This is a genomic window from Flavobacterium chuncheonense (assembly GCF_042686145.1).
Taxonomy (GTDB): domain Bacteria; phylum Bacteroidota; class Bacteroidia; order Flavobacteriales; family Flavobacteriaceae; genus Flavobacterium; species Flavobacterium chuncheonense.
In genome coordinates, this window is the sequence record NZ_JBHUPC010000017.1 from 57,672 (window position 1) to 115,342 (window position 57,671).

Genomic DNA, 57,671 nt, shown 5'->3' on the forward strand with positions numbered 1-57,671 from the left:
AAACTAAAGCTTTAGGATTGTTGAAAGTAGAACCTAAGTGCTCATAAGAAACACCTAATGCTAAGAACTCTCCCAAAGAATCCCAACGTAAGTATCCTTCTTCAATAAATTGCTCAATGTGTTTAGGAGCTGATCCACCTGCACCTGTTTCAAACAATCCTCCACCGTTCATTAATGGAACAATTGATAACATTTTTGCAGAAGTTCCTACTTCTAAAATTGGGAATAAATCAGTTAAATAGTCACGTAAAACGTTTCCTGTAACAGAAATTGTATCTAAGCCTTTTACAATTCGCTCTAAAGAGAATTTAGTTGCATTAACAGGATTCATAATGTGAATATCTAAACCTGTTAAATCGTAGTTTTTAAGGTAAGTGTTTACTTTTTCAATAATTTGTCTGTCGTGAGCTCTGTTTTCATCCAACCAGAAAACTGCTGGAGAACCTGTAGCTTTTGCACGATTAACCGCTAGTTTTACCCAGTCTTGAATAGGCGCATCTTTTACTTGACACATTCTGAAGATGTCACCGGCTTCAACAGTTTGCTCCATTAAAACGTTTCCGTTTGCATCTTTAACAGAAACAGTTCCGTTTGCAGCCATTTGGAAAGTTTTATCGTGTGAACCATATTCTTCTGCTTTTTGTGCCATCAAACCAACATTTGGGACACTTCCCATAGTTTTTGGGTCTAAAGCTCCATTTTCTTTGCAGAAATCGATTGTAGCTTGGTAAACACCTGCATAACATCTGTCTGGGATAATAGCTTTAGTATCTTGTGATTTACCTTCAGCATTCCACATTTGCCCAGAGTTACGAATCATCGCAGGCATAGAAGCATCGATAATTACATCTGAAGGTACGTGTAAGTTTGTAATCCCTTTATCCGAGTTTACCATTGCAAGTGCTGGACCATTTTCGATAGCAGCATTTAAAGCAGCTTCTACTTCAGCTTGCTCAGGTTGACCGTTAATTTTTGCGTAAACATCTCCTAAACCATTACGTGTATCTACACCTAATTTTTTGAATATGTCAGCATATTTAGCGAATACATCTTTGAAATATACTTCAACAAAAGCACTGAAAAGAATAGGATCAGAGATCTTCATCATTGTTGCTTTTAAGTGCACTGAAAATAAAACACCTTTTGCTTTTGCATCTGCAACTTGCTCAGCAATAAATGCTCTTAATTTGTTCATGTTCATTACAGAACAGTCAATGATTTCACCAGCTTTTAAAGCTGACTTGTCTTTTAATAAAGTTGTTGCTCCGTTTGCATCAGTAAACTCAATTGTAAAACTTCCTGCTTCATTAATTGTAACTGATTTTTCAGTTCCGTAAAAATCACCTTCCGACATATGTGCGACATGCGATTTTGAATCAGATGTCCAAGCTCCCATTGAGTGTGGGTGAGCTTTTGCGTAGTTTTTAACCGCTTTCGGCGCTCTACGGTCAGAGTTACCTTCACGTAAAACTGGATTTACTGCAGAACCTAAAACTTTAGCATATTTTGCTTTGATAGCTTTATCTTCATCTGTTTTGGCTTCTTCTGGGTAGCTTGGTATTGCATAACCTTGTGATTGCAATTCAGCAATTGCCGCTTTTAATTGCGGTACAGAAGCCGAAATATTTGGTAATTTGATGATGTTTGCTTCAGGAGTAGTTGCTAATTCACCTAGCTCTGTTAAAGCATCACCTATTTTTTGATCTTCATTTAAGAATTCTGGAAAGTTTGCTAAAATTCTTCCTGCTAACGAAATATCTCTAGTTTCTAATGTGATATTTGCGGGTTTAGAGAAAGCCTTAACAATAGGTAAAAACGAATGTGTAGCCAACATAGGAGCTTCATCCGTAATCGTATAAATGATCTTTGTAGGATTTGACATGAATAAATATTTTTAGGTTGTTTGTTTTTTTAAGCCGAGCAAATATACGAAAATGAGAGGATTTTTTTAAGTTACTAGAAACGAAAACGTTTGAATTTTCAAATTCGCAATATTTGGATTTCATTTTAGGAAATTGCTAAAAAACAAATATAATTTTTATGGAATAAAAAAAGTCGTAACAATTGTTACGACTTTTATCTCTCAGAAATAGAAGATTAACCTCTTCTTTTTTCTTTAATTTTAGCTTTTTTACCAGTAAGTTCTCTGAAGTAGAAGATACGAGCTCTACGAACTTTACCTCTTTGGTTTACTTCAATTTTCTGTAAAGCTGGCATGTTTACTGGGAAGATACGCTCAACACCTACAGCACCAGACATTTTACGGATAGTAAAAGTTTCAGTCATACCAGAACCTCTTTTTTGGATTACAACCCCTTTAAAGAACTGAGTTCTAGTTTTTTCACCCTCTTTAATTTCATAGTACACAGTGATAGTATCACCTGAGTTGAATTGAGGAAAATCTTTTTTCGTTACGAATTCGCTTTGTACGAAATCTACTAAATTTGCCATTTTTAATAAAATAAACGTTTGATTCAGAGTAACATACACGTCCATCGCCAGAGGTTAGTCCAAATGTGGGTGCAAAATTAAGAAATAATTATCAAATTTTTGCAATATTTCATTTGATTTTTAATCAAACTCCAAAAACTTATCCTCTCGATTACTCGTCTAATAAGTCGGGACGTCTGTTTTTTGTATGTTCATACGCTTTTTGCTCACGCCATTCTTCAATCTTTGGAAAATTTCCACTTAAGAGAATTTCAGGCACTTTCCACCCTTTGTAATCTGCAGGTCGTGTGTAAATAGGAGGGGAAAGTAAATTGTCTTGGAAGCTATCGGTTAAAGCAGATGTTTCATTACTCAATACACCTGGGATTAATCGGATGATGCTATCACAAAGTACAGCGGCACCTAATTCTCCACCTGATAACACATAATCGCCAATTGAAATTTCACGAGTAACGAAATTATCACGAACACGTTGGTCAACCCCTTTGTAGTGTCCACAAAGTATAATGATGTTTTTTAATAATGACATTCCGTTTGCAATCCCTTGATTTAAAGTTTCGCCGTCTGGAGTCATGTAGATAACTTCATCGTATTTGCGTTCGCTCTTAAGTTTTGATATGCAATCATCAATGGGTTGAATACTCATTACCATACCAGCGCCACCACCAAATTGATAGTCGTCAACACTTTTTTGTTTGTTAGTAGTATAATCTCTTAAATTGTGGAAGTGAACTTCTACGAGTCCTTTTTCGATTGCTCTTTTAAGTATTGAAGCTTCAAACGGACTTCTGATAAGTTCAGGTAATACAGTAATAATATCGATGCGCATTGTTTTCTGTTTCAATTAAAATGTTTTGCAGTAAACATTTGGTTGCAAATTTAATCAACTTTACAACTGAAACCAAAGTATGAACGCTACAAAATTATCAAACGCCAAATTGTCTTAGATGATTGTCAAGGTAATTGTAGATTAATCGATCCCATTTACCATAAGTCATTTTTCCCCAAAAAGGGTGGTGTAACTTCATAATTGCATGTTTACCTTGACTACCGATGCGACCCACTTTTTGAATTAATTCGTGTTTTAATTCGTTAAAATCAGAGTCTTTTTCTCTTTTTCTGCGGTAAAAAGATTGGCTGTCTTGGTAAATAAGGCATTTTAAATACTCGTTTTTTAAGAAAGTACTCAGCGCTTTTTTTACTTTGTTGACTTCGATTTCTTGTTTGCCAAAAACTATATCCAACTCTAAAAGAGAATGTTTGCAAACATAATCTACAGTAGTATTCCCCCACTTAGCTTTGGTGTCCGGAGTCAATTGCATAATACGTGCAATTACTTCTTGGTTGTCTTTTAAATTATAAATACTCTTCATAAAAGATTGTTTTTGGTTAGAACTAATTGTCTTTTAATTGTATTTATTTGGGACTTCGTTAAAGCGTATCTAAATATAGTTTATATTTTTTTTAGTTTTAATTTTTTTTCGATGAAAGTAAGTTTAAAATAGATGAATTTGTCAATTGTCAGTTAAACATTAAATTGTTTCAAATGATGGTCTAAATGTTTCCAATGCAATTTGTCCCAATCTTCATAAGACATCTTACCAAAAAAATGGATGTGTTTGATTTTCAATAACATTGTGGCCTTCGGCAGCAAATCTTTTTACTTTTTTGATAAGTTCGTTTTTTGTTGTCTCAAAATCATAAGTTCCAGTTCTTACAAATGAAGGAGCAGTAGGACTATTTTTTTTGAAATCAGGAGCCTTTAAAATTTTGTTTTTTAATATTTTACCCAATATTTGCATTATAAAATTTGCTTTTAAGGGCAAATTTCCAAAAGCAACATCAATGGGAGCAATACAATGACTCATCATTTGATCGACACTCATTTTCCCCCAAAGCGCTTTTGATTCTGGAGTTAGTTTTTGGATGCGTTCAATGATTTGAATATTATCTTCCGGATTATAAATGGATTTCATGGTGTAGTTATACAGTTGATTAGCAAACTAAAAATAATAAAAAAAGTCCATAAGTAAGATATTTTTCTTACTTATGGATTTTTTGTTATTGCTATAACTTTTATTATGGATTAGTAGACCATAGCGACGCTCCTTTTAACATGGCTCTTCGTGGTAATTTTAATCCAGCAACTATAAGCTCTGCAAAATCTTCAGGTTGTAAAACAGTATCTACATCTTCTTTTTTAGCAATTCCTAATGAAATTGACATATCTGAAGCGATTGTACTTGGTGTTAATGTACAAACGCGAATGTTGTTTTTTCGAACTTCTTTCATTAAAGATTCTGAAAGTCCAATTACAGCAAATTTTGAAGCCGAGTAAGCTGAAACATTAGCATTTCCATTTAATCCTGCAGTTGAAGAAACGTTGATAATGTCACCTTCGTTTTTAGCGATTAAATGCGGAAGTACTTCTTTAGTAACATAGTACATTCCCATAACGTTTGTTTGAATAATATTTGACCAAGTAGCTACATCCATATCAGTAAATGAACCAAAAGCTGCAATACCAGCGTTGTTAACAAGAATGTCTACAGTTTTGAATGATGTTATGATTTCTTGAATCCCTTTTTTAACGGCTTCGTAATTTGCAACATCAAAAACTGAATAAATGGCATTTACACCTAAACTTTTCAATTCGTTAACGGTTGTTTGTAACTCATTTTCATTTCGCCCTGTAATGGCTACATCTACACCTTCTTTTGCAAGCGCAATAGCGGTAGCCTTTCCTAGACCTTTGTTTCCACCAGTTATGATGGCTTTTTTCCCTTTTAAATTTTCCATTGTAATTTTTTTAAGCATGGTAAATTTAAAAATATAAATGCAGAACATTTTAATTAAAACCTTAAAATAATCTTAAACTTGTGTGCGTTTTTATGGCGCTAAAGTGTTTTAAAAGTAATCCTTTTATAAATTGTTGAAATTTAGAGTGTAATCGGTTTATGGGGTATTTTGGCTACTTTTATATATCTAATAAAATCACTAATTTTGCAATCATAATTTAAATAAAATAAAATAAAATAAAATGCAAGACGGTATTTACGCAAAATTTAATACGCCTAAGGGAAGTATTTTAGTAAAATTAACGCACGATAAAACACCTGGAACTGTTGGTAATTTCGTTGGATTGGCTGAAGGTCAATTGGAAAATACAGCAAAACCAATGGGAACTCCATATTATAACGGTTTAAAATTTCATAGAGTAATTCCTGATTTTATGATTCAAGGTGGTTGTCCACAAGGAACAGGAACAGGAGATGCAGGATATAAATTTGACGATGAGTTTCATCCAGAGTTACGTCATGATAAACCAGGAGTATTGTCAATGGCGAATGCAGGACCTGGAACAAATGGTTCTCAATTTTTCATTACGCATGTGGAAACGCCATGGTTAGACGGTAAGCACTCTGTATTCGGACACGTAGTTGAAGGACAAGATATTGTAGATGTTGTTGCGCAAGGTGATGCTATCGAATCAATTGAAATTATCAGAGTGGGTGACGAAGCTAAAAACTGGAATGCAATTGAGGCTTTTAGAACGTTTGAAGGTTCTCGTGAAAAAAGATTAGCGGAACAAAAAAGATTAGCAGAAGAGGCTTTAGAAAAATTGGCAGCAGGTTTCCAAAAAACAGAAAGTGGTTTACGTTACCAAATCATCCAAAAAGGTAGTGGTAAACAAGCAGAAAAAGGTAAGAAAGTATCGGTACATTACCAAGGAGCTTTAGATAACGGTCAGGTTTTTGACTCATCATACAAAAGAAAACAACCAATTGATTTTACATTAGGAGTAGGTCAAGTTATTGAAGGATGGGACGAAGGTATTGCATTATTAAAAGTAGGTGACAAAGCTCGTTTTGTAATTCCATCATTTTTAGGATATGGAAGTCGTGGTGCAGGAGGAGTAATTCCACCAGACGCAACTTTAGTATTCGATGTTGAATTAATGGATGTTAAATAACCCTTGATTTTTTAATCTATTATATAATATAATCCCGGAGGTTTTACTTTCGGGATTTTTTATTAGAAGTATTTTGGAAGAAGGAATAAAAATATTTTTCTGAAACCATTGATTTTGTATTTTTACCCAAACCAATTACATTATGAAATTAAAAGTATTAGGAACATTTGCAATTATAGGCTTACTAGTTGCTTGTTCGTCAAGTAAAAAGGCAGTTGCAGAATCGAAAACTCATACATTAACCGAGGTTGTAGCAATTGAAATGACACCAGAGCTTGCAGCAGGAAAAACTATTTTCGATAATAAATGTGGTAAATGTCATGATTTACCTGAGCCAAGTCGTTATTCAAAAGAGCGTTGGGCGCCAATTATGAATAGTATGGCTAAAAAGTCTAAACTTTCTGATGACGATAGAGATATGGTGTATAATTATGTAACAATGAATCTGTAAATACATTTTGGCTCGCATTTTGATTTGAGAAGTATGAGCCAAATTCCTTTTTTATGAAAAAAATATTTTCTTTACTCCTTTTTATAGCTGCTTTTTTTGCTGAAGCTCAAATACAACATTGTGGTTATGATTTTACCTCTTATCTTGTAGTGGATGCGCATGAAGATGGAAAAGTAGTTAATGTGTCAACTTTGAAAATTTCAGTAGTTAATGAAAATGGTTCTGCAGTTATTAATGTGAATAATTCTTATAGTTGGAATAACAGTAACCAGCCAATGGTTTTCAAACAGAACTATTTAATTAATAAAGAAGGGGAGAAAGAACGTTATTTTTTTCCCTATGCTAAAGATCAATATTTTCTATCGGTTGCGAATACTTTTCCGGCGGAAAACTTTAGTATAAAAATAGAAGATACTGCTGGCGTTTATAAAACCCAAACAATACCCTTGCAGAGTTTTAACATGTATGTATTGTGTTCAAGTGAAAACGAACGTCAATCGCGTATGTTTGGACCAAGAACAAATAGACCAATAGAAGTTATCTTAGAAAAAAAGTAGTAGTTTTTTACTCTAAACGATTTTTTTGATTTTCTTTAATAATGGTTTCGATATCTAACCCTTTTCCAAAAGTGTATAAAGAAGACATTGCTTGCTTTGTGGTTATAGGATAAAACGTTAATTTATCTTTAGCAACATAGCGTACTTCTCCTGCATCTATTTTTGGAGCATCTGGTATGTATAGTGTATAAAATTTGTCAGTTGAGTCGGTAATGAAAGCAATATTGTAGACATCATCATCTTCTGCAATAATTACAGCATGCCAAAATTCATTGATGACCATTTCTTGGTCTCCTACTAATCTGTAGCGCATTGTTTGTACGGTAGGAAATAAAATAAACAATTGTTCTTCAAATCGATTACTCCACTTTTTAAAAAAGCCTTTTTGTATAAAGCTTCCACTTATAAAGCAGATGGTAAGAATTAATACAATGCAAATTGTTATTACGGCAATTTCACCAAGTATGGTTTCAAGTTCAAAAAATGTTGAAATTTTGGAACCAATAGGTGTTAATAGGTGAATGGCTTTCATGATTAACATGAAGATTAACAAACCGGGAACCATAAAGAAAAGTCCTCCAAAAGCAAGTGAAAGAAATGTTTTTTTCATTTGTGCCATACAATTCAACTTTAGTGTAAACTAAAGATAAGAATTTTATTGCATTGTTTTTTATGTTTAATTCACATTTTCAATATGTTGCATAAACTTTTTAAAAGTCTTTTTGGAGTATAATGTAGTGAAGTAATTGTTGTCAATATAAAGTTCAATTATGTCTTCATCGACATGTAAACTTGGATCATATAATTGTAAACTTGGTCTGTATGATATTTCCTTTTGATAGTTGTTTTTACTAATGAAACTTTTATGACTTATACTTTTTTTATTGGAAAACGATAATGTTTTTAAGGTTCGTATTGGATAACCTAAAAATGTTAATAGCAATGAGATGGTGTCATTTTCAATGGAAACAGTTTTCTTTGAGAATAGGATAATAGTAAAAATTACATTAAGAACAGTTAGTATAATTGTTAACATTATACTTGTTTTCTCAAAAAATGTAACGCCAATATTAATTGCTAAAACAACTAAATTGATTAAGAATAGGTTTTGAAAACGATAATAGTCAAGGTTTAATTCTAATTGAACTTTCATCTTTTAGAAAAATTATTTCCATTTGATGTTACAACCAATGCTAGGTTTTTGTGGTTCTACAATTTTACGATTGTAGATAACGGCATCAATAGCATTACGTAAATCGCTGCCACTTATTGGAATTGCATTGGCTGGTCTTGAATCGTCAAGTTGTCCACGGTAAACCAATTTGTCTTGATTGTCGAAAAGAAAGAAATCGGGAGTGCATGCTGCATCGTAAGCTTTAGCTACTTCTTGAGATTCATCGTACAAATAAGGAAAATCGATTTTATGTGTTAGCGTAAAATCTGCCATTTTATCGGGTCCATCTTGAGGATATTTTTCAATATCATTACTCGATATAGCTACAATCCCAATGCCTTGAACGCGATAGTCGTTTGCAATCATAACTATTTCTTCAATTACGTGCAATACAAAAGGGCAGTGGTTGCACATAAAAATAACTAAAGTACCTTTATTACCCTTGCATTCGCTAAAATTAAAATTGGTATTAAAATTGGTTGCTGGAAGTAAAAAGTCTGGTGCTTTAGTACCAAGAGGTGTCATATTTGAGGGAGTTTGCGCCATTTTATTGTTTTTTGGAAGTGCATTGAAAAAGTACTGTTATTATTATACGTTAATATTAGTATAAAGTTACAAAATGATTGAAAATTCTTATTTTTGAAAAAAAGAGAAAAATGAAAACAGAAATTTCATGGAATGATTTTGAAAAAATCGACATAAGAGTCGGTACCATAACAACTGTCAACGATTTTCCAGAGGCTCGTAATCCAGCCTATCAGTTGCAAATTGATTTTGGATCAGAAATAGGTATTCGTAAGTCTTCCGCTCAAATCACCAAGCGCTACGAAAAAGAGGTGTTAATTGGTAAGCAAGTTATCGCGGTTGTAAATTTTCCAAAGAAACAAATTGGTAAATTTATGAGTGAATGCTTAGTGTTAGGTTTGGTAGGTGATGATACTAAAGACGTTGTATTACTTTCGCCTGATTTTAAAGTGGAAAACGGTATGAAAATGGCATAAAAAAGTCCGAATTTAATTCGGACTTTTTATTTGTGTTTGAATTAACAATTAAATATCATCAAAGCTTACGTTAGTAAAACTTTCTGTAGATGGTGTTGTTTCTTCTTCTTCAGTCATAAAAGATTCTTTTTTGAAATCTCTTTGATGTCTTTCAGAAATTACTTCCTCACCTTTATTGTCGATAACAAAATCGGTCATTTCGTTTAAAATTTCAGAAAAAGCAGCGAAGTCTTCTTTGTATAAGTAGATTTTGTGCTTTTTAAAATGGTATGATCCATCTTCTTCTGTAAATTTTTTACTCTCTGTAATAGTAATGTAATAGTCATTCGCTTTGGTAGATCTAACATCAAAAAAGTAAGTTCTCCTACCAGCTCTTAATACCTTAGAAAAGATGTCTTCTTGTTCTAACATTTCATGTTCTCTCATAATCCAATCTATACAATTAATAGTTTTATAGTTTACCAAAAGTCGAAAAAAAAATATTATAATGCAATTTTTTATACAATTTCTTTTTCGGCAAGCTGTTTTAAATAGAGGTCTTTGTAGTATCCATCAGTTGCTAATAATTGATTATGAGTGCCTTGTTGGATAATTTTACCTTCGTCAAGAATGATAATTTTATTAGCATTTTTAATAGACGATATTCTATGACTTACAATTACTGTTGTTTTGCCTTTAGTGAAGTCGGTAAGGGTATTTAAGATAGCTTCTTCAGTTTCAGTATCTACCGCGCTTAAACAATCATCTAATAGTAGAACAGGAGCGTTTTTAATTAAGGCGCGTGCTATGGAAACTCTTTGTTTTTGTCCGCCGGATAACGTTATGCCCCTTTCGCCAAGTACTGTATCGTATTTTTTCGAAAAAGCTTCAATATTTTCATGTACTACTGCTTTTTTAGCGGCGTCAATTACTTCTTCATCTGTAGCGTCTTCTTTACCAAACTTAATATTATTTTTTATAGAATCTGAGAATAAGAACGCGTCTTGAGGGACTACGCCTATATTGTTTCTTAAATCATTAAGATTGATTTCCTTTACTGGGGTGTTATCAATAAATACAGTTCCCTCCGTAGTATCATACATACGACTAATGAGGTTCAAAATGGTTGATTTACCGGAGCCTGTTTTTCCTAAAATCGCAAGTGTTTCACCTGGGGTTAATTCAAAATTGATATGCTTTAAGGCGGTTATATTTGTATCATCATACGTAAAACTTACATTTTTAAATTCTATTTTCCCTTTTATATCAGTATGTGTTGTTACGGTATTTTGAATTTCAGGTTCTACTTTTAAAAATTCATTTATCCTTTTTTGTGATGCTTCTGCTTCTTGAACCAATGATGAAACCCAACCTAAGGAGGCAACAGGCCATGTTAACATATTAATGTATAAAATGAACTGTGCAATAACTCCGATATCGGGTATACTGCCATTAATATACATGGTTCCCCCCACATAAATCACAACTAAGTTGCTTAAACCAATCAATAAAATCATTAGTGGGCCAAAAAGCGCATTGGTTTTGGCTAAGCTCATTGCTTTTTCGTTACTTTCTTGTGTAAGATTGTAAAATTCATCTTGCTTTTTACCTTCAATGGCGTATGCTTTTATAACGCGTATTCCTGAAAAAATTTCTTGTGTAAAAGAGGATAGCGTTGAAAGGTTTTGTTGAAATATGCCACTTTTAATGTGAATTTGTGAACTAATCTTAAATACACCGTATGATAAAAGCGGAAGGGGTAATAATGAGAAAAACGTTAATTTGGGTGAAATTAAAGCCATTTGTATAATTACTACTACAAATACAATTAATGTATTAATTGAATACATTACTGAAGGACCAACATACATTCGTACTTTACTTACATCTTCACTAATGCGACTCATTAAATCACCGGTTCGGTTTTGTTTGTAGAAGTTTTGTGTTAAAATTTGGTAGTGATTGTAGATTTCATTTTTTAAATCAAATTCAATGTGTCGTGACATTACAATCAAAGTTTGGCGCATCAAAAAAGTTAAAAAGCCACCTATTAATGCTGCGGCCACAGTAAGTAAAAAGTTGTCAACTAGAATTTTATAAGCAGTTTCTTTAGTAATTCCGCTATTCTCGATAGCTCGCAAAGAGTCGCCAAAGAATTTTGGGACATATAATTTAAATATTTGAGCCGCAATGGTAATAATGATGCCTAGTAAAAAGCGATATTTATATTTTATAAAATATTTGTTTAAATATTGTAATTCTTTCATTTAAAATAATGATAAATGTTGATGTTGTGTTAAAAAAACTTAATATGTTGATGAATTTGTATCAAAAATATTTCAAAAGTAGTAAGTTATTAATTATCAAATTATTAAAATAAATATAAAATTTTGAATAATTTTAATTTTATGCGTAATATTGCGTTCAATTTTTGAATAATTTACAAGATATAATTACATGACAACAGATTTATTAAAAGCAAACGAACTTCATAAAGTTGACCCTGTATTCGGACAACTTTCATTTGATGGTCATGAACAAGTTGTTTTTTGCCATGACAAAGATACAGGTTTAAAAGCAATAATAGGTATTCATAACACAGTTTTAGGTCCAGCTTTGGGTGGAACAAGAATGTGGAAATATACAAACGAGTGGGAAGCTTTAAATGACGTATTGCGTTTATCACGTGGTATGACTTTTAAAAATTCTATCTCTGGATTAAATTTAGGTGGTGGTAAAGCAGTTATCATCGGTGATGCTAAAACGGAGAAGACTCCTGAGTTAATGACTAGATTTGGTCAGTTTGTAGATTCTTTATCTGGAAAATATATTACAGCAGAAGATGTTGGAATGGAAACTAAAGATATGGATATTGTAAGCGAAGTTACGAAGCACGTAGCGGGTATTTCAGTAGAAAAAGGAGGTTCTGGTAACCCATCTCCAGTAACAGCTTACGGTGTTTTTATGGGAATGAAAGCTGCTGCCAAATACAAATTCGGTTCTGATAATTTAGAAGGAAAAAGAGTTTTAGTTCAAGGTATTGGTCACGTAGGTGAAGTTTTGGTGAAACACTTGGCAGAAAGTGGAGCACTTGTTACAGTTACAGATATCAATGAAGAGAGAACACATCAAGTAGCTGCAAAATATGGTGCTAAAGTATTTGCTGGTGGAGATTTATATGGTGCAGATGTTGATATTTATGCTCCTTGTGCTTTAGGTGCTACAATTAATGATGATACTATCAATAACATTAAAGCTTCAATTATTGCAGGTGCTGCAAATAACCAATTGGCAAATGAAGCAGTACACGGTAAATTATTAAAAGAAAGAGGTATTTTATATGCTCCTGATTTCTTAATTAATGCTGGTGGTGTTATCAATGTGTACTCTGAATTAGTGAAATGGACTAATGCTCAGGTTATGGAAAAAACAGAGAATATCTATAATACTGCACTTGAGATTTTCGATTTTGCTGATAAAAACAGTATTACAACGCATCAAGCAGCTTTGTCAATTGCGCAAAAACGTATTGACGATAGAAAAAATGAGTTACAGAAATAAGCAATATTTAAATAATGTTGTATTTTTGCAAAGCGAAAGAATTATTCTTTCGCTTTCTTAATTTTTAAAAGTTCTTATAATAGTATGTTAAACAGAAGACATATTCGAGTAAAAGTGATGCAAAGTATTTATGCTATGCACCAACATCAATCTGATAGCCTTGAAAAAGAGGAGAAGTTTTTATTTCAAAGTATTGAAAATATGCAAGATTTGTATTTTTTAATGCTTGATGCTCTGGTTGAAATAAAAAACAAAGAAGAAGAATACATAGAATTATCTTCAAAGAAATATTTAGCTACTAAAGAAGAACGCAATCCCAATAAACGATTTGTTGAAAATTGTGTTTTAGCTTCATTGGCAAATAGTGAAACTTTAAATGCGGCTTTAGATGAGCGTAACATTAACAATTGGAAAAAGAATGATGATATCATTTTATGTCTAATTGATGCTATTAAAGAAAGTAATATTTATAAAAAATATTTAAGTAAGCCTTCAACAACTTTTGAAGAGGATAAATATTTTATTGCTGATATCTTTTCTGAAGTAATTGCGCCTAATGAAAGATTGTATGATTATTTAGAGGAGCATAAGTTAACGTGGTTAGATGATGTTCCTGCTGTAAATACGTTGATTTTAAAACAGATCAAGCAATTAAAAAGTGCAGATGACGCTTTTGTTTTATCAAAATTATATAAAGATCAAGACGATAAAGAATTTGTGAAAACTTTATTCAGAAGAACAGTTTTAAACGAATCGGAGTTGTCTAAAGAATATATCGATAAAACACCAAATTGGGATGCAGAACGAATTGCAGAATTGGATACCATAATATTAAAAATGGCAATTTGCGAATTGTTGAAGTTTCCGTCAATACCGGTAAAAGTAACTATTAATGAGTATTTAGAGATTGCAAAAGAATACTCTACACCGAAGAGTAGTATTTTTATCAACGGTATATTGGACAACCTTGTTAAAGACTTTCAAAAAGAAAATAAATTGCAAAAAGCCGGTAGAGGACTTTTGTAAAATAATAACTATTTAACCTCAAAAAAAACAAAAACTATGTTAAAAAAAGCGTTAAGTTTAGTTGCAGTTTCTGGTTTATTTTTAGCGACAGCTTGTAAAGAAAATGCAGCTCCAAAGATTACTGAGCAAGATATGAAAGTAGTAGCGGAAGAAGCTGTAATGGCTTCAAAAATGCCAAAAGTACAATTGAATAAAATGGAGCATGATTTCGGTACAATTACTGAAGGAGCTGTAGTTGAAACAGAATTTATGGTAACTAATTTAGGAGAATCAGATTTGATTATTTCTAATGCTTCTGCATCATGTGGTTGTACAGTACCTGATTATCCAAAACAACCTTTAAAACCAGGAGAAACTGCTCCAATTAAAGTATCGTTTAATTCTGCAGGTAAATCAGGAATGCAAAACAAAACCGTTACTTTGACAACAAATACAGAAAATGGTAAAGAAACCTTTTCAATCAAAGCAAATATTGAAAAAAAATAAGAAGTATTTCTTATAATTTAAAATTATACAAAAATGAGTGCAACTCTTGCAATACAGTTATTGCTAATGATAGCAATATTCTACTTTTTAATGATTCTTCCTCAGCAAAAAAGAGCTAAGAAAGAGAAAGCTTTTGAAGCAGCATTAAAAGTAGGAGATAAGGTGATAACTAAATCGGGTATTCACGGTAAAATCGCTGAATTATCAGAAACGACTGTAGTTATTGAAACTATGGCAGGTAAAATTAAAATGGAAAAATCGGCTATTTCTTCTGAAATGACAATTAAGGCAAACGAGAAGAAATAATTACGTTTTACGATATTTATCATTTAAACCGGTGTTCGAAAGAATCATCGGTTTTATTTTTTCCAAACGTGATAGTTTGGTTTTATCTTGTTTTGCAGATTCAATGTATTCTAAGAATTCACGTTGTTTGTAAGCGGTAAATTGATTGAAAGCTTTTTTTAATTCGGTATCTTCTTCTAGTGCAGAATTTAAAGTGTTAGATATAATAGTTTCTTTCTTTTCGGGTTGTAGTGTTAAGCCTTTTTCTTCTATATTTATTGCTTCATAAATGTATGCCAGTATGGTTTTTTCATCAATTTCTTCTTTGGATTGAAAACGCATTTGGCGTAGTGCTTTTGTTGTGCCTTCCTGAGCGTTAATCAAAAGTTTTTTTTCATCTTTTAAAAATACACCGTTAAAAAACCAAATTCCAAAATAGGATTTAAAGCCACCTACACCTAAGATGTTTTTGTTGTTGAATGTATAAATTGTACCGCCCCATTTAGTAGTTTCTACCAATGTAGTCTTTTTTATAATGGCATGAAGAATATCTAATTCCTCATGCCATTGATTGGTTTTATTCCAGTTATTTTTATCAGACATTTCTAATCTATTTAAAAACTACTGTTTGATAAATTTACGAGTTGTAGTTTTGTTGCCAGCGGTTATTTGTGCAATATAAACACCGTTTGGTAGTTCAGCAAGTGAAAGTGATACATTTTTTGTATTGAAGTTGTTCTTTTTTACAGATTGTCCTAACAAATTGTAAACTTCAATGGTGTCAATGTTGTTATTTGAATTACTTACTTCTAAGTTTTTGTCTTTGTTATTGTATTTTATGACTGAAATATCATTATTAAAGCTATTAGCACTAAGTGTGCTAGTTACATCAATTTCAAATACCATTAAGTGACCAGCATTATTTGTTTGATTGGCATGTAAAGCTAAGTGATAATCTCCTGAAGTTGTTGGTGTGAATGGAGTATTTGAATGATAAGCTTGTGATAGTAAGTCATTACCCGTATTGCTGTATAATGTTCCATTCATTGTAATGTTATCATAGCTTGCAATTAATGTTTTATTAGCTGTTGAGTTTTGCGTGTCAATTAGGTACAAGTCGAATCGTTGATTACTTACCACTCCACCCAAGCCCACAGTATTATAGGTTATGTCAATAGTATACGCCGTACCGGCTGTAAAAGAAAGTTTTGGTGTAAACAACCAATCATTTTTTGAGGTTACTCCAACAGAATTAGGGGAAATCATTGCAACATGATCGTCAGTGCCATCTTGATTGGTGTCGATAGCACTATTAATTGCCCAAACCGGATTAGTATTATCTGTGTTTTCTGTCGCCCAACATGCAGGGAATGTAGTTTGCGCTTGAAAGTTTTCACTAAATGGAATTGTTAATGCAGTGGTACAATTTTGCCCAAATCCAATTAGAGAGGTTAGTAATAAGAATAATTGTGTAGTTTTTTTCATGTTTTAAGGTTTTTTAGTTTGTATATGTAGTAAAAATATTAAAATATTAAAGATTACTTATTTTTTAAATTCACTAAAGGTTAACAATTGATTTCTGTTTTGTCTTTTTTATAGCATAAGGTGTTTAATTTTAACAATATATGTGTATATGTTGAATTTATAACACTTGGTTGTACGCAATAAAAAAAGGAGGAAATCAATTTCCTCCTTTTTTTATTAATGTTGAAAAGTATTATTTTTTTGCTGTAAGTTCTGCAATTTTTACAATAACTTCTGTTGCCTTTACCATGCTTTCAACAGGAACATACTCGTATTTTCCGTGGAAGTTATGACCACCTGCAAAAATATTAGGGCAAGGTAAACCTTTATATGATAATTGCGACCCATCAGTTCCACCTCTAATAGGTTTAATAATAGGAGTGATGCCTAATTCTTTCATTGCTTGTTCTGCAATGTCAACAATATGAAAAACTGGTTCTACTTTTTCACGCATGTTGTAATACTGATCTTTTACTTCGGCAATACAAATGTCTTCACCGAATTGTTTTGCATACTGTTGGTTGATTTTATCTGCAATGGTATGAATTAAAGCTTTTCTAGCTTCAAATAATGATCTATCGTGATCACGGATGATTAACTGTAATACTGTTTCTTCTAAGCTACCATCTAAATGGTGTACGTGGAAAAATCCTTCGTAACCAGTTGTTTTTTCAGGTACTTCATTTGCTGGTAATGCCGAAATGAATTCGTTAGCTAGAAGCATTGAGTTAATCATTTTTCCTTTTGCGTAACCTGGGTGTACACTTTTTCCTTTGAAAATGATTTTTGCTCCAGCAGCATTAAAGTTTTCATATTCTAATTCACCAATTTGACTTCCATCCATAGTGTATGCATAATCGCATCCAAATTTTTCCACGTCAAATTTATGAGCACCACGTCCAATTTCTTCATCAGGTGTAAATCCAACTCTTATTTTTCCGTGTTTGATTTCTGGATGTTTGATTAAGTATTCCATTGCCGACATAATTTCTGTAATACCAGCTTTGTCATCAGCACCTAATAAAGTTGTGCCGTCTGTCGTGATTAAAGTTTGCCCTTTGTATAAAAGTAAATCTTCAAAATAACTTGGTGATAAAACAATATTTTGCGCAGCATTTAAAACAATATCTCCACCATCATAATTTTCTACAATCTGAGGGTTTACGTTGGCTCCAGTAAAATCAGGTGTAGTATCGAAATGCGCAACAAATCCGATTGTTGGAACTTCATGCTCAACATTACTTGGTAGAGTAGCCATGATGTAAGCATTTTCGTCAATGGTAACATCTTGCATTCCCATAGCTTTAAGTTCTTCAACTAACTTGTTTGCTAAGTCCCATTGTTTAGCTGTACTAGGTGTTGTATTTGAATTTGGATCCGATTCGGTATCTATTGTAACGTAGCTTATAAAGCGATCGATAATGTGTTGCATAACGGTAATTTAAAATTTAGGCAAATATACTATTTCTAAAGAAAAGGTTTCATAGGAAAATCTTAAAACTTAATGTGTAATTGTGAGCACGATTTCTTATTTTTGCACCATTCAAGAGAATTACTATGTACAAACTATTCATCCGTTCTATACTTTTTCAATTTGACCCAGAAAAAGTGCATTATTTTACCTTTTCTTTAATTCGTTTTTTAAATAAAATTGGTTTTTCAGTCATTTTTAAAGCTTTGTATGAAGTTAAAGATAAACGTTTGGAACGTGAAGTTTTTGGATTGAAATTCAAGAATCCAGTTGGATTGGCAGCAGGTTTTGATAAAGATGCTAAATTGTACAAAGAGCTTTCAAATCTTGGTTTCGGTTTTGTAGAAATCGGGACACTAACACCTAAAGGACAAGAAGGGAATCCTAAAAAGCGTCTTTTTCGTTTGAAAGAAGATTCAGCTATTATAAACCGTATGGGCTTCAACAACGGTGGCGTTTTAGAAGCTGTAGAGCGTTTGAAAAAGAACAATGGAGTACTTATAGGTGGTAATATAGGTAAAAATAAGGTTACCCCAAATGAAGAAGCGGTAAACGATTATACGATTTGCTTCGAAGCTTTGTTTCCGCACGTTGATTATTTTGTAGTGAATGTAAGTTCTCCGAATACACCTAACCTTAGAGAACTACAAGATAAAAAACCATTAACTGAATTGTTACAAACACTTCAAGATTTAAATACTACCAAATCGGTTCATAAGCCAATTTTATTAAAAATTGCTCCTGATTTAACGGATGATCAGTTGTTGGATATTATTGATATTGTAAAGGATACTAAGATTGCAGGTGTTATTGCAACCAATACTACGATTTCAAGAGATGGGCTTCAATCTGCAAATAAAAACGAAATGGGAGGTTTGTCTGGAAAACCACTTACTAAGCGTTCTACAGAAGTAATTCGATTCCTTTCTGAGAAAAGTAATAACGCATTCCCTATTATTGGTGTAGGTGGAATTCATTCTGCAGACGATGCTTTAGAGAAATTAGAAGCAGGTGCAAGTCTTGTGCAATTGTATACAGGTTTTATTTATGAGGGACCTCAATTGATTAAAGACATCAACAAAAAGATTTTGGAAAAGCGCTAAAATTCTTATCTTTGGAAGCTATGAGCCAAGTCAAAATTATCGAATGTCCCAGAGATGCCATGCAAGGCATAAAGGACTTTATACCTACAGAAAAGAAAGTACAATACATTCAATCGTTATTACGGGTAGGTTTCGATACCATAGATTTTGGTAGTTTTGTATCGCCAAAGGCAATTCCTCAAATGCAAGATACTGCTGAAGTATTGGCTCAACTTGATTTGTCAAAAACAGATAGTAAGCTTTTGGCTATTATTGCCAACACAAAAGGTGCTGAATTAGCTTCAATACATAAAGAAATTCAATATTTAGGTTTCCCATTTTCAATTTCTGAAAATTTTCAAATGCGTAATACGCATAAAACTATTGCAGAATCAATTGTTACTTTAAATGAAATTTTAGAAATTGCAGATAAGTCAAATAAAGAAGTAGTAACCTATATTTCAATGGGCTTTGGTAACCCATATGGTGATCCATGGAATGTTGAAATAGTAGGAGAGTGGACAGAAAAGTTAGCCAATATGGGAGTGAAAATCTTATCACTTTCAGATACGGTCGGCAGTTCTACACCAGAAGTTATCGATTATTTGTTTTCAAATTTGATTCCAAAATATTCACATATTGAATTTGGAGCACATCTGCATACGACTCCAGATTCTTGGTTTGAAAAAGTTGATGCTGCTTACAAAGCAGGTTGTAAACGCTTCGATGGTGCTATTAAAGGTTTTGGGGGGTGTCCAATGGCAAAAGATGATTTAACAGGAAATATGCCTACTGAGAAGATGTTATCTTATTTTACCTCTAATAAAATTGACACAAATTGTCATCCCATTAGCTTTGAAAGTGCTTATAATGAGGCTTTAAAGGTTTTCAATAATTATCATTAAAAGTACTTTTTTTATTTTTATTTAAAATAAATCCAAATAAGTTTTGTTTTTTATTGTTACATTTTTATTTTTGCAACTCAAATTATTTATATTAAATCTAAATAAATTAATATGCGTTTCAAAAATGTAATTTTACCTTCTTTAGCAGTAGTAGCTTTATCTTTTGTTTCATGTTCTGATGATGACAATAATACTGTTAACGATACTGTATTAGTTATTCCTGCTACTTATGAGTTCAACAGAAACGATCTTTCTACAGTGGACTATAGTGGACAATCAAGCCGTTTGTTGATGTTACAAGAAATGGGTAATTATATTAAAACTAACGGGACAGATGGAAGTATAGTTGATGCAAGTGTTTTAGTAAACATGTATGCTAACACAAACAATCCATTTTCAACTACTGAATTAAACGAATCAGGAAAACAATTACGTGATAAAACTGCAGCTTCTAGAGATTACTTTGTAAACTTAGGAGGTGGAGGTTCTACTTTGGAACAAACTCAAGTTCGTGCTTTTTTTGCATCTCAATTTGATGATGCTAATGCAGCGAGTCAAGGAAATGATGCTGCTGCAAATGTTGCAGGTAAATATTTAGACGGTACTTCAACGCGTTTATTCGCAGCAAATGGATTAGAGCCACAACAAGTTTTATTAAAAGGAATGATGGGAGCTTGTTTTATGGATCAAATTGTAAACAATTATTTAAGTACAGCTGTACTTGATGAAGGTTCTAATAGAGATGATAATACAAACAAAGTATTAGTATCAGGAAAGAATTATACTGAGATGGAGCACAAATGGGATGAGGCTTATGGCTATATCTATGGTGCTGGTGGTGGAAAATATTGGGACAGTTATATCAATCAAGTGGATGCAGATGTTGATTTTAATACTGTTGCTGATGATATTGAATTGGCTTTCAGAAAAGGTAGAGCGGCTATTGTAGCGAATGATTATGAAGTGAGAGACCAACAAATTGAAATCATCAAAAGTAAGTTGGCTATTGTACCTGCAGTTAGAGCGGTTTATTATTTAATAGAAGGAAAAGCAAAATTAGTAACGGATAGTGGAGCAAAAGCATTTCATGCACTTTCAGAAGCTTACGGATTTATTATGGCTTTGCGTTATACGAATAATCCTTCAACAGATATGCCATATATGACTAAATCAGAAGTTGATGTGCTATTAGCTGAATTAACTGCTGGAACAAATGGACTATGGGACGTTGATTATTTAAATGCCAATTTGGATGGTTGGGCAGACGAAATTGCAACTCGTTTTGGATTTACTGTAGCTCAAGCAGCAACTGTAAACTAATATAATTAAAGATGGCTTGAGTAATCAAGCTATTTTTTTGTTTAATTTTGCAAAAAATAATAGAATGAAAAAGTTATTTCTTTTTTTGAGTGTTTTAGGTGTTTTTATAGCTTGTTCAAGTGATAGTGATTCGAATACTGTAGGCAGTGGCGATAATTACGATAGAACAGCAATGCTTACAAACTGGGCTGATAATTTAATCATTCCACGATATGTTGACTATCAATCAAAAGTTGAAGCTTTAAATACTGCTGCAAATGATTTTGCAACAACTCCAGATCAAGTAAATTTAGAGAGTTTAAGAACAGCATGGGAGCAAGCTTATAAGGCTTACCAATATGTTGGAATGTTTGGTATTGGAAAAGCGGAGGAAATAAATTTTGTAAGTTGTACCAATATGTATCCAACTAATGTTGCTGGTATTGAAACTAATATTACAAGTGGAACTTATGATTTTAGCTTATTGTCGCAATATGATAAACAAGGTTTTCCAGCACTTGATTATATGATCAATGGATTAGCAACTACAGATAGCACAATTTTAGCGTTTTATACGACGAATGTAAATGCAACTAATTATAAGCAATATCTAACGGATTTAACGGCTCGTTTAAAAATTAATATTGATGCAATTATTACAGATTGGAACGGAAATTACAGAATTGCATTTATAGCTAGTAACGGAAATTCTGTAAGTAGTTCAGTAAACAAATTAGTAAATGCTTTTGTAAAATATTATGAAAGAGATGTAAGAGCAGGAAAAGTAGGTATTCCAGCAGGAATCTATTCAAACGGCACTTTATATCCAGAAAAAGTTGAAGCATATTATAAAAATACTTTCTCAAAAGAATTATTGAATGAGGCTATTCAGAGTGCACAAGACTTTTTTAACGGAAAACATTTTAGTAGTACAGCAGAAGGACCAAGTTTAAAATCGTATTTAGATTATTTGAATACAGTGCGTAACGGTCAAAATTTGAGTGCTATTATCAATACACAATTTGCTACAATCTATACTACAAATGCTGTGTTGAGTAATAGCTTTTCAGAGCAAGTGAATACGGATAACAATGCTATGATTGCTAGTTTTGATGCATTACAACAAAATGTAGTGTATTTCAAACTGGATATGATGCAAGCCTTAAACATTACTGTTGATTATGTAGATGCTGACGGTGATTAAGAGATGATACAAAAAACACTACATACTTATATCAATAAAACATCACAAGCCGCAACGCTAGCTTTTTTTAGGCTAGCGTTTGGTTTAATGATGTTTTTTAGTATTGTACGTTTTGTCAGTTATGGTTGGGTTGAGAAATTTTATATTTCACCTACATTTCACTTTACATATTTTGGTTTTGAATGGGTTAAACCACTTGGTAAATTTACTTATGTATTATTTGCTGTATGTGGTTTGGCTGCTCTAGCAATTGCATTTGGATATAAATACAGATTAGCAGCGATTGCCTTTTTTTTAAGTTTTACCTATATTGAGTTAATGGATAAAACGACCTATTTAAACCATTATTATTTTATCTCCATAATTGCTTTTTTACTTATTTTTTTACCTGCTAATGCTAGCTATTCCGTAGATGCTTATCAAAATGAAAAACTTCGTTTTCAAGAAGTGCCTACATGGACGATTGATATTCTAAAGTTGATGTTAGGGATTGTCTATTTTTATGCAGGATTAGCCAAATTAAATTCAGATTGGTTATTGCACGCGATGCCTTTGAAAATTTGGTTACCCAATCAATCGAACATTCCGCTAATAGGAAACCTACTTCACGAAAGTATTGTGCAATATGCTTTCAGTTGGATAGGAGCCATTTACGATTTATGTATCCCTTTTTTACTGTTGAATAAAAAGACCCGAAAGTTTGGCTTCTTATTGGTAGTTGCTTTTCATATCTTAACCAAGATTCTATTTCCTATCGGAGTTTTTCCATATGTGATGATTGTAAGTTCTTTAATCTTTTTTGATGCATCTTTTCATACTAAAGTTTTGAATAAAATAGGGAAGTTGTTTAAAATGCAATCAGGTGTTTTTCAAAATAACAATGTTTTTAAGGATAAATTATCCCAACCTGTTACGCAAATTAAATTGGTATTTTTAGCACTCTTTGTACTTTTCCAATTGACGTTCCCTTTTCGTTATTTAGCTTATCCCGGAGAGTTGTTTTGGACAGAAGAAGGATTTCGTTTTTCATGGCGCGTAATGTTGATGGAAAAAGCGGGTTATACGCAATTTTATGTTACAGATGCTAAAACTCAAAAAAGAAAATTTGTAGATAATAGTCGTTTTTTGACACCATTTCAAGAAAAACAAATGGCTTTTCAGCCCGATTTTATATTGGAATATGCCCATTATCTTCATGAATATTATAAAAAAACTGGTGTTGTAGACCCTATAGTTACCGTAGACTGTTATGTTGCTCTAAACGGAAGATTGAGTACACGATATATTGATCCAACAGTGGATTTAGCAAAAGAAAAAGAATCATTCCAGCACAAAACCTGGATATTACCATTTAACGATGAAATCAAAGGCTTTTAAAATTTTATTTTTTTTATTTTTTTCAATTGTAGCTTTCGCGCAAAATAACATCAAAGGAATAGTAACAGATTCCCAAGGCAGAGCATTAGCAGATGTTGAAATCTATAATAAAACCAATAGTTCTTTTTTTAAAACGAATACTAAAGGACAATTTGTTATTACTGGTGTTGATAGTGGGACTAATGAATTGGTGTTTTTTGCACCCGACTTCGTAATTGAAGAACGAACTATTGATTTTAAAACGTATAAAAGCGATTTAATCATCATTTTAAAGGAACTAGAAACTTCACTTTCTGAAGTAGTTGTGTATAAACAAAAGGAAAAGTTATTTGCATTAAACAAACTTAAAGATATTGAAGAAACGGCTATTTACGCAGGTAAGAAAACAGAAGTTATTGCGATTGAAAACCTAACTGCGAATAAAGCAACTAATAATGCTCGTCAAATTTTTGGACAAGTTGCGGGATTAACGATTAATGAAAATAGTGATGCCGGTTTGCAGTTATCTATTGGAGGAAGAGGTTTAAACCCAAATCGTACTTCAAATTTCAATACCCGTCAAAATGGTTATGACATCAGTGCTGATGTTTTAGGTTATCCAGAAAGTTACTATGCTACACCAACAGAGGCTTTGGAAGAAATTCAAATTGTTCGTGGAGCTGCGTCGCTACAATATGGAACACAATTTGGTGGACTGATTAATTTTAAAATAAAAAGTCCTTCAACAAAACCATTTGAAGTGGTTACGCGTAGCACAGTAGGTTCTTATAATTTGTTTACCAATTTTACGAGTTTGAGTGGAACCAATGGAAAATTCAGTCACTATTCTTTTTACAATTATAAAAAAGGCGATGGTTTTAGACCCAATTCAGAATTCGATTCCAAAACTTTTTTTACTAATTTAAATTATAAGTTTACCAAAAACACGTCACTTCATTTTGATTATACACATTTCGGATATTTGGCTAAACAGCCAGGAGGTTTAACGGATTATATGTTTTTACAAGATCCAACACAGAGTAATAGAGAGCGTAATTGGTTCAAGATTAATTGGAATTTATTTGCATTACGATTCAAACATCACTTTGAGCATGATGCTGATTTCTCTTTGCAATTATTCGGTTTAGACGCTTATCGTTATGCTTTGGGTTACCGATCAAATAGAGTTTCAAATCCAGATACTCCGGGAACGGCTCGAGATTTGATTAAAGGTGATTTTGTCAATTGGGGAGCAGAAGCTCGTTATTTAAAGAAGTATAATTTATTTGGAAAAAAGAGTGCCTTTTTAATCGGAGGTAAATATTATCAAGCTGAGAATACCGGATTACAAGGTCCTGGTTCGTCTGGTAGTGACGCAAATTTTGATTTAGCAACTGGTGAATTTCCTTTCTATGGTAATCAATCGGATTATAAATATCCAAACTTAAATTTTGCATTATTTGCAGAGAATATTTTCCAACTGACTAACAATTTTTCGGTTACACCTGGAATACGATTTGAGAACATTCAAACCAAAGCAGAAGGGTATTACCGCAATATCAATTTAGGTTTAAATGGGGATGTTCTATTGGATGAAACTTTTGATGAAAATGTAACCAAAAATCGTCAGTTTGTATTGGTTGGTTTAGGGTTAAGTTACAAATTTGATAATGGAATGGAGTTGTATGGGAATATTTCTCAAAATTACCGTTCGGTTACGTTTAGTGATATACGTACAGCAAATCCAAGCGCAGCTATTGATGAAAACATTACCGATGAGTTTGGATTCACTTCAGATATTGGTATTAGAGGAAAAATACGCGATATTGTATCATTAGATGCGAGTGCTTATGCCTTGTATTACAATGATAAAATTGGTGAATATTTAATTCAAAAACCAAATACGGCTCAATTGGTTCGTTATCGCAGTAATGTGGGAACGGGAATTACCTATGGTGTAGAATCAATATTCGATGTGAATTTTGCTAAAATATTCTTTAGAGCCAATGAAAATATTATTTGGAAAGCTTTTGCTAATATTGCTGTAACAGAATCAGAATATTTAAAGTCCGACCAGCCAAATATAAAAGGTAATAAAGTAGAATTTGTTCCCCTATATAATACAAAATATGGTACTCAAGTAGGGTATAAGAATACGATGTTGAGCTTTCAATACATGGCAGTAGCGAAACAGTTTACAAACGCTGAGAATAGTCCTATTGATATAAATGATAACACTTACGGTATATATGGTGAAATTCCGGCTTATGATGTTTTTGATTTGTCTTTCTCGCAAAAGATTGGCAAACATTTAAAACTAGAAGCAGGAATAAATAATGTATTTGACAATTCGTATTTTACGCGTAGAGCAACGGGTTATCCAGGACCTGGTATTATTCCATCTGAACCACGTGTTTATTATGCAACGATAGAATTTAAATTTTAGTTTTTTTACTATTTAAATAATGTAAAACCTAATTTCGTTATCGAGTTAGGTTTTTTTGTTAAAAATAGTATTTCTAAATTGTTTAATTTGACAACTTTTCGTTATCTTTGCATGCAATTTAACTTCAAATTGCAACATGAAAGCACACGCAAATAAAATCATCGGAGAAGGACTTACTTATGATGATGTTCTTTTGGTTCCAAATTATTCTCAAGTACTTCCTAGAGAGGTAAGTATCAAAACAAAATTTTCTAGAAATATAACGTTAAACGTACCAATTGTATCGGCGGCAATGGATACAGTTTCTGAAAGTGCAATGGCTATTGCTATGGCGCAAGAAGGAGGAATCAGTGTTTTGCATAAAAATATGTCAATCGAGCGTCAAGCGGCTGAAGTACGTAAAGTGAAACGTGCAGAATCAGGAATGATTATAGATCCTGTAACGTTGACATTAACTGCTACAGTAGGTGATGCTAAAAGAGCAATGAAAGAACACAGCATAGGAGGGATTCCTGTTGTTGATGATAACATGGTGTTAAAAGGGATAGTTACCAACCGTGATTTACGTTTTGAAAAACAAAACAACAGATCAATCGTTGAAGTAATGACTGCCGAAAACCTAGTAACGGCTAAGGTAGGTACTACTTTAGAGCAAGCAGAAGAAATATTACAAGAACATAAAATTGAAAAATTACCTGTAGTTTCAGAAGACAATAAATTAGCAGGTTTAATTACTTTCAGAGATATTACAAAGTTAACGCAAAAGCCAAATGCTAATAAAGATCAGTTTGGTCGTTTGCGAGTAGCAGCCGCTTTAGGTGTTACTGCAGATGCAGTTGAAAGAGCTACAGCTTTAGTTAACGCAGGCGTTGATGCTGTTATTATCGATACGGCTCACGGTCATACAAAAGGGGTTGTTGATGTCTTAAAAGCGGTTAAAGCTGCTTTCCCAGATTTAGATGTAGTTGTTGGAAATATTGCTACTCCAGAGGCTGCTCAATATTTAGTTGAGAATGGGGCTGATGGTGTTAAAGTAGGAATAGGCCCAGGTTCTATTTGTACTACACGTGTAGTAGCAGGTGTTGGTTTCCCTCAGTTTTCTGCTGTTATGGAAGTTGCTGCAGCTATTAAAGGGAGTGGTGTGCCAGTTATCGCTGATGGTGGTATCCGTTACACAGGAGATATCCCAAAAGCTATTGCTGCAGGTGCGGATAGTGTAATGTTAGGTTCACTATTAGCAGGAACAAAAGAATCTCCAGGAGAAACTATCATTTTTGAAGGAAGAAAATTCAAATCATATAGAGGTATGGGATCTGTTGAAGCAATGCAAGAAGGTTCAAAAGATCGTTATTTCCAAGATGTTGAAGATGACGTTAAAAAATTAGTTCCAGAAGGAATTGTAGGGCGTGTACCATACAAAGGAGAATTAAACGAAAGCATGCAACAATTTGTAGGTGGTTTACGTGCCGGTATGGGATACTGTGGTGCAAAAGACATTCCTACATTGCAAGAAGTAGGACGTTTTGTTCGTATTACGACAAGTGGAATTGGTGAAAGTCACCCACATAACGTAACAATTACAAAAGAAGCGCCTAATTATTCAAGATAATAAAGGATTCAAAGAATAGAAAAAGCCGAAGTGATTAACTTCGGCTTTTTTGTAACTATTGTTCTAAAAAAGATCTAATTTTCTTTTTATCACCAACTATCCATATAATATCATTTTTACTGAGTATCAAGTTGGATTCGGGGTTTAGTATTCTTCTACCGTTATGCTCAACGCCAACTACTAATCCGTTTGTTTTTTCGCGTATACCTGACTCTTTTATGGTTTTACCAACACAGTCGTTATCAATTAATTCAAATTGTTGTAATGTAATTTCAGATTCGTCCTCTTCAATTTTAATTTTATGAACTTCTAAATAGTTTGTAAATTCTTTTACTTGTTCATCAGTACCAATTACATTGATTTCATCATTTGGATATAGTTTTTCGTCTTTCGATGGAACACATATATTTAATCCACCCCGTTTGATAAAAGCTATATTTACACCTATTGTTTCTCTAATTCTTAGTTCTTCTAGTGTTTTGCCTGCAAAATCGGATTCTGCTGAGATTGTAAATCCCGCCATGTGACCATCCCAAGGCGATAAATTATTACGGTTGATTTTTTTAAAAGTATTTTCCCTTTGATTGTAATTGGTGATAAAACGATTTTCAATTTTCTGATATAGTTTATTAATTCTTTTTGGAAAAAGCGTCATTATAAAGACTGAAATTACAAATGCCAACAATGCTATACTAGGAGAAAATAAATTGTTTAGCATCATACCAATAAATAATAGGGCAATAGCAATTCTGAGTAGTATCAAAACTATAACAGGGCCATAATATTTTTTATTTTTTAAAAGTTCTTTTACATCGTTTGTTGCTACTCTTTTTAATGAAAGCGCCCATAAAAAAGGAGCTAAAACTATAAATGTGATGATTGCAGTTAGAATATTTCCATAAGGAATATCTTCCATTATAGGCAATAATAAATGCTTGGAAAGTAAAATAATTGCGAATATGATAATGGAGAATAATGCGACTTGAATAATGTAAGCTCGTATAACTTTTTGCCAAGTACTGACTGTTTTTATGGCTTGCGTATTCGCACTGTAGAGTTCTATTTTTTTTATCCATTTTTTGGGTAGCTTGCTTTCAATAATTTCTGCTGTAGGCGTAGCAAATTTTATCATGAAAGGTGTCGTAAAAGTCGTAACTGCTGATACTGCTACAACTATTGGATACAGAAAATCACTGGTAACATTTAATGAGGCACCTAGTGTTGCTATGATGAATGAGAATTCACCAATTTGAGACAAACTCATACCGGTTTGTATCGATTCTTTTAACGGTTGTCCCGAAAGTAGTGTCCCAATTGTGGAGCTAATAGATTGTCCGAAAATAGTTAGCAACGTTAATAACATTACCGGAAAAGCATATTCGACTAATGTGTTCGGGTTGATAAGCATTCCTACCGATACAAAGAAAATGGCGCCAAATAAATCTTTTACGGGTTTCACCAAATGTTCAATGTGTTCCGCCTCATTGGTCTCTGCAATAATAGATCCCATAATAAAGGCACCTAATGCAGGAGAGAAGCCTACATTTGCAGCAAAAATCACCATTGTTAAACACAAGGCTAACGAAATGATTAGTAACATCTCATCTGAAAGTAGTTGTTTTAGTTTTTTAAGTAAGGTAGGTATAAAGAAAATCCCTGAGATGAACCAAATGGATAAAAAGAAGAATAATTTAAGTAATGATAGCAATAATTTCGTTCCTGAAAATTGCTGACTTACTGCTATTGTAGACAGTAAAACCATCATTAAAATGGCTACGATGTCTTGTACAATTAAAGCTCCAATAACGTTACCTGCAAACTTTTGGCTTTTTACACCCAATTCATCAAATGCTTTTAAAATAATAGTGGTAGAAGAAATGGATAGAATAACACCTAAAAAGATACTGTTTATGTTTTCCCATCCCATAAATCTTCCGGCATAATAGCCGAGAAAAACCATGGCGAATATTTGGGTTAATGCGGTAACAGAAGCTGTTCCACCCACTTTGAGTAGCTTTTTAAAACTGAATTCTAGTCCTAAACTAAAAAGTAAAATTATTACACCTATTTCAGCCCAAACTTCAATGCTATGATGATCTTTAACAGTTGGAAAAAAATGAAAATTAGTACTCGCCAAAAAGCCTGCAACCAAGTAACCCAATACCAAAGGTTGTTTTAATTTACGAAATACTACTACTGCAATTGCTGCAGTTACAAGTATTAAACCTAAATCGGTTATTAAATCGGGTAGGTGAACGGTACTGCTCGTAAATAAGGAGAATGGCATTGATTTTAGTTTTGTTAAATTTAACAATTCACCAACTTACTGTGTAATGCTTTTACAAAATATTAACAAGTTTTTAAAGGTATTTATCGATTGTAAAGCCGATTCATTTTCAAAGCCTTTTCTATTTGATATTTTGTTTTTTCTGATGTGGTGTAAGTGTATAAAAAAAAAATCCATTAGGATTAGCTAATGGATTTTTGATTTAAGAAATTTATTTCTCTTTTCAGTTTTTATTTTTTGAATCAATTAGATTGATTAGTTTTTCTAATGAATTTTTAATTTCTGCAGTATTTGTCTTTTTTAAAAACAATTCAGACTTTCTTTTTAAGTTATTAAAATCCGAGTTAGGGTATTCATTTACAAGCATTGAGAAGTACTTGTCAATTCTTTCAGCTAATTGTTTTTTTCCAATATCGCTGTAGGAATTCTCATTGTTAATTTCATCTAAATGTAAAATGTAATTATTTATTAGAGTATTTATATTTGAATCTAAAATATCTTTAATTTTTTTAGAATTAGGGTCTTCTGTACGATTTATTATTTCTTCGTTACCAATTTTAAAATAATGAAGTTGTAATTCTAGACCAAAATTATTTACTGCAATATGTTCATTTTCATAGATGTATTTATCTTTTCTATCTAAATCACTATATCGATTATTTATATTTCTCCAAGTTTCAAAAAACTTTTCCCCAACTTCACTTTTGTATTTCAAACCTAATTCATTATCAAGTAAAATTACTTTGAAATTTTCTGTATCAAGTATTTTATTTAAAATAGGAGCTGTTTCTACATTATTAAAAGTTGGTAATTCTTCATCATCTTTATAGTTGTACATGATTTCATTGACTGCATTTTCAAAATCTTCTACTGTCCAATATCTTTTTTCTATTGGTGGGAAATTATGAGATTTTGAATTACAATTTGTAAATAAGATTGCCAATAAAATTAGAGTAGTAGTATTTAAGATTTTATTTATCATAAAATTTAATCTTTGAATCTTCATATTTATTTAAACTTTTTAATGTGCTGTCTACAATCTTTTCATATTTTTTTTGCTCTTTAAGTACATAACTATGAAAAGTATCGTAATCGTATTTTTCTTGAAATCTGTTTTCTAAAATAATATTTTTTGAAATAATTTCTTCAATTAATTTTTTATCAAAAGCTTTCTTCTGAATTATTTCTTTTCGAATTTTTCTAGCAAAAATTTCAGTTATTTTAAAATGATAAATTTCATGATTTAATAATTCGCTACTCTTTGCCTCTTTGTCATAAACAAAAGATCTTGAAGGATGAAAATGAGCATCAATATTAATGCTTTCCTTAGTGATTTCATAGTCTATAGAAGTGAAGACATAAGCAAAATACTTACTCCCATAAAGTTCTTTTTTAAAAAATTCAAAACCTTTGAATTTTTTAAATGTTATTTGATTTACTTCTTTATATGGTATTGGTTTTTCATAATCAATAAAATTGATATAATTCAAGATAAATAAAAAAACCAATACCAATAAAGATATAAATAGATTAATTTTTAAAACTTTTCCAAAACTTACTTTTTGTATTACAATTTTTTTAAGGTTTACTAAAATTGTAAAAATTATGATTAACAAATAAATTGTTCCTAAAATTAAAAAAGTAAACTTTTCAGTTTTATTCATTAAATTCCTAAATAATTACTTGGTGTAATTTGTTTCAATTCGTTTTTAATGTCATCATTTACATTTAACGTTTCAATGAAAGCATGAATTGATGTTTGGTTGATAACCGAATTTGTTCTGGTTAAATCTTTCAATGCTTCGTAAGGGTTTGGATAGCCTTCACGACGTAAGATTGTTTGAATGGCTTCTGCAACTACCGCCCAGTTTTTCTCTAAATCTTCTGCAAATTTAGCTTCGTTCAATAACAATTTGTTCAACCCTTTTAAAGTCGCTTCAAATGCAATAATAGTATGACCAAATGGTACCCCAACATTACGTAAAACAGTACTATCGGTTAAGTCACGTTGTAATCTTGAAATTGGTAATTTAGCAGATAGATGTTCGAAAATAGCATTTGCAATTCCTAAATTTCCTTCACTATTTTCAAAATCAATTGGGTTTACTTTATGCGGCATAGCTGAAGATCCAATTTCTCCTGCTTTGATTTTTTGTTTGAAATAATCCATTGAAACGTACGTCCAAATATCTCTATCCAAATCAATTAAAATGGTATTGATTCGCTTTAAAGCATCAAAAAATGCAGCAAAGTGATCGTAATGCTCAATTTGAGTTGTAGGGAATGAATGGTGTAAACCTAAAATATCTTCTACAAATTTTGTTCCAAATGCTTTCCAATCGTTGTTGGGATACGCTACTTTGTGTGCATTATAGTTTCCAGTTGCACCACCAAATTTAGCAGCAAAAGGAACGTTAAACAACAAACGCATTTGTTCTTCCAAACGCTCAACAAAAACTTGAATTTCTTTTCCTAAACGAGTAGGAGAAGCTGGTTGCCCGTGTGTACGTGCCAACATTGGTACATCAGCCCATTCGATACTTAATTCTTTTAATTTTTGAATTACCGAAATTAAAGAAGGCATGTAAACATTTTCAAATGCTTCTTTAGTTGATAATGGAATGGCTGTGTTGTTGATATCTTGTGAGGTTAATCCAAAGTGGATAAACTCTTTATACGTTTCCAATCCTAAAGCATCGAATTTACTTTTAATAAAATATTCAACAGCTTTAACATCGTGATTGGTTGTTTTCTCCGTTTCTTTAATCCAAAGTGCATCTTCTGTAGAAAAATTTTCATACAGCCCTCTTAAAGCAGGAAATACCGATTGGTCCACACCCGAAAGTTGTGGTACTGGTAATTCGCAAAGTGCAATAAAATATTCAACTTCAATTAAAACACGATATTTAATTAAGGCTTCCTCTGAAAAATATGGTGCTAAATTTTGAGTTTTACTTCTGTATCGACCGTCTATAGGCGAAATTGCATTTAATTCTGTTAAGTTTTGCATTGTGATGTTGTTTTTCTGAAGTAGAAAAAATTATTAAAGATTTTACTTCAAATTTTAAAGGGGCAAATATACGGATAAGTTAGAATTTAAAAGTTAGAATTTAGAAGTTTTTCTTTCAATTGCTGCATTCCTTCAACCGCACTTAATGAAATTACTTCCAAGGGATTGGGTAAATCATAAATCGTTGCTGGTTTGGGATCGATATAGAAAACAGGAACGTTTGAATTAACATAATTTATCAAACCTGCCGCTGGGTATACTTGTAAGGAAGTACCAATAATTAACAGTATATCTGCAGTCTCAATAATTTCAATAGCCGTTTCAATAGCCGGAACATCCTCACCAAACCATACAATGTGTGGACGGAGTTGAACACCATGCTTATCAGTATCACCAAGGTTTAAATCGGTTTTCCAATCCAGTATTTCATTTTTAGTTGTAATGCTTCTTACTTTCAATAATTCACCGTGTAAGTGTAACACATTTTTACTACCGCCTCTTTCATGTAAATCATCTACATTTTGGGTGATAATTTCAACATGAAAATGTTGTTCTAAATTAGCAAGTATTTGATGGGCTTCATTTGGATGTACTTCTAAAAGTTGTGCTCTACGTTTGTTATAAAAATCCAAAACAAGTTCGGGGTTGTTATTCCAGCCGATAGGTGAAGCTACTTCCATAATATCATGACCTTCCCATAAACCATCAGCATCGCGAAAAGTTTTAATACCGCTTTCGGCACTTATTCCCGCACCCGTAATAACTACTAGTTTTTTCAAGTTAATTGATTTAAATATAGTTTCGTTCAATAAGGTTACATTGTTAATCTTCAAATTCTAAAGAACTATCAGCTTTTATGTTATTTTTTTTATTTCTCAACAAACCAATCATTTGACCTATTCCAATTCCAAAATAAATTCTGTCTTTGTTTATTTGTGTCATTGGAGATATCGTTAATCCATAAAATCTACTAAAAGGAAATTCAATTTTTGGATTTATTATCAAACTAATAGTATTATGTTTTTCATAATTCCAATTATAGTTTTCTACTAAAAAGCTATTTTCATTTCTTTCCCAATTTACGGGTTCTCTAATAATTGTATAACCTAAACCAACTGAAGTGTTTAGTCGAATCGTGCCAGCTTTATTAATTTTACAAATCTTACCAAATCCAAGTTGATAGTTTTCTAAATAGTCATATGGGTTTTCAAAACCAAAAAATAAAGCACCTATTAATCCCGAAGTATAGTCTTTGGGTTGTGTTTTAGGTTTTCTCAGGTTTCCAGTATATCCAAATTTGAACGAATATTTTTCTTTATAAACATAATTTAAATTAAAATCAATTCCAATATAATTGCCTATGTTCAATTCTCCGGTATAATAAACTGCATTGTTTTCTTCAAATTGGGCAATCGAAAAATTGGAAGAAAACATTAATAATATTATTATAATTTTTCTCATGAAAACAATGACAGTTTTTAAGCAATTTGGATAATATGGTTTATTTTAAATTAAACTTTTCCTAAGGTATAAAGTTGTTCTAGCGTAGGGCTAACACTACCACCAGCAGGCTCTAGTGTAATTCCAAAAGCTTCAGCTCCTTCCGCTTTTTCAACTTTGAATACTTTTGTATTACTAGCTGTAAAGTCGTTTAATAAACCAATGCTTTGCGGTGTTAAAGGATCAAGTTTTAAACCCCAAACTTGGTATACTTTTCCTTCGGGTGGAGATGGTAATCCCGAAGCGTCTATATAAACTTCTTGGGTTTCTTTGTTGTAATAAGCCTTTGCGTATGCTGTTGGTGCTACTTCTTGCCCGGCAAGTGCAACTTGTATGTTGTTGTTGTCACGTACAATTGCTAAAATATTTTCAGCCTCTTGCTTTTTAAGTTCCAAATCAACGATAGCCTCTTGCATAACTACTTTTTCGGTAGCCAATTGGTCAATTGTAGCATTGGATTGGTTCAATTGATACAACTGGAAACCGAATCCTACAACCAATACGGCTGCGGCTGCCCATCCCGTATAAGTTGACCATGAGGTGCGACGGTTAATAGGTATTGCATTATTTTTAGCTAATATTTTGGCTCTTATTTTTTCATAGTTGGTTGCCGATAAATGTGGGGCAACACTTTGTGAAAGGTTGATAACAGCATTTTCAATAGCTAAAATTTCTGCTTGTATTTCGGGATTTTGTTTCGCTAATGCAGCAATTTCCTGATTTTCTTTTTCAGAAAGTTTTCCAAATACATAAAGTTCTAATGTACCGGAATCGATTAATTCTCTACTATTCATTTATCATCATTCTTAATTCATTCATGCAATTTCTATTTTGTGTCTTCACGGTACCTAATGGTATTTCGAGTTCATCTGATGCTTCTTGTTGAGTATACCCTTGGAAAAATAGTAACTCAATGATTTGAATACATTTTGGCTTTAATTTTTTTATAAAGCGTTTTATACCTATTGCATCAATTCTGTTCATGGTTTTGGAATTGTCTTCTAGCATATATACGAAATTATCGCTAGAAAGGTTTTTCTGACTGTTATTGAAGCCTTTAGAACGCAATCTGTCGATAGTGGTATTGCGCGCTATGTTTAGCATCCAAGTATACAATCGTCCTTTCGATTCGTTATAACTATCAATATTATTCCAAATTTTAACAAAAACTTCTTGAAGGACATCTTCAGCTTCTTCACGATTACGAATTAAATTATAAATGACACCATAAAGATTTTTTGAATAGTTGTCGTAGAGTAAGGTAAACGAATTGTTATTCTTTAGCAGTAATTCTTTTACTAATAGTTCTTGTTCCATAGATTATAAAGTTATCGCTAATGTAAGAAAAAAAAACTTTTTTCAATTTTTTTAAATCCAAAATTTACTTCTTCTCGTAAGTGCTAGTATAACGAATTTAAAACTTATTAAAATGAAAAAATCAAAATTACTATTAGGCTTGACACTCTTTGGGATTGCAGGTCTAGTTTTAGTCGCAGCCGATCATATTGATGCGCCTGCTGTACAAGGAGGAACTTCTGATATTACAGATTTTTATTCTTTCCAAGGTGCTAATACTAATAATTTAGTATTTGTAGCCAATGTAAAAGGTTTATTGTCACCTTCGGCAACAGCTTCTACTACATTTGATGAGAATGTAATGGTTGAATTTAATATTGATAACAATGGTGATAATGTTGAAGATCTAGTTATTCAAGCCATACCACGTAATGGTAAGATGTACTTTTTCGGACCAGTAGCACCTGGTACACCTGGAACATCGAGCACTGTTAAGACGTCTGCAGCGTTAGGAAATGTTGCAATAACACAGTACGGTCAATCAGCAAATGTAGGGGGGGCATCAGGAGCAAGTTTCTTTGCAGGACCTCGAGATGATCCATTCTTTTTTGACTTTGGACAGTATTCTGAAATTATTGCTGGTAACGCTTCAGGATTTAATAATCCAGGTACCGATACTTTCGCTGGAACTAATGTAATGTCGGTTGTGGTCGAAGTTCCAAAATCGATGTTAGGAGGTTCAGGTACTTTAAACACTTGGGTAGAAACAAAAAGAAAATAAAAATTAATATTTCGAAATTATGAAAGCAATTCAATATAAAACAATATTTACTGCATTAATCGTCGCTTTAGCCTTTACAAGTTGTAGTGATGATGATAACGATTCGTCTATTATGATGAATAATGATCCTGATTTTTCAGGAACCTATGTGCAACAAGATCAAATGGGGCGCCCAGCTGTAAACACAGTATTTGTGAGTTCGGGTAGTAAAGACAATTTTAATACTACTGTACCTTCTATGATGGGTGCTACTTTTCAATCAGCATTTCAATCGCAATTAATGGCTTTGAACCCTGGTTATACTACAAATGCATTGGGCCTAGATGCAGCTACTTTTACAACTGTATTAGCAACGGATGTATTGGGTGTTTCAACAACAGGAACAACCACCTTTTTTGATGGTACCAACGTGTTAACCGGTAGAGCTTTGGCTGATGATGTTATTGACGTAGAGTTGTTGTTAATTTTTGGAGGTCCTGATGGTACTCAAAACAGTGTGTTAACATCGGATAATGTAAGTGCTAACGACAAACCCTTTTTGTCCTCTTTTCCGTATTTAGCCTCACCTTGGTAATTGAGATTAAGTTTGCTGCTTAACCATGAACATCGGGCATCTTAAACAAATGCCCTTTGTTTCCATTTTTTACAAACTAAACAAATATAAGTCATGAATACATACAAATTATATACGAGTTTAATGGTTTTGTTTTTAGCAATTGTGTTAAGTTGTAATTCCTATCAAAAGAATAAGAACAACAAGATTACACATAAAGAAGATTATGAAAACTATTTGCAGATAAATACAAACAAAGTACTTTCTAAGATTGAAGATGATATTGATTTTTGGACTAAAAAGTATAAAGATGCTCCCAATCAATTGACTTATTTAATTAAACTTTCGGGTTTGTATTCGCAACAGTTTGATATTACAGGTAATATTGATGATTTGTATACAGCAGAAAAAATGCTATTGGATTGTAATAACCGATTGAAAGGTACAAATGCAAGCATTCAACGCTCTATTGCTAAAAATTATATTTCACAACATCGATTTAAAGAGGCTCTTAAGCACTTACAACAAGCTTTTGTATTAGGAGAAAATAAAAAAGGAACCCTGAAAATGCTTTTTGATGTTCATATGGAGTTGGGAAACTATGAAAAGGCTAAGAAATTATTAACGGATATTCAAGATTTTAAAGATTTTGATTACTTAATTCGATTGGCTAAATGGAACGATCATATTGGAAATTTGGAAGACGCTATTAATGTGATGGAAAAGGCTATGGTAATGGTAGAAGAATCAAACAACAAATATTTGAAAACTTGGATATATTCAAACTTAGCTGATTTTTATGGTCATGCAGGCCGTATTAATGATTCTTACGAATATTATTTGAAGACTTTAGCGCTCGACGCTAATAATATGTATGCTTTAAAAGGCATTGCTTGGATTGCTTTTTCACACGAGCGTAATGTGGAGGAGGCACTTGAAATTCTTAGTTATATTGAACTTAAACATCCAGTTCCAGATATTTATTTGCTGAAGGCTGAAATCAATGAATATGCAGAAAATCAGCAGGCAAAACAACAAGCATTAAATTCTTATTTTAGAGAATTAGAAAAAAATAATTACGGTGAAATGTATAATAGTTATAATGCTTTGTTATTTGCTGAAACACCCGGGGATATGAGAAAAGCATTGCAAATCGCGAAGCGAGAAATAGAAAATCGCCCAACTGCTAATTCGTATGATTTACTTGCGTGGACCTATTACAATATGGGGGAATTTGAAGATGCTTATGCTATTGCTAAAAAGTATACCTTAAACAAAAGCCACGAACCTTTAATTGTTTACCACAACCAATTAATTTTAAAAGCAAACAATAAATTATCACAAGAAAACTCAAAAAAACGTGATTTGGTTGAAAGTATTTTTGAATTAGGTCCTAATTTTGAAAATCAAATAAAAAGCCTTTAGTATCAAATGAAATTTATTTATATCCTTATTGCATTCACGGCCACTATAAGTGGTTTGGGACAAACGTTAAATGGTATTGTTGTCGATAATTACGGAAATTCAATAAGTGATGTTTATGTATACAATCAAAACAATTTGTCTCATACGCACACTAATGAATTTGGAAATTTTACACTTACGAATGCTTCCGTCAACGATAGTTTAAAACTAACAAAGTTAGGTTACAAACCTATAACTTGGAAAATAAGATCTATTACAGAACCGCTGAGAATATCTCTTGAAGAGACTGTTTTTAGTTTGTCAGAAGTAGTGTTGAGTCCTAGTGTAAACATTAATTCAACCCTTACTAAAATTGATTTAACCAACAATCCTGTAAATTCGTCTCAAGAAATTTTACGAAAGGTTCCGGGATTATTTATTGGGCAACATGCTGGTGGAGGCAAGGCTGAACAGCTGTTTTTAAGAGGTTTTGATATTGATCATGGTACAGATGTAGCGATAACTGCAGATGGTATTCCAGTCAACATGCCATCACATGCGCATGGACAAGGCTATGCGGATTTACACTTTCTTATTCCAGAAACTATTGATAAGATTAATTTTGGAAAAGGACCTTATACAGCATCAAAAGGAAATTTTGCTACAGCGGCTTTTGTCGATTTTAGTACAAAAGAGCGACTTGATGATAGTTCTATAAGTTTTGAAGTTGGCCAATTTAATACTATACGAACAGTTGGATTATTTGATTTACTTGGAAATAAAACAAATTCAAACGCATACATTGCCACGGAGTATAGCATAACTGATGGTCCATTTGAATCGCCGCAAAATTTTAACCGATTCAATATACTCGGAAAATATACAACCTTACTTGATAATCAAACAAAGTTAAATTTTGTTGTTTCCCATTTTAAAAGTCGTTGGGATGCATCAGGACAAATACCGATGCGATTGGTTAACGATGGCAGTATTACAAGGTTTGGAGCTGTAGATGATACAGAAGGAGGTTTTACTTCTCGATCAAATTTTGCTGTTTCTATGGATAAAAGGATTGATGAGGATAGCTTTGTGAAAACTAGTGCTTATATTTCAAAATATGATTTTACATTGTTTTCAAATTTCACCTTTTTCTTAGAAGATCCTATTAATGGCGATCAAATTAAACAAGTTGATAATCGATTATTATATGGGTTCAATTCGGTTTATAACGCAAAACACAATTACAGCAATTTTAACGTAAACTATCAAATAGGAGGTGGGGTAAATGTAAATTCAAATAAAAACATCGAACTTTCGCACACTTTAAATCGAAATGAAGTTTTAGAATATCTACAGTTAGGCGATATTGAAGAAAGTAATTTTTCTAGTTTTGCCAATGTTGATTTTCAATTTCAAAAATTCACCATTAATCCAGGTTTACGATTAGAATACTTTAAATTCAATTATCAAGATAAATTAAATCCTGTTTACAAGGTTTTATCAAATGACAAGACTAAGATTTTACCAAAGTTAAACTTTAGTTATGCACATAACGAAAAAGTGGTTTACTTTTTAAAGACAGGAATTGGCTTTCATTCCAATGATTCGAGAGTGGTACTCCAACAAAACAAAGATATTTTACCAAGTGTTTACGGTGCTGATTTAGGGGTTATTTTAAAGCCTACTTCTAGATTGATTATCAATACCGCTTTTTGGGGACTTTTGTCCAATCAAGAATTTGTGTATGTTGGTGATGCTGGAATTGTGGAACCTTCTGGTAAGTCAAAACGTTTGGGATTAGATTGTAGTATTCGGTATCAGTTGAATGATTTCTTGTTTTTAGATTTTGATGGTAATTATGCTTATGCACGCAGTGTAGATGAACCGGAAGGTGATGACTTTATTCCTTTGGCTCCAAAATGGACTTCTGTTGGAGGATTGAGTTTACGCAATTATAAACGCTTTTCAGGAGCAATTCACTATCGTTATTTGGGAGATCGTCCAGCAGATGAAAGCAATACTATTATAGCACCAGGTTATTTTGTTACGGATTTGAATATCAACTATCAATTATCCAAATCGTTTGCTGTTGGATTATTTATCCAAAATTTGTTTGATACGGAATGGAATGAAACCCAGTTTTTAACGGAGTCACGTTTACAAAACGAAGCCGAACCGGTTGAAGAAATTCATTTTACTCCTGGTACACCGTTCTTTGCAAAAATAAAAGCTACATATCGTTTTTAATTCTTGGCTTGGTTTGTTAATTTTGACCCAATGAAAGATCAAGCCTTATTAGAATACTTAGAAGAATTTATTTCAGAAAACAGAAAGCAACGTTTTTTAGATGTTTTGGCTAATAGAACCAAACACTTTACTATTGCGGTAGAAGACGTTTATCAAATGCACAATACAAGTGCTGTAATGCGTAGTTGTGAAGTTTTTGGCATACAAGAACTTAATATCATCGAGCAGAAATACAGTAAAACGATTGACAAACAAATTGCTCTTGGTGCGGAAAAATGGGTGGATATTAAAGAATTTGGGAGTAATAAAGCGTGTATTGAAGATTTGCGCAGTAGAGGTTATCAAATAATTGCGACTACACCTCATGACGAATCGTGTTTTTTACATGAATTTGATATTACCAAACCAGCAGCTTTATTTTTTGGAACAGAAAAAGAAGGTTTATCAGAAGACGTTATGAATAATGCTGACGGTTATTTAAAAATTCCAATGGTGGGATTCACTGAAAGTTTAAATATTTCAGTATCGGCGGCCATTATCATTCAAGATTTAACCAATAGACTTAGAAATTCCAATCTAGATTGGAAATTAACCGAAGAAGAAATTTTAGAAAAACGTCTCGATTGGACCCGAAAAACAATTAAAGATATTGATTTTGTGGAGAGTAAGTACTACGAAAGTATTTCTAAAGAGGTTTAGTTTTTGTGTTGATAATCAGTATTTTAAGGTTTTTTTATTTGGAAGTTCTTATAGGTTTTAATAGTCTTTAGAATAAATTTTGTATTTAACAATAATTTGTTAGGCAACCTATTGATTATTTTCTAATTTTGTCCCGTATGAATAGAAAAGTAGCAAAATATTTTGTTGTCCTTTTTGTAATATTTTGGAGTTTATTTACAGTTTTTGTAAATACTTCTGCTTTATATTCACAAGGCGGGAATGTTCAAAATAACGCTATTTTAATTCCACTCAATTCCGATAGTGAGACCACTTACAAACAGGCTGTACTTGATTTTGAAAGTCAGAATGACAAAGTTGAGGTTTCTGAAACGGAAGTAGAAGAAGAAGCGCACAGTTTATCAGCGCTAAAAAAATGGAATTACTTTTCTGCTTTCTTAATTGGTGAATTTACCAATACATTTTCCGATTCATTTTACAATGGTTTAGCACCAAGTAAACATATTCATTACTTATCCTCAATAGCACCCCGCTATATCACAAATTGTGTATATAGGATTTGATTTTTTAAGTATTAAAACACCCTAATTTTAATGTTATTGGCTAATCTTATATTTTAATATTAGGCAACTACCATTTTACATTACTTAAAAAAATACAAATTTATCATACATAATATAAAAAAAATGGCGAAACGTTTTTTTACGCTAGTAAGCTTGTGTTCAATTATTATAGCACTATCTAGTTGTGAGTCAAAAAAAGAGAAAAAGGAAGAAGTAGCGAAATTTTTAGTAACGAGTCCTTTAAAGCTAGACACGTTGGTAGAACGCAAGCATGTTGCACAAATTCATGCAATTCGGCACATCGAATTACGCGCCTTAGAAAGAGGATATTTGCAAAGTATTCATGTGGATGAAGGGCAAACGGTTACAAAAGGACAGCGTATGTTTGGTATTATGCCGAACGTTTACCAATCGGATTTGCAAAGGGCACAAGCAGAAGCAGAAATTGCTAGTTTGGAATACAAAAACACTAAAACTTTAGCAGATCGTAACGTTGTATCTCAAAACGAATTAGCATTATCAAAAGCAAAATTAGCCAAAGCAAATGCTGAAGTACGATTAGCACAAACACACTTAGATTTTACAGATATCAGGGCTCCTTTCTCAGGAATTATGGACCACCTTCATGTAAGAGAAGGTAGTTTATTAGACGAAGGAGAGTTGTTAACAACATTATCAGACAATAGTAAAATGTGGGTTTATTTTAATGTTCCAGAGTCTGAATATTTGAATTACATGACGAGTAAGTCAAAAAATGAGCTATTAAAAGTGAACCTTGAAATGGCGAATGGTCAAATTTTCAATCAAGAAGGAACGGTTGAAACTATTGAAGGAGAATTCAATAATGAAACCGGAAATATTGCTTTTAGAGCAACATTCTTAAACCCAGATAAAGTATTACGTCACGGTGAAACCGGAAATATTGTGGTTAAAAATCCATATAAAGATGCTATTTTGATTCCTCAAAAAGCTACGTTTGAAATTTTAGACAAAAAATATGTATTTGTTGTAGACAAAAACAATGTTATTCGTCAACATGAAATTACAGTTGCTGAAGAAGAATTACCGTATTTATTTATTGTAACAAAGGGACTTACTGAAAACGATAAAATTCTTGTAGAAGGTTTGCGTAAGGTGAAGAACGGAGATAAAATTGAAATGAATTTTCAGTCTCCTAAACAAGTGTTCTCATCACTTCAACTTTACGCAGAATAGTAATCTATAAAAAAATAAATTATGTTTAAGAGTTTTATTAAAAGACCCGTTATGGCGATAGTGGTATCGCTTATCATTATATTCTTAGGGTTATTGTCCATCAAAACCTTACCAATTTCGCAATTTCCTGAAATTGCACCACCCAGGGTAATTGTGACTTTAGCCTATCCAGGAGCTAGTGCTGAGGTACTTGAAAAATCGTCTTTAATTCCTTTAGAAAGAGCTATTAATGGGGTGCCCGGAATGCGCTATATTGTTTCCGATGCTACGAGTGCAGGTGAGGCAACAATCCAAATTTTATTTGAATTGGGTACTGACCCGAATCAGGCGGTAGTAAATGTAAAAAACCGTGTAGATAAGGTTATAAATACTTTACCAGAGTTAGTTCAGTTAGAAGGGGTTATTGTACAAGTAGTACAGCCAAGTATGCTTATGTATGTGAATTTATACAGTAATGACAAGCATGCCGATGAGAAGTTTTTGTACAACTATGCCAATGTAAATATTATTCCTGAAATTCAACGTATTAACGGTATTTCTACTGCGCAAATTTTAGGTAACCGTAACTATGCAATGCGTGTTTGGTTGAACCCAGACCGTATGAGAGCTTATAAGGTTTCTACCGATGAGGTTATGGAGGCTATGGCCGAACAAAGTATTATTGGTCGTCCCGGTCGTTTAGGACAAGCTACAGGTATCAAAGCACAATCATTGGAATATGTTTTGGTTTACCAAGGAAGGTATAATACACCAGAGCAATATGAAAATATTATCATTCGCGCGAATTCGGAAGGGGAAATTATCAAATTAAAAGATATTGGTACTGTTCAATTTGGGAGTGAGTTTTTTGATATTTATTCCAATAAAGACGGTCACCCTTCAGCAGCTATTCAGTTGAAACAGGTATATGGTAGTAATGCAACAGAAGTAATTGAGCAAGTAAAGCAAAAATTAGAAGAGCTTAAAGTCAATTTTCCTCCAGGTATGGAATATGAAGTAAGCTACGATGTTTCGAGTTTCCTAGATGCTTCTATTGAAAAAGTAGTACATACATTAGGAGAAGCTTTTGTTTTGGTAGCCATTGTAGTGTTTATATTCTTAGGAGATTGGCGTTCAACTTTAATCCCAATTATTGCAGTTCCTATTTCCTTGATTGGAGCTTTTATCTTTATGAGTATGTTTGGGTTGACCATTAACCTGATTACGCTTTTTGCACTCGTTCTGGCCATCGGGGTCGTTGTCGACGATGCCATTGTCGTCGTCGAGGCAGTTCACCTCAAAATGGAGGAGGATCATATTGGACCTTATAAAGCAGTGCAACGTGTGTTAGGAGAAATTGGTGGTGCCGTAGTTGCAATTACATTGTTGATGACATCGGTATTTGTTCCAGTAGCCTTCATGTCGGGACCTGTTGGGGTATTTTACCGTCAGTTTGCTATTACAATGGCTTCGTCTATTGTTCTTTCGGGTGTAGTAGCCCTTACATTGACTCCTGTATTGTGTGCTATGATTTTGAAAAACAATCATAGAGCACCAAGAAAGAAAACACCAATTACAATTTTCATTGATGCTTTTAACCGATTGTTTGAAAAGTTAACAGGACGTTACACAGATATTTTACATAAAATTGTAAACAGAAGGTTGGTTACTTTCATCGCTTTAGGTGCTTTCTCTTTCGGGATTTTTACAATTAATGAAACGTTGCCATCTGGATTTATTCCAGGAGAAGATCAAGGAATGATTTATGCAATTATCCAAACACCTCCGGGTTCAACGTTGGAAACAACCAATGCCGTAGCAAGAAAATTACAGGCTCTTGTGGAGCATGTAGAAGGGGTTCAATCGGTTTCTTCATTGGCAGGTTATGAAATTCTAACAGAAGGTAGGGGATCCAATGCAGGAACGTGTATTATTAACTTGAAACCATGGTCAGATCGTAAACATTCCGTTCATGAAATTATTGAAGAGTTAGAAGAAGAAACAAAAGATTTTGGTGCCGTAATTGAATATTTTGAGCCACCAGCAGTACCGGGTTATGGTGCAGCAGGAGGTTTGTCATTCCGTCTTTTGGATAAAACAAATAGTGGTGATTATTATACTTTTGATAAAATCAACAAACAGTTTATGGAAGACCTTTCTAAAAGAGAGGAATTAACTGGATTGTTTACTTTTTATGCGGCAAATTATCCACAATACGAAATTGAAATTGACAATCAAGCTGCGATGCAGAAAGGGGTTTCAATTGGTAAAGCTATGGAGAATTTGAACATTTTAATTGGTAGTACATTCGAGCAAGGGTTTATTCGTTTTAATAACTTCTTCAGAGTGTATACACAAGCCGATCCAAGTTTCAGACGTTATCCAAGTGATTTATTAAATTACTATGTTAAAAATGACAAAGGGGAAATGGTTCCGTATTCGGCATTTATGAAATTGAAAAAACGTCAAGGACCAAACGAAATTACCCGTTACAATTTGTACAATTCTGCGACCATTCGCGCAGTGCCTTCAAAAGGGTTCACGTCAGGTGAAGCAATTAAAGTAATTAATGAAGTCGCTAAAAAGACATTGCCAAGCGGTTATGATGTGGCATGGGAAGGGTTAACTTTTGATGAGGCTAAGAGAGGTAATGAAGCAATAGTTATTTTCTCTATTGTATTGATTTTCGTTTACTTCGTATTAGCAGCACAATATGAAAGTTTCATCTTGCCATTAGCGGTTGTATTATCGTTACCTGCTGGTATTTTCGGTTCGTTCTTCATGTTGAAAGCGTTTGGTTTGGCAAACGATATTTATGCGCAGGTTGGACTCGTAATGCTCGTTGGATTACTCGGTAAAAATGCCGTGTTAATTGTAGAGTATGCTGTCCAGAAGAACCAGCAGGGAATGTCCATTTTTGATGCTGCTATTGAAGGAGCAAAAGTGCGTTTCCGTCCAATCTTGATGACTTCTTTTGCATTTATTGCAGGATTAATTCCTTTGGTACGTGCAACTGGTGCTGGAGCTATTGGTAACAGGACTATTGGTACTTCTGCATTGGGAGGTATGTTGTTCGGTACTATTTTCGGAGTATTGTTGATTCCTGGATTGTATTACATCTTTGGAAAATTAGCAGAAGGAAGAAAATTGATTAAAAACGAGGACTTCAAACCATTAACGGAAGATTATAAATATACTACTGACGATGATAAAAAGAAAAATGATAAAAAGTAATAAATTAACAACCGTAGCTTTTTTAGGAGTTTTCGCGCTATTGTTACATTCTTGTGCGATACCAAAGATTACTTCTAAAGAAGCAGAAGTTGGTTTGCCAACAGCTTATTCAAATACTGCTGGCGATAGAACAAATACTGCTAAAGTAAGTTGGAAAACTTTTTTTAAAGATCCATATTTACAGCAATTGATCGATTCTACTTTGGTAAACAACAAAGAGATGAACATTGTTTTGCAAAAAGTAAATAGAGCCAATAATGAAATTCAGGCGCGTAAAGGAGAGTATTTGCCAAACCTAAATTTTGGTGCTGGTGCCGATTTGGAGAAAGTTGGAAAATTTACACGCAACGGTGCTGTTGAAGAAAACTTGAACATAAGAGAGGACGAGCGTTTTCCAGAGCCATTAGCCAATTATCAGTTGGGACTTTACAGTTCATGGGAATTGGACGTTTGGAAAAAATTACGCAACGCTAAAAAAGTTGCCGTAATGGAATATATGGCTTCTGTTGAGGGTAAGAATTTCTTAATGACCAACCTTGTTGCAGAAGTTGCTAATTCTTATTATGAATTAATTGCTTTGGATAACCAATTGAGCAATTTAGAAGCAAATATTGAAATTCAGAAAAATGCTTTGGAAATTGTAAAATTACTGAAGGAATCGGCGAGAACTACTTCATTGGCGGTAAAACGTTTTGAGGCTGAAGCACAAAAGAATGAGAGTGAGATTTATAAGTTAAAACAAGAAATTGTTGAAACAGAGAATAGAATCAATTTTTTAGTAGGTAGAACACCACAGCCTGTGTTGCGTAATTCAAATGATTTTATGCAGAGTGAACCTTATTTGTTAAATGCAGGTTTACCATCGCAATTGCTTGAAAATCGTCCAGATATTAGAAAAGCAGAATTGGAATTGTCTGCGGCTAAATTGGATATTAAAGTGGCAAAAGCTAATTTTTACCCATCATTTGGTATAAAAGCAGGAGTTGGTTTTGAGGCTTTTAATCCTAAATTTTTATTGAACTCACCAGAATCGTTGTTGTATTCAATTGCAGGTGAAGCTTTAATGCCATTGGTTAACCGTAATGCAATTAAAGCAACTTATAAAAATGCTAGTGCAAAACAAATTGAAGCGGCATTTGAATACGAGCAAACAATTTTGAAAGCTTATACAGAAGTTGTCAATCAAATGGCTAAAATTGACAATTTAGAAAAGACCTATCAGTTTAAAAATAGTCAAGTGGAAGCTTTACAAGAATCGATTTCTATTGCGAACCAATTATTCCAATCGGCACGTGCGGATTATATGGAAGTGTTGTTAACGCAAAGAGATGCCTTGGAGGCGAAAGCCGAGTTGATTGCAACTCGCAAAGATCAGATGGTAGCTAGTGTAAGCTTATACCGCGCTTTAGGTGGCGGATGGAATTAAAATTTATAGTTGGTTTGATAAATAGATTTGTTTTTTGATTGAAAAGCCATTCTACGAGGGTAGAATGGCTTTTTTTATTTGATACGATATATTGGATATTGTAAATGTGCTTTTTCGTAATAAGGAGAATGTTTATAAATCCAATCCAATTGCGAATATCCGTTTTCTGAGAATTTAGCATCGGTTTGTTTTTTAGCTTCAAACTCCGCTTTTAATTGCGGATTTTTATCCAGTATTTCTTTAGCTAAATCTTCAAATACATACGCCGAAAAGTATTCTTTTTGTTGTAAAATGGGGTCGAAAAAGTTCCAATTGAAAAAGCTATCAACGGCCTCTGGCTCCAAGGTTTCCAATATGTATTTAACGCCTTTTTGATTGGTTGAAATCATATAATCACCTTTTCTAAAGGTTATCTTTTCTACCGATTTTGAAACCGTAGTATTGAAATGACCATAATGTCCTTCATACGGAATTCTTGCCGTTTCATAATTGGTAATTTTATATGCTTCAACTTCTATCTCTGTATTTTTACTCAAAGGTTGCATTTCAATGTTATTCAATTGAAGCAATTCAATAATAGTCCACTGCGATTTTGGTACGATGTAAAATTCTGGGATTTTTACCTCCTTTGTAGCTTTATAATCGGCATAAAAAGGAATCTGTTTAGTAAACGGTTGTTTTCTGTCGTAGTATAATCGGTTTTTGCCTGAAACAGCACTTGGTTTGTAATGCGCTTCATATCCTTTAAAATCCATATAGGAAATTTTAGAGGAATCAATTTCCCATTGTAGCGGATACGTTTTTCCGGCTTTATAATTTTCCAGATTATCTTCGCGTAAGCTTTTGATTTTCGTATGGTTTTGGTCTACATAATTAATAGCACTGACCATATATTCATACGTTACACGAACCCTATCGCGATACGGTTTCAGCATATGAGTTTCGGGAACTGCCCCCAATGTATTAAACAGCGTAGTGTAACCTGTAGCATAACGTGGAGAATCCATAAATTGCGAAAAACCATTGTCGGGTATATCACCATGGATGTTCACATAAGGAGAGCTCTCAATTTTTTTTGTTTTCAAATTTTGCATCAAACCGGGATGCATTTCCTTTTTGTAGAATTCACCTAATTTTCCTCCTAAACGTTGATGATGTGTAGCAATACAGGTGAAAGTATATTGGTAATCAGCTCCATTGGAAACGTGATTGTCGATAAACATATCTGGATTGACCAAATGGAAAATTTCTTGAAAGCTTCTCGAGTTTCTTGAATCCGATTTAATGAAATCACGGTTTAAGTCGTAATTGCGAGCATTTCCTCTAAAACCATAGGCTTCAGGTCCGTTTTGATTGGCTCTTGAATACGAATTACGGTTTAACATCCCACCAATATTATAAACAGGAATTACCACAACCAAAGTGTTTTGAGGAACTTGTAGTTTATGTGTAGCCAAATCACGTAGTAGCATCATACTAGCATCAATTCCGTCAGGTTCTCCAGGATGAATGCCATTATTAATCAAAATAGTTGCTTTGGCTTTATTGAAATCAAAATTCTTATTTTCTGAAAAGGTAACTATGTGCAAAGGTTCTCCGCTATCGGTTACCCCCATTTCCTGCATTTTGATGCTTTCAAATTGAGAATCCAAGTTTTTGTAAAAGGCAATGCATTCCGTGTAGGTTGTAGATTGATTACCGTTTCCTTTTTCATAAGGTGTTTTCAAGTTTTGTGAAAAGCTTATGATGGATATCAGAAATAGTGGAATAAATGATAATTTCATTTGAAAAGGAGTTTGATTCAACCAAAAATACTAATTATTCCTGTAAGTTAAATTTTGATTCCGTGCATTAATAGTATCTTTGCCTCATGAGTAAAAATCCTTTTTCCAACAATGTACTTTTGAATCTGGGGATTCAAAGTTTAAATGAAATGCAAGAAGTAGCCCAAGATGCTATTTTGAATGATGCTAATGTGTTATTATTGTCTCCAACAGGTTCGGGTAAAACACTAGCGTTTTTATTACCGATTTTTCAAATGCTTGAAGAAGATGTAAAAGGAGTGCAATGTTTGATTTTGGTTCCTTCTCGTGAGTTGGGTTTACAAATTGAGCAGGTTTGGAAGAAAATGGCAACCCATTATAAAGTTAATATTTGTTATGGAGGGCATTCTATTGACACTGAGTTGAAAAATTTGAGTAATCCTCCAGCACTTTTAATAGGTACACCAGGGCGAATTGCGGATCATTTGGAACGTCATAGTTTTGATACCCAAAATGTAAAAACCTTAGTTCTTGATGAATTCGATAAGTCATTACAGTTGGGATTTCATGAAGAAATGAAATACATTATTGGAAAGGTGAACAAAGTGAATAAACGCATTTTGGTTTCTGCAACTTCAGGTGTTGAAATTCCACGTTATACACAGGTAAATGACCCTACTGTTTTAGATTTTATTCAAGAAGAAAAACACAATGAAAATTTAGATATTCGGATTGTTTTTTCGAAATCGAAAGATAAAATTGAATCACTTTTTCAACTGATTTGTTCTTTAAATTCAGAATCAGCGATTGTGTTTTGCAATCATAGAGAAGCGGTTGAACGTATTCATGATATGTTGACGGCAAAAGGAATTATTGCTACTTTTTACCACGGTGGATTGGATCAAGACGAACGCGAACGTGCCTTAATTCAGTTCAGAAATGGCAGTGTTTCGTATTTAATTACCACCGATTTGGGAGCTCGTGGTTTGGATATACCAGAGATGAAACATGTTATTCATTATCATTTGCCTTCAAAAGAAGATGAGTTTATTCACCGTAACGGACGTACCGCTCGTATGCTAGCAACCGGAACAGCTTATGTCATTGTTAATGAGACAGAAAAAAAAGCAGATTATTTTGATTATGGTAAACGCCGATTGGATGTTTCTAATGCCAAGTCACTACCCAAAGCGCCACTTTTTCAAACACTTTACATAAGTGGTGGAAAGAAAAACAAACTGAACAAATTTGATATAGTAGGTTTCCTTTCTCAAAAAGGAGAATTGGGAAGAGATGATATAGGTTTGATTGAAGTGAAAGATTTTATTTCTTTTGTTGCCGTAAAGTATCCTAAAGTGAAAGATTTACTTGCAAAAGTAAAAGATGAAAAAATGAAAGGGAAAAAGTATAAAATTGAAGTAGCTCGTAAAGTAATAAAAAAAGTAGAGGAGTAGTAAATGGAAGTGTGTCCTTTATGTTCAGGTGCAGCAACATTATATTGCGATAAACCCAAGCACATTTTTTATTTATGTGGAACATGTAATGGGATTTTTCGTCCAGCAGTAACATTTATAAAAAGTGATGCCGAAAAAGCACATTATGAATTACACAATAATGATGTGAATGATATCCGTTATCAGCAGTTTGTTTCGCCTATCGTAAATGCTATTTTAGCTGATTTTACTCCTGATGATAAGGGCTTAGACTTTGGTTCAGGAACGGGGCCAGTTGTAGCTAAAATGCTTTTGGATAAAGGTTTTCAAATTGAAAATTACGATTTGTATTTTGAAAATGTACCGGAGCGATTGAAGAATCAGTACCATTACATTTCGTGTTGTGAGGTAATGGAGCATTTTCACGAACCTTTAAAGGAATTCAAAATGTTGCAAAAAATGCTACTGCCAAATGGTAAATTATATTGTAAAACAGCTGTTTTTAATAATCAAAAACCATTTGAGGATTGGTATTATAAAGATGACCCAACCCATGTTTTTATTTACCAAGAAGCTACTTTGCATTGGATACAAAAAAACCTCCGATTTTCGGAGGTTTCTATATTGGATAAGTTGATAGTTTTTAGTCTATAAACCTTTTATTTTCCTGGCATAACATTATAAGTAGGATCTTCCATAATGTTAACATCAATAATCGCTTCAGCATTCTTTAAAAGTTCAACACAGTCGTTACTCAAGTGTTTTAAATGAACTTTCTTGCCAACTGCAGCATAGCGCTCTGTGATTTTATTTACTGCATCAATGGCGCTCATATCGGTGATTCTACTTTCAGCAAAATCGATAATGATTTCATTTGGGTCGTTTTGTACATCGAATTTCTCAGCAAATGCTGTTGTAGAACCAAAGAATAGTGGTCCGTATAATTCATAATGTTTTACACCCTTTTCATCAATATGCTTGCGAGCGCGAATACGTTTTGCACTTTCCCAAGCAAATACTAGAGCGGATATAATTACTCCAATTAAAACGGCTAGTGCTAGATTGTGTAAGAAAATGGTAATCAGTGTTACCACAAGCATTACAAAAATATCAGATTTTGGCATTTTAGTAAACGCTTTAAAACTAGCCCATTCAAATGTACCAATAGCTACCATAATCATAACCCCTGTTAATGCAGCCATAGGTAATAATTCAATAACTGGTGCTCCAACTAAAATAATTGTTAATATGGTTAAAGCGGCAATGATACCTGATAAGCGTGCTCTCGAACCTGATGATAGATTAACCAAAGTTTGCGCAATCATTGGACAGCCGCCCATTCCGAAAAAGAAACCATTTGCAATGTTAGCCGTACCTTGTGCCAAGCATTCACGGTTACTGTTTCCTTTTGTTCCGGTAATTTCGTCAACTAAATTTAGTGTTAGTAAACCTTCCGTTAAACCTACAGCGGCCATGATCAATCCATAAGGAAGTATAATTTGTAAGGTTTCCAAAGTAAAGGGAATATTTGGGAGGTGAAAAGGAGGTAAGCTTCCACTTACAGAGGCAATATCTACTACTTGTTTGGTATCAATGTTAAAAAGGTACACTACAGCAAATACAACTATTATGGCAACCAAAGAAGCAGGAACAGCTTTGGTAATTTTTGGAAAAACTAAAATGATTGCTATTGTAAGTGCTACTAGTGCTCCCATAACTAGTAATGGTGAGCCTGAAAGCCATTCTGTTTGTCCGTTTACAATTGATTTAAATTGTTCCAATTGCGACATGAAAATGATAACCGCTAATCCGTTGACAAATCCGAACATTACTGGTTGTGGTACCAATCGTATGAATTTACCCAGTTTTAATAATCCAACTATAATCTGAATTACCCCCGCCATGGCAACAGCTGCAAAAACGTAGTCCAAACCATGTGACTTCATCAAAGCGATAAGTACAATTACGGTTGCACCAGCACCACCCGAAATCAAACCAGGACGCCCTCCCAAAATAGCAGTAATAATCCCCATGATAAATGCACCATACAACCCAACAAGAGGAGGGAAGCCAGCTAAAATAGCAAAGGACAATGATTCTGGAATCATAGTCATAGCAACGGTTAATCCTGCTAAAATTTCGGTTTTATAATCTACTTTTTGTTTGAAATCGAAAAGGTTGAGTACTTTTTGCATGAAAATTTTGGCTTAAAAAAAATTAAGTTGCAAAAGTAACCAATTCTGTAAGTAATCGAAATTTATTAAATGACTAATTGAATTTTAGCTTTCTTTCTCTTGCGATATAATGTTATTAATTCTTGGTTGTAAAATCCAAATCCCTATAAAATTAAACCACATCAAAAAGAATTCACCAATATAATCATTAAAAGATACCTCTCTTTTTAATTCAATGGTTTTGATAGTTTTAGCACAAAAATATAGATTGTGAAAAAGACAAAACATGGAAAGTAAATGTAAAGGAATAATGAACAACATTATGAATGGAGAAAATGGAGGAATGTTATTTTCGAAATCGGTAAAGGTTAAAAACAAAAAGGTATTAATCAGGAGTAGATAAATTACAGGGATGAAAAAAAGAATTTTAAATCGTTTTATTTTTAATGTAATATTTTGAGGGACGTATTTTTGTAAACCATATTCAATTGACCAAATCCATCCTAAATGAAAAAATAGAATAAATAACATTATAAGAGGAAACCATTTAAAAAAATTAAATATTTCAAACGGATTTGCTGTATCTGGATTTTCACTGATTTGACTAAAAATAGTAACCATAAATCCTATGTACAAAATGATGGGAATACCTGTTGTTAAAGTAAATAATTGCCAATGTTTGGCTTTTAAAAAAGAAGTGATCATACTTAGTTTATTTAATAATAACAGAATCGGGAACTAAACGTGTAATATCACCGCCATTTCGCAATACATCACGAACAATACTTGAAGAAATAAATGACGTACGCGCAGCAGTTAACAAGAATACCGTTTCAATATGCGATAAAACACGATTGGTATGCGCGATGGCTTTTTCAAATTCAAAGTCGGCAGGGTTACGTAACCCACGAAGAATGAAATCCGCTTTTTCTTTTTTACACAAATCAATAGTTAAACCAGTGTAGGTGATTACTTTTACTTTAGGCTCATCTTTAAATGCATCTTCAATAAATTTTTTGCGTTCTTCCAGTGAAAACATGTATTTTTTTTCTGCATTTACACCAATGGCAACAATAACTTCATCAAATAAAGAAACCCCTCTTTTAATGATATCATAATGACCATTAGTAATAGGATCAAACGATCCAGGAAATATTGCTCTTCTCATTTTTATAAACTTAATTGATCAATCATGGACGCTATATTTTTATGATTGTATTCGCCCATTTCTTTTAAATAGGTTCCGTTTTTAGAAATTACAAGTAATCCGTAACAGAATCCTTTTTGGTTAAAAAACTTTTGTAGAAAATAATGTCCTACATCATCGTAATGCGTTGTAAAGTCTAAAAAGTTACCAGCATTAATTTTATCATCATAGATAAAAATAGTACGGCATCCGGATAAATCCAATTTGTTGAAAACATTGTTTTTAAACCAATTTTCGCTTTCAGCTAGATTTTCATAATTGTTATACGAACAAAAGTTTTTAGGTTGTCGGTAATTGATTATCAAAAATTGTTCTTCACCCCAATTATATGTTTCCTGAATTGCTTTTAGTTGGTCTTTTGGAATAGTGTTTTCTTGTCCAATTGCAATTTGGATACATAGTAAAAAGGTAAAGAATATCAATTTTTTCATAATAGTTATTTTAGGGCTAATGTGATTGCATTTTCAAATAATTCAGGTAATGCGATACCTGCTTCGCGTGCTTGTTGCGGTAAAATACTTTCAGTAGTTAAGCCAGGTACAGTATTCATTTCGAGCATGTGCGGTTCTCCGTTTACGATAATAAATTCGCTACGAGAAAAACCTTTCATCTTTAAAACTTCGTATGCTTTTTTTGCAAAGGTTTCCACTTTTACTTTTAATTCTTCCGAGATACGTGCTGGAGTAATTTCCTGAGATTTACCAAGGTATTTTGCTTCGTAATCGAAGAAATCATTTTCGGAAACAATTTCTGTAATGGGTAAAACTTTAGTTTCGCCTTTAAAGTTGATTACACCCACGGAAACTTCAGTCCCATCTAGAAAACTTTCAATTATGATTTCATTATCTTCTTTATAAGCATTTTCGATTGCAGGTAAGAATTCCTCAGCCGATTTTACTTTGGAAATTCCAAAACTTGATCCTGATTTATTTGGTTTTACAAAACAAGGTAAACCAACAATTTTTAAAATTTCGGTTTCATTTATTGGGTCTCCCAAATTCAAATAGTACGAAGTTGCTGTTTTAATACCATATGGTTTTAAAACAGAAAGTAAATCACGCTTGTTAAACGTTAATGCTGCTTGGTAATAATCGCAAGAAGTTTGAGGAATATTCAACAATTCAAAATATGCTTGTAATAAACCATCTTCGCCTGGGGTTCCATGGATGGCATTGAAAACTACGTCAAAGGTGATTTTTGATCCGTTTACAGTGGTTGAAAAGTCGTTTTTATCGATAGGAAATTCAGCATCATTGTCATCTACATAAACCCATTTGTCTTTTAAAATGTGAATACGGTATAAATTAAATTTTGAAGTATCTAGGTTTTGATACACTACATTTCCGCTAGTCAAGGAAATTTTATATTCGCTAGAATAGCCGCCCATAATTATGGCAACATTTTTCATATATTTTCGTTAAGAATATTCATAACAAAATTACATTATTTATTCATAACTTGAAATCTTTTCGATTTCATATCTTTGCTAAAATTATTATTTATGAGCTTACCCAAATTCTTAACAAGTAAAACTTTCGTTATCCAATTGGCAATTGCTTTTGGTATCATAATCGTTATGGTTTTTGCCTTAATGAAATTTTTGAGCGTTAAAACGCATCATGGTGAAGAAATTAAAGTTCCTGATTTATCAAAGATGCAAATTAAAATTGCAGATGAGAGAATTAAAGAATTGGGATTGGAGTTAATTCTTTTGGATACAGTAGATTTTAAAAAGGATTTGCCGCCTTTTTCGGTTGTAGAACAAGATCCAAAAGCTGGAAACACCGTTAAAAGTGGCCGTAAGATATATGTAAAAGTAAATGCAGGTGAGTTCATGGACGTAACGTTACCGGTTATGAAAAACAAAACGTACCGTCAAATTTCGGCTAACATAAAATCTTTAGGATTGGTTGAAGGAACTATTACATATAAGCCTCATATTGCTAAAGACATCGTAATTCAAGTTTTGCAAAATGGAAAGAAACTAGATGCGGGAGATAAAGTGAAAAAGAACTCAAAACTTGATTTTATACTAGGCGATGGTAAAGAAATGTTTAGTGAATCTAGTTTTGATGAAGAACAGAATACAAATGAAGTAAACGAAAACAATGATTAATAACCCAGAAGAAGGATTAGAAGATGATTTATTTGAACATCATCGATTTGAAGTAGCTAAAGGACAGCAATCGTTACGTATTGATAAATTTTTGATGAATCTGATTGAAGGTTCTACACGAAGTAAGATTCAAAAAGCAGCCGATTCCGGTAATGTTTTTGTAAATGAAGAACCGGTAAAGTCAAATTATAAGGTTAAACCATTCGATGTGGTTACAGTGCGATTGGAATATCCACCATATGAACATTTGTTGGTAGGTGAAAATATTCCTTTGGACATTGTTTATGAAGACGATCAATTGATTGTAATCAATAAACCAGCAGGAATGGTGGTACATCCAGGACACGGTAATTATTCTGGGACTTTAGTTAATGCATTGGCCTATCATTTTGATAATTTGCCAATGAACAGTTCGGAGCGTCCCGGGTTGGTTCACAGAATTGATAAAGATACTTCAGGACTTTTGGTAGTAGCCAAAACAGAATTGGCAATGGATTATTTATCCAAGCAATTTGCAGCTAAAACTTCTGAAAGAGAATATATCGCAATTGTATGGGGCGATATTAAGGAAGATGAAGGGACTATTGAAGGCAATATAGACCGTCATCCAACTAATAGAATGCAAATGGCCGTTTATCCAGATGGCGAACAAGGAAAACCTGCAGTAACGCATTATAAAGTTTTAGAACGTTTGGGTTATGTAACAGTGGTTTCTTGCCGTTTGGAAACAGGACGTACACATCAAATACGGGTACACATGAAATACATTGGCCACACTTTGTTTAACGACGAGCGATATGGTGGTAATGTAATTTTGAAAGGAACTACTTTTACCAAATACAAGCAGTTTGTTGACAATTGTTTTAAAGTATTACCACGTCAGGCACTGCATGCGAAAACATTAGGGTTTGAACATCCAATTACAAAGGAATTTTTACGATTTGATTCGCCTATTCCTGAAGATA

The 57,671-nt window shown here is 33.0% G+C and carries 57 protein-coding genes (2 of these 57 cut by a window edge); 28 read left to right on the top strand and 29 right to left on the bottom strand.

The window, feature by feature from the left end; genetic code table 11:
* The 7 genes from ACFS5J_RS11525 to ACFS5J_RS11555 form a co-directional block, all read right to left on the bottom strand.
* On the bottom strand, nt 1-1,882 hold the 5' portion of the coding sequence (locus ACFS5J_RS11525; RefSeq protein ID WP_379812342.1) for an NADP-dependent isocitrate dehydrogenase. The gene continues 341 nt to the left of window position 1, outside the view; only the first 1,882 of its 2,223 coding nucleotides appear in the window; its start codon is at nt 1,880-1,882; its stop codon lies off the left edge, out of view.
* Between the two features lie 215 nt (nt 1,883-2,097).
* Nucleotides 2,098-2,451 carry a 50S ribosomal protein L19 gene (gene rplS / locus ACFS5J_RS11530; RefSeq protein ID WP_379812343.1) on the bottom strand — a complete coding sequence of 118 codons (354 nt, stop codon included), beginning with the start codon at nt 2,449-2,451 and terminating at the stop codon, nt 2,098-2,100.
* Nucleotides 2,452-2,602: 151 nt separating this feature from the next.
* Nucleotides 2,603-3,280: a tRNA (guanosine(37)-N1)-methyltransferase TrmD gene (gene trmD, locus ACFS5J_RS11535; protein ID WP_379812516.1), complete on the bottom strand. Its 678-nt coding sequence runs from the start codon at nt 3,278-3,280 to the stop codon at nt 2,603-2,605.
* 97 nt (nt 3,281-3,377) lie between these two features.
* Complete coding sequence (locus ACFS5J_RS11540; RefSeq protein WP_379812344.1) at nt 3,378-3,824, bottom strand: hypothetical protein; 447 nt, start codon at nt 3,822-3,824, stop codon at nt 3,378-3,380.
* Between the two features lie 152 nt (nt 3,825-3,976).
* Nucleotides 3,977-4,087: a DUF1569 domain-containing protein gene (locus ACFS5J_RS11545; protein ID WP_379812345.1), complete on the bottom strand. Its 111-nt coding sequence runs from the start codon at nt 4,085-4,087 to the stop codon at nt 3,977-3,979.
* Complete coding sequence (locus ACFS5J_RS11550) at nt 4,050-4,427, bottom strand: hypothetical protein (RefSeq protein ID WP_379812347.1); 378 nt, start codon at nt 4,425-4,427, stop codon at nt 4,050-4,052. Before ACFS5J_RS11550 ends, ACFS5J_RS11545 begins: the two co-directional genes overlap by 38 nt.
* A 103-nt stretch (nt 4,428-4,530) precedes the next feature.
* The gene (locus ACFS5J_RS11555; RefSeq protein WP_379812348.1) at nt 4,531-5,250 is read right to left on the bottom strand and encodes a 3-ketoacyl-ACP reductase; all 720 of its coding nucleotides are present in this window, start codon (nt 5,248-5,250) and stop codon (nt 4,531-4,533) included.
* A gap of 241 nt (nt 5,251-5,491) precedes the next feature.
* Between ACFS5J_RS11555 and ACFS5J_RS11560 the strand changes: the two genes are divergently transcribed.
* The 3 genes from ACFS5J_RS11560 (at nt 5,492) to ACFS5J_RS11570 (ending at nt 7,432) form a co-directional block, all read left to right on the top strand.
* Complete coding sequence (locus tag ACFS5J_RS11560) at nt 5,492-6,424, top strand: peptidylprolyl isomerase (protein ID WP_379812349.1); 933 nt, start codon at nt 5,492-5,494, stop codon at nt 6,422-6,424.
* A 142-nt stretch (nt 6,425-6,566) separates the two neighbouring features.
* Nucleotides 6,567-6,875, top strand: a complete 309-nt coding sequence (locus ACFS5J_RS11565; protein ID WP_379812351.1) for a cytochrome c — start codon at nt 6,567-6,569, stop codon at nt 6,873-6,875.
* 53 nt (nt 6,876-6,928) lie between these two features.
* On the top strand, nt 6,929-7,432 hold the full coding sequence (locus ACFS5J_RS11570) for a hypothetical protein (RefSeq protein WP_379812352.1): 504 nt from the start codon (nt 6,929-6,931) through the stop codon (nt 7,430-7,432).
* A 7-nt stretch (nt 7,433-7,439) separates the two neighbouring features.
* Here ACFS5J_RS11570 and ACFS5J_RS11575 read toward each other — a convergent pair whose 3' ends face one another.
* From ACFS5J_RS11575 to ACFS5J_RS11585, 3 genes are all read right to left on the bottom strand, one after another.
* Nucleotides 7,440-8,042, bottom strand: coding sequence for a hypothetical protein (locus tag ACFS5J_RS11575; protein WP_379812353.1), 603 nt, complete (start codon nt 8,040-8,042; stop codon nt 7,440-7,442).
* A gap of 66 nt (nt 8,043-8,108) precedes the next feature.
* Nucleotides 8,109-8,585, bottom strand: coding sequence for a hypothetical protein (locus tag ACFS5J_RS11580; RefSeq protein ID WP_379812354.1), 477 nt, complete (start codon nt 8,583-8,585; stop codon nt 8,109-8,111).
* Between the two features lie 12 nt (nt 8,586-8,597).
* Entirely contained in the window at nt 8,598-9,152 is a 555-nt protein-coding gene (locus ACFS5J_RS11585; protein ID WP_379812355.1) for a thioredoxin family protein, read from the bottom strand.
* Between the two features lie 110 nt (nt 9,153-9,262).
* On the opposite strand from ACFS5J_RS11585, the gene ACFS5J_RS11590 reads away from it, so the two are divergent.
* Nucleotides 9,263-9,607, top strand: coding sequence for a tRNA-binding protein (locus ACFS5J_RS11590; protein WP_379812356.1), 345 nt, complete (start codon nt 9,263-9,265; stop codon nt 9,605-9,607).
* A gap of 48 nt (nt 9,608-9,655) precedes the next feature.
* On the opposite strand, the gene ACFS5J_RS11595 is transcribed toward ACFS5J_RS11590, so the two are convergent.
* Together ACFS5J_RS11595 and ACFS5J_RS11600 are read right to left on the bottom strand one after the other, a co-directional pair.
* Nucleotides 9,656-10,033: a PUR family DNA/RNA-binding protein gene (locus ACFS5J_RS11595; RefSeq protein ID WP_379812357.1), complete on the bottom strand. Its 378-nt coding sequence runs from the start codon at nt 10,031-10,033 to the stop codon at nt 9,656-9,658.
* Nucleotides 10,034-10,104: 71 nt separating this feature from the next.
* Entirely contained in the window at nt 10,105-11,853 is a 1,749-nt protein-coding gene (locus ACFS5J_RS11600) for an ABC transporter ATP-binding protein (RefSeq protein ID WP_379812358.1), read from the bottom strand.
* Nucleotides 11,854-12,043: 190 nt separating this feature from the next.
* Between ACFS5J_RS11600 and ACFS5J_RS11605 the strand changes: the two genes are divergently transcribed.
* The 4 genes from ACFS5J_RS11605 to yajC all read left to right on the top strand — a co-directional run bounded on the left by ACFS5J_RS11605 (nt 12,044) and on the right by yajC (nt 14,965).
* A complete protein-coding gene (locus tag ACFS5J_RS11605) occupies nt 12,044-13,147 on the top strand; it encodes a Glu/Leu/Phe/Val dehydrogenase dimerization domain-containing protein (protein WP_379812359.1) in 1,104 nt (367 codons plus the stop codon).
* An 84-nt stretch (nt 13,148-13,231) separates the two neighbouring features.
* Nucleotides 13,232-14,173 carry a transcription antitermination factor NusB gene (gene nusB, locus ACFS5J_RS11610; RefSeq protein WP_379812360.1) on the top strand — a complete coding sequence of 314 codons (942 nt, stop codon included), beginning with the start codon at nt 13,232-13,234 and terminating at the stop codon, nt 14,171-14,173.
* Nucleotides 14,174-14,209: 36 nt separating this feature from the next.
* Nucleotides 14,210-14,659 (top strand): DUF1573 domain-containing protein, encoded by a 450-nt coding sequence (locus tag ACFS5J_RS11615; protein ID WP_379812362.1) that lies wholly within the window; start codon nt 14,210-14,212, stop codon nt 14,657-14,659.
* A 33-nt stretch (nt 14,660-14,692) separates the two neighbouring features.
* On the top strand, nt 14,693-14,965 hold the full coding sequence (yajC, locus tag ACFS5J_RS11620) for a preprotein translocase subunit YajC (RefSeq protein ID WP_379812363.1): 273 nt from the start codon (nt 14,693-14,695) through the stop codon (nt 14,963-14,965).
* On the opposite strand, the gene ACFS5J_RS11625 is transcribed toward yajC, so the two are convergent.
* The 3 genes from ACFS5J_RS11625 to pepT all read right to left on the bottom strand — a co-directional run bounded on the left by ACFS5J_RS11625 (nt 14,966) and on the right by pepT (nt 17,900).
* Nucleotides 14,966-15,547 carry a YdeI/OmpD-associated family protein gene (locus ACFS5J_RS11625; protein WP_379812365.1) on the bottom strand — a complete coding sequence of 194 codons (582 nt, stop codon included), beginning with the start codon at nt 15,545-15,547 and terminating at the stop codon, nt 14,966-14,968.
* Between the two features lie 18 nt (nt 15,548-15,565).
* Nucleotides 15,566-16,429, bottom strand: a complete 864-nt coding sequence (locus ACFS5J_RS11630) for a T9SS type A sorting domain-containing protein (RefSeq protein ID WP_379812367.1) — start codon at nt 16,427-16,429, stop codon at nt 15,566-15,568.
* Nucleotides 16,430-16,661: 232 nt separating this feature from the next.
* Nucleotides 16,662-17,900, bottom strand: coding sequence for a peptidase T (gene pepT / locus ACFS5J_RS11635; RefSeq protein WP_379812369.1), 1,239 nt, complete (start codon nt 17,898-17,900; stop codon nt 16,662-16,664).
* Between the two features lie 125 nt (nt 17,901-18,025).
* Here pepT and ACFS5J_RS11640 point away from each other — a divergent pair, with 125 nt between their 5' ends.
* The 7 genes from ACFS5J_RS11640 (at nt 18,026) to guaB (ending at nt 27,840) form a co-directional block, all read left to right on the top strand.
* Nucleotides 18,026-19,042, top strand: coding sequence for a quinone-dependent dihydroorotate dehydrogenase (locus tag ACFS5J_RS11640; RefSeq protein ID WP_379812370.1), 1,017 nt, complete (start codon nt 18,026-18,028; stop codon nt 19,040-19,042).
* A 20-nt stretch (nt 19,043-19,062) separates the two neighbouring features.
* Nucleotides 19,063-19,926 carry a hydroxymethylglutaryl-CoA lyase gene (locus tag ACFS5J_RS11645; protein WP_379812372.1) on the top strand — a complete coding sequence of 288 codons (864 nt, stop codon included), beginning with the start codon at nt 19,063-19,065 and terminating at the stop codon, nt 19,924-19,926.
* 111 nt (nt 19,927-20,037) lie between these two features.
* Nucleotides 20,038-21,246: a DUF4856 domain-containing protein gene (locus tag ACFS5J_RS11650; protein WP_379812373.1), complete on the top strand. Its 1,209-nt coding sequence runs from the start codon at nt 20,038-20,040 to the stop codon at nt 21,244-21,246.
* A gap of 64 nt (nt 21,247-21,310) precedes the next feature.
* Complete coding sequence (locus ACFS5J_RS11655) at nt 21,311-22,429, top strand: imelysin family protein (RefSeq protein ID WP_379812374.1); 1,119 nt, start codon at nt 21,311-21,313, stop codon at nt 22,427-22,429.
* 6 nt (nt 22,430-22,435) lie between these two features.
* Nucleotides 22,436-23,806, top strand: coding sequence for an HTTM domain-containing protein (locus ACFS5J_RS11660; protein ID WP_379812517.1), 1,371 nt, complete (start codon nt 22,436-22,438; stop codon nt 23,804-23,806).
* The gene (locus ACFS5J_RS11665; RefSeq protein WP_379812376.1) at nt 23,787-26,231 is read left to right on the top strand and encodes a TonB-dependent receptor domain-containing protein; all 2,445 of its coding nucleotides are present in this window, start codon (nt 23,787-23,789) and stop codon (nt 26,229-26,231) included. Before ACFS5J_RS11660 ends, ACFS5J_RS11665 begins: the two co-directional genes overlap by 20 nt.
* Nucleotides 26,232-26,367: 136 nt before the next feature.
* Entirely contained in the window at nt 26,368-27,840 is a 1,473-nt protein-coding gene (gene guaB, locus ACFS5J_RS11670; protein WP_379812377.1) for an IMP dehydrogenase, read from the top strand.
* A 55-nt stretch (nt 27,841-27,895) separates the two neighbouring features.
* On the opposite strand, the gene ACFS5J_RS11675 is transcribed toward guaB, so the two are convergent.
* From ACFS5J_RS11675 to ACFS5J_RS11710, 8 genes are all read right to left on the bottom strand, one after another.
* The gene (locus ACFS5J_RS11675; protein ID WP_379812378.1) at nt 27,896-30,127 is read right to left on the bottom strand and encodes a cation:proton antiporter domain-containing protein; all 2,232 of its coding nucleotides are present in this window, start codon (nt 30,125-30,127) and stop codon (nt 27,896-27,898) included.
* Between the two features lie 223 nt (nt 30,128-30,350).
* Nucleotides 30,351-31,109, bottom strand: coding sequence for a hypothetical protein (locus tag ACFS5J_RS11680; protein ID WP_379812379.1), 759 nt, complete (start codon nt 31,107-31,109; stop codon nt 30,351-30,353).
* Nucleotides 31,099-31,791: a hypothetical protein gene (locus ACFS5J_RS11685; protein ID WP_379812380.1), complete on the bottom strand. Its 693-nt coding sequence runs from the start codon at nt 31,789-31,791 to the stop codon at nt 31,099-31,101. The genes ACFS5J_RS11680 and ACFS5J_RS11685 overlap by 11 nt, the downstream gene beginning before the upstream one ends.
* Nucleotides 31,791-33,137, bottom strand: coding sequence for an adenylosuccinate lyase (gene purB / locus ACFS5J_RS11690; protein ID WP_379812381.1), 1,347 nt, complete (start codon nt 33,135-33,137; stop codon nt 31,791-31,793). Before purB ends, ACFS5J_RS11685 begins: the two co-directional genes overlap by 1 nt.
* Before the next feature lie 86 nt (nt 33,138-33,223).
* A complete protein-coding gene (locus tag ACFS5J_RS11695; protein WP_379812382.1) occupies nt 33,224-33,916 on the bottom strand; it encodes an SIR2 family NAD-dependent protein deacylase in 693 nt (230 codons plus the stop codon).
* 43 nt (nt 33,917-33,959) lie between these two features.
* Entirely contained in the window at nt 33,960-34,598 is a 639-nt protein-coding gene (locus tag ACFS5J_RS11700) for a hypothetical protein (RefSeq protein ID WP_379812383.1), read from the bottom strand.
* A gap of 50 nt (nt 34,599-34,648) precedes the next feature.
* Complete coding sequence (locus ACFS5J_RS11705; protein WP_379812384.1) at nt 34,649-35,431, bottom strand: anti-sigma factor; 783 nt, start codon at nt 35,429-35,431, stop codon at nt 34,649-34,651.
* A complete protein-coding gene (locus ACFS5J_RS11710) occupies nt 35,424-35,954 on the bottom strand; it encodes an RNA polymerase sigma factor (RefSeq protein WP_379812385.1) in 531 nt (176 codons plus the stop codon). Before ACFS5J_RS11710 ends, ACFS5J_RS11705 begins: the two co-directional genes overlap by 8 nt.
* 112 nt (nt 35,955-36,066) lie before the next feature.
* On the opposite strand from ACFS5J_RS11710, the gene ACFS5J_RS11715 reads away from it, so the two are divergent.
* The 9 genes from ACFS5J_RS11715 (at nt 36,067) to ACFS5J_RS11755 (ending at nt 48,013) form a co-directional block, all read left to right on the top strand.
* Nucleotides 36,067-36,714: a DUF4331 family protein gene (locus ACFS5J_RS11715; protein WP_379812386.1), complete on the top strand. Its 648-nt coding sequence runs from the start codon at nt 36,067-36,069 to the stop codon at nt 36,712-36,714.
* Between the two features lie 19 nt (nt 36,715-36,733).
* Nucleotides 36,734-37,288 carry a DUF4331 family protein gene (locus ACFS5J_RS11720; RefSeq protein WP_379812387.1) on the top strand — a complete coding sequence of 185 codons (555 nt, stop codon included), beginning with the start codon at nt 36,734-36,736 and terminating at the stop codon, nt 37,286-37,288.
* Nucleotides 37,289-37,381: 93 nt separating this feature from the next.
* Nucleotides 37,382-38,692: a tetratricopeptide repeat protein gene (locus tag ACFS5J_RS11725; protein ID WP_379812389.1), complete on the top strand. Its 1,311-nt coding sequence runs from the start codon at nt 37,382-37,384 to the stop codon at nt 38,690-38,692.
* Between the two features lie 6 nt (nt 38,693-38,698).
* Nucleotides 38,699-40,918 (top strand): TonB-dependent receptor, encoded by a 2,220-nt coding sequence (locus ACFS5J_RS11730; protein WP_379812390.1) that lies wholly within the window; start codon nt 38,699-38,701, stop codon nt 40,916-40,918.
* Between the two features lie 30 nt (nt 40,919-40,948).
* A complete protein-coding gene (locus ACFS5J_RS11735; protein WP_379812392.1) occupies nt 40,949-41,617 on the top strand; it encodes a TrmH family RNA methyltransferase in 669 nt (222 codons plus the stop codon).
* A 137-nt stretch (nt 41,618-41,754) separates the two neighbouring features.
* On the top strand, nt 41,755-42,159 hold the full coding sequence (locus tag ACFS5J_RS11740; protein WP_379812393.1) for a hypothetical protein: 405 nt from the start codon (nt 41,755-41,757) through the stop codon (nt 42,157-42,159).
* 123 nt (nt 42,160-42,282) lie between these two features.
* Nucleotides 42,283-43,374: an efflux RND transporter periplasmic adaptor subunit gene (locus ACFS5J_RS11745; protein WP_379812394.1), complete on the top strand. Its 1,092-nt coding sequence runs from the start codon at nt 42,283-42,285 to the stop codon at nt 43,372-43,374.
* A 21-nt stretch (nt 43,375-43,395) separates the two neighbouring features.
* The gene (locus ACFS5J_RS11750) at nt 43,396-46,587 is read left to right on the top strand and encodes an efflux RND transporter permease subunit (RefSeq protein ID WP_379812396.1); all 3,192 of its coding nucleotides are present in this window, start codon (nt 43,396-43,398) and stop codon (nt 46,585-46,587) included.
* A complete protein-coding gene (locus ACFS5J_RS11755; protein ID WP_379812397.1) occupies nt 46,574-48,013 on the top strand; it encodes a TolC family protein in 1,440 nt (479 codons plus the stop codon). The genes ACFS5J_RS11750 and ACFS5J_RS11755 overlap by 14 nt, the downstream gene beginning before the upstream one ends.
* Nucleotides 48,014-48,087: 74 nt before the next feature.
* Here ACFS5J_RS11755 and ACFS5J_RS11760 read toward each other — a convergent pair whose 3' ends face one another.
* A complete protein-coding gene (locus ACFS5J_RS11760; RefSeq protein ID WP_379812398.1) occupies nt 48,088-49,797 on the bottom strand; it encodes a hypothetical protein in 1,710 nt (569 codons plus the stop codon).
* A gap of 86 nt (nt 49,798-49,883) precedes the next feature.
* On the opposite strand from ACFS5J_RS11760, the gene ACFS5J_RS11765 reads away from it, so the two are divergent.
* Together ACFS5J_RS11765 and ACFS5J_RS11770 are read left to right on the top strand one after the other, a co-directional pair.
* Nucleotides 49,884-51,230: a DEAD/DEAH box helicase gene (locus ACFS5J_RS11765; protein ID WP_379812399.1), complete on the top strand. Its 1,347-nt coding sequence runs from the start codon at nt 49,884-49,886 to the stop codon at nt 51,228-51,230.
* A 3-nt stretch (nt 51,231-51,233) separates the two neighbouring features.
* Nucleotides 51,234-51,863, top strand: coding sequence for a class I SAM-dependent methyltransferase (locus tag ACFS5J_RS11770; protein ID WP_379812401.1), 630 nt, complete (start codon nt 51,234-51,236; stop codon nt 51,861-51,863).
* Nucleotides 51,864-51,868: 5 nt separating this feature from the next.
* Here ACFS5J_RS11770 and ACFS5J_RS11775 read toward each other — a convergent pair whose 3' ends face one another.
* From ACFS5J_RS11775 to ACFS5J_RS11795, 5 genes are all read right to left on the bottom strand, one after another.
* Complete coding sequence (locus ACFS5J_RS11775; protein WP_379812402.1) at nt 51,869-53,404, bottom strand: SulP family inorganic anion transporter; 1,536 nt, start codon at nt 53,402-53,404, stop codon at nt 51,869-51,871.
* An 84-nt stretch (nt 53,405-53,488) separates the two neighbouring features.
* Nucleotides 53,489-54,088, bottom strand: a complete 600-nt coding sequence (locus ACFS5J_RS11780; protein ID WP_379812403.1) for a hypothetical protein — start codon at nt 54,086-54,088, stop codon at nt 53,489-53,491.
* Between the two features lie 7 nt (nt 54,089-54,095).
* Nucleotides 54,096-54,551 carry a pantetheine-phosphate adenylyltransferase gene (coaD, locus tag ACFS5J_RS11785; RefSeq protein WP_379812404.1) on the bottom strand — a complete coding sequence of 152 codons (456 nt, stop codon included), beginning with the start codon at nt 54,549-54,551 and terminating at the stop codon, nt 54,096-54,098.
* 2 nt (nt 54,552-54,553) lie between these two features.
* Complete coding sequence (locus tag ACFS5J_RS11790; protein ID WP_379812405.1) at nt 54,554-55,021, bottom strand: hypothetical protein; 468 nt, start codon at nt 55,019-55,021, stop codon at nt 54,554-54,556.
* A 5-nt stretch (nt 55,022-55,026) separates the two neighbouring features.
* Nucleotides 55,027-55,998, bottom strand: coding sequence for a D-alanine--D-alanine ligase (locus ACFS5J_RS11795; protein WP_379812406.1), 972 nt, complete (start codon nt 55,996-55,998; stop codon nt 55,027-55,029).
* Between the two features lie 93 nt (nt 55,999-56,091).
* Here ACFS5J_RS11795 and ACFS5J_RS11800 point away from each other — a divergent pair, with 93 nt between their 5' ends.
* Nucleotides 56,092-56,706 (top strand): PASTA domain-containing protein, encoded by a 615-nt coding sequence (locus ACFS5J_RS11800; protein ID WP_379812407.1) that lies wholly within the window; start codon nt 56,092-56,094, stop codon nt 56,704-56,706.
* Nucleotides 56,699-57,671, top strand: partial view of an RluA family pseudouridine synthase gene (locus ACFS5J_RS11805; protein WP_379812408.1) — the 5' portion only. Its footprint extends 68 nt past the window's final position; 973 of the gene's 1,041 nt are visible here — the first part of the coding sequence; it begins with the start codon at nt 56,699-56,701; the stop codon falls past the right edge of the window. Before ACFS5J_RS11800 ends, ACFS5J_RS11805 begins: the two co-directional genes overlap by 8 nt.

Coding starts and splice junctions, on each gene's coding strand:
- rplS (WP_379812343.1), bottom strand. CDS start 2,451: ATGGCAAATTTAGTAGATTTCGTACAAAGCGAATTCGTAACGAAAAAA.
- trmD (WP_379812516.1), bottom strand. CDS start 3,280: ATGCGCATCGATATTATTACTGTATTACCTGAACTTATCAGAAGTCCG.
- ACFS5J_RS11540 (WP_379812344.1), bottom strand. CDS start 3,824: ATGAAGAGTATTTATAATTTAAAAGACAACCAAGAAGTAATTGCACGT.
- ACFS5J_RS11545 (WP_379812345.1), bottom strand. CDS start 4,087: ATGTTATTGAAAATCAAACACATCCATTTTTTTGGTAAGATGTCTTAT.
- ACFS5J_RS11550 (WP_379812347.1), bottom strand. CDS start 4,427: ATGAAATCCATTTATAATCCGGAAGATAATATTCAAATCATTGAACGC.
- ACFS5J_RS11555 (WP_379812348.1), bottom strand. CDS start 5,250: ATGGAAAATTTAAAAGGGAAAAAAGCCATCATAACTGGTGGAAACAAA.
- ACFS5J_RS11560 (WP_379812349.1), top strand. CDS start 5,492: ATGCAAGACGGTATTTACGCAAAATTTAATACGCCTAAGGGAAGTATT.
- ACFS5J_RS11565 (WP_379812351.1), top strand. CDS start 6,567: ATGAAATTAAAAGTATTAGGAACATTTGCAATTATAGGCTTACTAGTT.
- ACFS5J_RS11570 (WP_379812352.1), top strand. CDS start 6,929: ATGAAAAAAATATTTTCTTTACTCCTTTTTATAGCTGCTTTTTTTGCT.
- ACFS5J_RS11575 (WP_379812353.1), bottom strand. CDS start 8,042: ATGAAAAAAACATTTCTTTCACTTGCTTTTGGAGGACTTTTCTTTATG.
- ACFS5J_RS11580 (WP_379812354.1), bottom strand. CDS start 8,585: ATGAAAGTTCAATTAGAATTAAACCTTGACTATTATCGTTTTCAAAAC.
- ACFS5J_RS11585 (WP_379812355.1), bottom strand. CDS start 9,152: ATGGCGCAAACTCCCTCAAATATGACACCTCTTGGTACTAAAGCACCA.
- ACFS5J_RS11590 (WP_379812356.1), top strand. CDS start 9,263: ATGAAAACAGAAATTTCATGGAATGATTTTGAAAAAATCGACATAAGA.
- ACFS5J_RS11595 (WP_379812357.1), bottom strand. CDS start 10,033: ATGAGAGAACATGAAATGTTAGAACAAGAAGACATCTTTTCTAAGGTA.
- ACFS5J_RS11600 (WP_379812358.1), bottom strand. CDS start 11,853: ATGAAAGAATTACAATATTTAAACAAATATTTTATAAAATATAAATAT.
- ACFS5J_RS11605 (WP_379812359.1), top strand. CDS start 12,044: ATGACAACAGATTTATTAAAAGCAAACGAACTTCATAAAGTTGACCCT.
- nusB (WP_379812360.1), top strand. CDS start 13,232: ATGTTAAACAGAAGACATATTCGAGTAAAAGTGATGCAAAGTATTTAT.
- ACFS5J_RS11615 (WP_379812362.1), top strand. CDS start 14,210: ATGTTAAAAAAAGCGTTAAGTTTAGTTGCAGTTTCTGGTTTATTTTTA.
- yajC (WP_379812363.1), top strand. CDS start 14,693: ATGAGTGCAACTCTTGCAATACAGTTATTGCTAATGATAGCAATATTC.
- ACFS5J_RS11625 (WP_379812365.1), bottom strand. CDS start 15,547: ATGTCTGATAAAAATAACTGGAATAAAACCAATCAATGGCATGAGGAA.
- ACFS5J_RS11630 (WP_379812367.1), bottom strand. CDS start 16,429: ATGAAAAAAACTACACAATTATTCTTATTACTAACCTCTCTAATTGGA.
- pepT (WP_379812369.1), bottom strand. CDS start 17,900: ATGCAACACATTATCGATCGCTTTATAAGCTACGTTACAATAGATACC.
- ACFS5J_RS11640 (WP_379812370.1), top strand. CDS start 18,026: ATGTACAAACTATTCATCCGTTCTATACTTTTTCAATTTGACCCAGAA.
- ACFS5J_RS11645 (WP_379812372.1), top strand. CDS start 19,063: ATGAGCCAAGTCAAAATTATCGAATGTCCCAGAGATGCCATGCAAGGC.
- ACFS5J_RS11650 (WP_379812373.1), top strand. CDS start 20,038: ATGCGTTTCAAAAATGTAATTTTACCTTCTTTAGCAGTAGTAGCTTTA.
- ACFS5J_RS11655 (WP_379812374.1), top strand. CDS start 21,311: ATGAAAAAGTTATTTCTTTTTTTGAGTGTTTTAGGTGTTTTTATAGCT.
- ACFS5J_RS11665 (WP_379812376.1), top strand. CDS start 23,787: ATGAAATCAAAGGCTTTTAAAATTTTATTTTTTTTATTTTTTTCAATT.
- guaB (WP_379812377.1), top strand. CDS start 26,368: ATGAAAGCACACGCAAATAAAATCATCGGAGAAGGACTTACTTATGAT.
- ACFS5J_RS11675 (WP_379812378.1), bottom strand. CDS start 30,127: ATGCCATTCTCCTTATTTACGAGCAGTACCGTTCACCTACCCGATTTA.
- ACFS5J_RS11680 (WP_379812379.1), bottom strand. CDS start 31,109: ATGATAAATAAAATCTTAAATACTACTACTCTAATTTTATTGGCAATC.
- ACFS5J_RS11685 (WP_379812380.1), bottom strand. CDS start 31,791: ATGAATAAAACTGAAAAGTTTACTTTTTTAATTTTAGGAACAATTTAT.
- purB (WP_379812381.1), bottom strand. CDS start 33,137: ATGCAAAACTTAACAGAATTAAATGCAATTTCGCCTATAGACGGTCGA.
- ACFS5J_RS11700 (WP_379812383.1), bottom strand. CDS start 34,598: ATGAGAAAAATTATAATAATATTATTAATGTTTTCTTCCAATTTTTCG.
- ACFS5J_RS11705 (WP_379812384.1), bottom strand. CDS start 35,431: ATGAATAGTAGAGAATTAATCGATTCCGGTACATTAGAACTTTATGTA.
- ACFS5J_RS11710 (WP_379812385.1), bottom strand. CDS start 35,954: ATGGAACAAGAACTATTAGTAAAAGAATTACTGCTAAAGAATAACAAT.
- ACFS5J_RS11715 (WP_379812386.1), top strand. CDS start 36,067: ATGAAAAAATCAAAATTACTATTAGGCTTGACACTCTTTGGGATTGCA.
- ACFS5J_RS11720 (WP_379812387.1), top strand. CDS start 36,734: ATGAAAGCAATTCAATATAAAACAATATTTACTGCATTAATCGTCGCT.
- ACFS5J_RS11725 (WP_379812389.1), top strand. CDS start 37,382: ATGAATACATACAAATTATATACGAGTTTAATGGTTTTGTTTTTAGCA.
- ACFS5J_RS11730 (WP_379812390.1), top strand. CDS start 38,699: ATGAAATTTATTTATATCCTTATTGCATTCACGGCCACTATAAGTGGT.
- ACFS5J_RS11735 (WP_379812392.1), top strand. CDS start 40,949: ATGAAAGATCAAGCCTTATTAGAATACTTAGAAGAATTTATTTCAGAA.
- ACFS5J_RS11740 (WP_379812393.1), top strand. CDS start 41,755: ATGAATAGAAAAGTAGCAAAATATTTTGTTGTCCTTTTTGTAATATTT.
- ACFS5J_RS11745 (WP_379812394.1), top strand. CDS start 42,283: ATGGCGAAACGTTTTTTTACGCTAGTAAGCTTGTGTTCAATTATTATA.
- ACFS5J_RS11750 (WP_379812396.1), top strand. CDS start 43,396: ATGTTTAAGAGTTTTATTAAAAGACCCGTTATGGCGATAGTGGTATCG.
- ACFS5J_RS11755 (WP_379812397.1), top strand. CDS start 46,574: ATGATAAAAAGTAATAAATTAACAACCGTAGCTTTTTTAGGAGTTTTC.
- ACFS5J_RS11760 (WP_379812398.1), bottom strand. CDS start 49,797: ATGAAATTATCATTTATTCCACTATTTCTGATATCCATCATAAGCTTT.
- ACFS5J_RS11765 (WP_379812399.1), top strand. CDS start 49,884: ATGAGTAAAAATCCTTTTTCCAACAATGTACTTTTGAATCTGGGGATT.
- ACFS5J_RS11770 (WP_379812401.1), top strand. CDS start 51,234: ATGGAAGTGTGTCCTTTATGTTCAGGTGCAGCAACATTATATTGCGAT.
- ACFS5J_RS11775 (WP_379812402.1), bottom strand. CDS start 53,404: ATGCAAAAAGTACTCAACCTTTTCGATTTCAAACAAAAAGTAGATTAT.
- ACFS5J_RS11780 (WP_379812403.1), bottom strand. CDS start 54,088: ATGATCACTTCTTTTTTAAAAGCCAAACATTGGCAATTATTTACTTTA.
- coaD (WP_379812404.1), bottom strand. CDS start 54,551: ATGAGAAGAGCAATATTTCCTGGATCGTTTGATCCTATTACTAATGGT.
- ACFS5J_RS11790 (WP_379812405.1), bottom strand. CDS start 55,021: ATGAAAAAATTGATATTCTTTACCTTTTTACTATGTATCCAAATTGCA.
- ACFS5J_RS11795 (WP_379812406.1), bottom strand. CDS start 55,998: ATGAAAAATGTTGCCATAATTATGGGCGGCTATTCTAGCGAATATAAA.
- ACFS5J_RS11800 (WP_379812407.1), top strand. CDS start 56,092: ATGAGCTTACCCAAATTCTTAACAAGTAAAACTTTCGTTATCCAATTG.